The organism is Microbaculum mangrovi, from assembly GCF_051390635.1.
Classification (GTDB): Bacteria; Pseudomonadota; Alphaproteobacteria; order Rhizobiales; family Tepidamorphaceae; genus Microbaculum.
On sequence record NZ_JBPODT010000002.1, the window covers coordinates 56838 to 113189 of the forward strand.

The 56352-nt window shown below is 65.9% G+C and carries 54 protein-coding genes (2 of these 54 running past the window's edge); 42 read left to right on the plus strand and 12 right to left on the minus strand.

The window, feature by feature from the left end; all coding sequences use genetic code 11:
- A protein-coding gene (locus ACSF9G_RS06695; RefSeq protein ID WP_436639801.1) for an AsmA family protein crosses the window boundary here: on the minus strand, positions 1-1978 show its 5' portion. 1235 nt of this gene lie to the left of the window's left edge; the window shows 1978 of its 3213 coding nt (coding positions 1-1978); it begins with the start codon at positions 1976-1978; its stop codon lies beyond the left edge, outside the window.
- A gap of 274 nt (positions 1979-2252) precedes the next feature.
- Here ACSF9G_RS06695 and ACSF9G_RS06700 point away from each other — a divergent pair, with 274 nt between their 5' ends.
- Positions 2253-3008 (plus strand): GntR family transcriptional regulator, encoded by a 756-nt coding sequence (locus tag ACSF9G_RS06700; protein ID WP_261615008.1) that lies wholly within the window; start codon positions 2253-2255, stop codon positions 3006-3008.
- A gap of 58 nt (positions 3009-3066) precedes the next feature.
- On the plus strand, positions 3067-4170 hold the full coding sequence (locus ACSF9G_RS06705; RefSeq protein ID WP_436639803.1) for a 5-methyltetrahydropteroyltriglutamate--homocysteine S-methyltransferase: 1104 nt from the start codon (positions 3067-3069) through the stop codon (positions 4168-4170).
- 64 nt (positions 4171-4234) lie between these two features.
- Here ACSF9G_RS06705 and ACSF9G_RS06710 read toward each other — a convergent pair whose 3' ends face one another.
- The 4 genes from ACSF9G_RS06710 to ACSF9G_RS06725 are packed head-to-tail and all read right to left on the minus strand — an operon-like array spanning position 4235 to position 7045.
- Complete coding sequence (locus ACSF9G_RS06710; protein WP_436639805.1) at positions 4235-5332, minus strand: DmpA family aminopeptidase; 1098 nt, start codon at positions 5330-5332, stop codon at positions 4235-4237.
- A gap of 42 nt (positions 5333-5374) precedes the next feature.
- Positions 5375-5791 (minus strand): nuclear transport factor 2 family protein, encoded by a 417-nt coding sequence (locus ACSF9G_RS06715; protein WP_436639807.1) that lies wholly within the window; start codon positions 5789-5791, stop codon positions 5375-5377.
- 5 nt (positions 5792-5796) lie between these two features.
- Positions 5797-6090, minus strand: a complete 294-nt coding sequence (locus tag ACSF9G_RS06720; protein ID WP_436639808.1) for a cupin domain-containing protein — start codon at positions 6088-6090, stop codon at positions 5797-5799.
- Between the two features lie 34 nt (positions 6091-6124).
- The gene (locus ACSF9G_RS06725; protein ID WP_436639809.1) at positions 6125-7045 is read right to left on the minus strand and encodes a LysR family transcriptional regulator; all 921 of its coding nucleotides are present in this window, start codon (positions 7043-7045) and stop codon (positions 6125-6127) included.
- A 205-nt stretch (positions 7046-7250) separates the two neighbouring features.
- Between ACSF9G_RS06725 and torT the strand changes: the two genes are divergently transcribed.
- The 18 genes from torT (at position 7251) to ACSF9G_RS06815 (ending at position 27014) form a co-directional block, all read left to right on the plus strand.
- Positions 7251-8321, plus strand: coding sequence for a TMAO reductase system periplasmic protein TorT (torT, locus tag ACSF9G_RS06730; protein ID WP_436639810.1), 1071 nt, complete (start codon positions 7251-7253; stop codon positions 8319-8321).
- A 208-nt stretch (positions 8322-8529) separates the two neighbouring features.
- Positions 8530-9981 (plus strand): sugar ABC transporter ATP-binding protein, encoded by a 1452-nt coding sequence (locus ACSF9G_RS06735; RefSeq protein ID WP_436639811.1) that lies wholly within the window; start codon positions 8530-8532, stop codon positions 9979-9981.
- Positions 9981-11021: an ABC transporter permease gene (locus ACSF9G_RS06740; RefSeq protein WP_436639812.1), complete on the plus strand. Its 1041-nt coding sequence runs from the start codon at positions 9981-9983 to the stop codon at positions 11019-11021. The genes ACSF9G_RS06735 and ACSF9G_RS06740 overlap by 1 nt, the downstream gene beginning before the upstream one ends.
- A 43-nt stretch (positions 11022-11064) precedes the next feature.
- Positions 11065-11793 (plus strand): LamB/YcsF family protein, encoded by a 729-nt coding sequence (locus ACSF9G_RS06745; RefSeq protein ID WP_436639813.1) that lies wholly within the window; start codon positions 11065-11067, stop codon positions 11791-11793.
- A gap of 51 nt (positions 11794-11844) precedes the next feature.
- Complete coding sequence (locus tag ACSF9G_RS06750) at positions 11845-12084, plus strand: acetyl-CoA carboxylase (protein WP_436639814.1); 240 nt, start codon at positions 11845-11847, stop codon at positions 12082-12084.
- Positions 12085-12096: 12 nt separating this feature from the next.
- On the plus strand, positions 12097-13458 hold the full coding sequence (locus ACSF9G_RS06755; protein ID WP_436639815.1) for an acetyl-CoA carboxylase biotin carboxylase subunit: 1362 nt from the start codon (positions 12097-12099) through the stop codon (positions 13456-13458).
- A gap of 18 nt (positions 13459-13476) precedes the next feature.
- Entirely contained in the window at positions 13477-14352 is an 876-nt protein-coding gene (locus ACSF9G_RS06760) for a 5-oxoprolinase subunit B family protein (protein WP_436639816.1), read from the plus strand.
- A complete protein-coding gene (locus ACSF9G_RS06765; protein ID WP_436639817.1) occupies positions 14342-15313 on the plus strand; it encodes a 5-oxoprolinase subunit C family protein in 972 nt (323 codons plus the stop codon). Before ACSF9G_RS06760 ends, ACSF9G_RS06765 begins: the two co-directional genes overlap by 11 nt.
- A 244-nt stretch (positions 15314-15557) precedes the next feature.
- A complete protein-coding gene (locus ACSF9G_RS06770) occupies positions 15558-16154 on the plus strand; it encodes a biotin transporter BioY (protein ID WP_436639818.1) in 597 nt (198 codons plus the stop codon).
- A gap of 371 nt (positions 16155-16525) precedes the next feature.
- Positions 16526-17536 carry a BMP family protein gene (locus ACSF9G_RS06775; protein ID WP_436639819.1) on the plus strand — a complete coding sequence of 337 codons (1011 nt, stop codon included), beginning with the start codon at positions 16526-16528 and terminating at the stop codon, positions 17534-17536.
- Between the two features lie 139 nt (positions 17537-17675).
- Complete coding sequence (locus ACSF9G_RS06780; RefSeq protein WP_436639820.1) at positions 17676-19238, plus strand: ABC transporter ATP-binding protein; 1563 nt, start codon at positions 17676-17678, stop codon at positions 19236-19238.
- Positions 19235-20332, plus strand: a complete 1098-nt coding sequence (locus tag ACSF9G_RS06785; protein ID WP_436639822.1) for an ABC transporter permease — start codon at positions 19235-19237, stop codon at positions 20330-20332. The genes ACSF9G_RS06780 and ACSF9G_RS06785 overlap by 4 nt, the downstream gene beginning before the upstream one ends.
- A 4-nt stretch (positions 20333-20336) precedes the next feature.
- Entirely contained in the window at positions 20337-21278 is a 942-nt protein-coding gene (locus ACSF9G_RS06790) for an ABC transporter permease (protein ID WP_436639823.1), read from the plus strand.
- A gap of 128 nt (positions 21279-21406) precedes the next feature.
- Positions 21407-22714, plus strand: coding sequence for an amidohydrolase family protein (locus tag ACSF9G_RS06795; protein ID WP_436639824.1), 1308 nt, complete (start codon positions 21407-21409; stop codon positions 22712-22714).
- 176 nt (positions 22715-22890) lie between these two features.
- Positions 22891-24240 carry an NAD(P)-dependent oxidoreductase gene (locus tag ACSF9G_RS06800; RefSeq protein ID WP_436639825.1) on the plus strand — a complete coding sequence of 450 codons (1350 nt, stop codon included), beginning with the start codon at positions 22891-22893 and terminating at the stop codon, positions 24238-24240.
- 36 nt (positions 24241-24276) lie between these two features.
- A complete protein-coding gene (preA, locus tag ACSF9G_RS06805; protein WP_436639826.1) occupies positions 24277-25584 on the plus strand; it encodes an NAD-dependent dihydropyrimidine dehydrogenase subunit PreA in 1308 nt (435 codons plus the stop codon).
- Between the two features lie 153 nt (positions 25585-25737).
- Positions 25738-26340, plus strand: coding sequence for a LysE family translocator (locus ACSF9G_RS06810; RefSeq protein ID WP_436639827.1), 603 nt, complete (start codon positions 25738-25740; stop codon positions 26338-26340).
- A gap of 74 nt (positions 26341-26414) precedes the next feature.
- Positions 26415-27014: a glutathione S-transferase family protein gene (locus ACSF9G_RS06815; RefSeq protein ID WP_436639829.1), complete on the plus strand. Its 600-nt coding sequence runs from the start codon at positions 26415-26417 to the stop codon at positions 27012-27014.
- A 134-nt stretch (positions 27015-27148) separates the two neighbouring features.
- Here the strand turns inward: ACSF9G_RS06815 and ACSF9G_RS06820 are convergent, their stop codons facing one another.
- Together ACSF9G_RS06820 and ACSF9G_RS06825 are read right to left on the minus strand one after the other, a co-directional pair.
- The gene (locus tag ACSF9G_RS06820) at positions 27149-27787 is read right to left on the minus strand and encodes a TetR family transcriptional regulator C-terminal domain-containing protein (RefSeq protein ID WP_436639831.1); all 639 of its coding nucleotides are present in this window, start codon (positions 27785-27787) and stop codon (positions 27149-27151) included.
- Between the two features lie 267 nt (positions 27788-28054).
- A complete protein-coding gene (locus ACSF9G_RS06825; RefSeq protein ID WP_436639838.1) occupies positions 28055-28747 on the minus strand; it encodes a TetR/AcrR family transcriptional regulator in 693 nt (230 codons plus the stop codon).
- A gap of 322 nt (positions 28748-29069) precedes the next feature.
- Between ACSF9G_RS06825 and ACSF9G_RS06830 the strand changes: the two genes are divergently transcribed.
- The 8 genes from ACSF9G_RS06830 to ACSF9G_RS06865 all read left to right on the plus strand — a co-directional run bounded on the left by ACSF9G_RS06830 (position 29070) and on the right by ACSF9G_RS06865 (position 37924).
- Positions 29070-30566: a CoA-acylating methylmalonate-semialdehyde dehydrogenase gene (locus ACSF9G_RS06830; protein WP_436639840.1), complete on the plus strand. Its 1497-nt coding sequence runs from the start codon at positions 29070-29072 to the stop codon at positions 30564-30566.
- 59 nt (positions 30567-30625) lie between these two features.
- Positions 30626-31876, plus strand: a complete 1251-nt coding sequence (locus ACSF9G_RS06835) for a Zn-dependent hydrolase (protein WP_436639842.1) — start codon at positions 30626-30628, stop codon at positions 31874-31876.
- A gap of 117 nt (positions 31877-31993) precedes the next feature.
- On the plus strand, positions 31994-33448 hold the full coding sequence (hydA, locus tag ACSF9G_RS06840) for a dihydropyrimidinase (protein ID WP_436639844.1): 1455 nt from the start codon (positions 31994-31996) through the stop codon (positions 33446-33448).
- A 3-nt stretch (positions 33449-33451) separates the two neighbouring features.
- Complete coding sequence (locus ACSF9G_RS06845) at positions 33452-33922, plus strand: hypothetical protein (RefSeq protein WP_436639846.1); 471 nt, start codon at positions 33452-33454, stop codon at positions 33920-33922.
- A gap of 49 nt (positions 33923-33971) precedes the next feature.
- The gene (locus ACSF9G_RS06850) at positions 33972-34748 is read left to right on the plus strand and encodes an ABC transporter ATP-binding protein (RefSeq protein ID WP_436639848.1); all 777 of its coding nucleotides are present in this window, start codon (positions 33972-33974) and stop codon (positions 34746-34748) included.
- A 144-nt stretch (positions 34749-34892) separates the two neighbouring features.
- Positions 34893-35789, plus strand: a complete 897-nt coding sequence (locus ACSF9G_RS06855; RefSeq protein WP_436639850.1) for an ABC transporter permease — start codon at positions 34893-34895, stop codon at positions 35787-35789.
- Positions 35786-36889: an ABC transporter permease gene (locus tag ACSF9G_RS06860; RefSeq protein WP_436639852.1), complete on the plus strand. Its 1104-nt coding sequence runs from the start codon at positions 35786-35788 to the stop codon at positions 36887-36889. The genes ACSF9G_RS06855 and ACSF9G_RS06860 overlap by 4 nt, the downstream gene beginning before the upstream one ends.
- Before the next feature lie 42 nt (positions 36890-36931).
- On the plus strand, positions 36932-37924 hold the full coding sequence (locus tag ACSF9G_RS06865) for an ABC transporter substrate-binding protein (protein ID WP_261614863.1): 993 nt from the start codon (positions 36932-36934) through the stop codon (positions 37922-37924).
- Between the two features lie 52 nt (positions 37925-37976).
- On the opposite strand, the gene ACSF9G_RS06870 is transcribed toward ACSF9G_RS06865, so the two are convergent.
- Complete coding sequence (locus tag ACSF9G_RS06870) at positions 37977-38681, minus strand: winged helix-turn-helix transcriptional regulator (RefSeq protein WP_436639855.1); 705 nt, start codon at positions 38679-38681, stop codon at positions 37977-37979.
- A gap of 158 nt (positions 38682-38839) precedes the next feature.
- Between ACSF9G_RS06870 and ACSF9G_RS06875 the strand changes: the two genes are divergently transcribed.
- Positions 38840-39667, plus strand: coding sequence for a class I SAM-dependent methyltransferase (locus tag ACSF9G_RS06875; protein WP_436639857.1), 828 nt, complete (start codon positions 38840-38842; stop codon positions 39665-39667).
- 166 nt (positions 39668-39833) lie between these two features.
- On the plus strand, positions 39834-40463 hold the full coding sequence (gene upp / locus ACSF9G_RS06880) for a uracil phosphoribosyltransferase (protein WP_436639859.1): 630 nt from the start codon (positions 39834-39836) through the stop codon (positions 40461-40463).
- A gap of 57 nt (positions 40464-40520) precedes the next feature.
- On the opposite strand, the gene aqpZ is transcribed toward upp, so the two are convergent.
- Complete coding sequence (gene aqpZ, locus ACSF9G_RS06885) at positions 40521-41213, minus strand: aquaporin Z (RefSeq protein WP_436642062.1); 693 nt, start codon at positions 41211-41213, stop codon at positions 40521-40523.
- 330 nt (positions 41214-41543) lie between these two features.
- On the opposite strand from aqpZ, the gene ACSF9G_RS06890 reads away from it, so the two are divergent.
- Both ACSF9G_RS06890 and ACSF9G_RS06895 read left to right on the plus strand, forming a co-directional pair.
- Complete coding sequence (locus ACSF9G_RS06890) at positions 41544-42905, plus strand: aminotransferase family protein (protein ID WP_436639860.1); 1362 nt, start codon at positions 41544-41546, stop codon at positions 42903-42905.
- A gap of 114 nt (positions 42906-43019) precedes the next feature.
- On the plus strand, positions 43020-44051 hold the full coding sequence (locus tag ACSF9G_RS06895) for a histone deacetylase family protein (RefSeq protein WP_436639862.1): 1032 nt from the start codon (positions 43020-43022) through the stop codon (positions 44049-44051).
- 64 nt (positions 44052-44115) lie between these two features.
- Here ACSF9G_RS06895 and ACSF9G_RS06900 read toward each other — a convergent pair whose 3' ends face one another.
- A complete protein-coding gene (locus ACSF9G_RS06900) occupies positions 44116-44784 on the minus strand; it encodes a TetR/AcrR family transcriptional regulator (protein ID WP_436639864.1) in 669 nt (222 codons plus the stop codon).
- Between the two features lie 7 nt (positions 44785-44791).
- A complete protein-coding gene (locus ACSF9G_RS06905; protein WP_436639866.1) occupies positions 44792-46045 on the minus strand; it encodes an acyl-CoA dehydrogenase family protein in 1254 nt (417 codons plus the stop codon).
- A gap of 170 nt (positions 46046-46215) precedes the next feature.
- On the opposite strand from ACSF9G_RS06905, the gene ACSF9G_RS06910 reads away from it, so the two are divergent.
- The 4 genes from ACSF9G_RS06910 to ACSF9G_RS06925 all read left to right on the plus strand — a co-directional run bounded on the left by ACSF9G_RS06910 (position 46216) and on the right by ACSF9G_RS06925 (position 49608).
- Positions 46216-46704 (plus strand): MaoC family dehydratase, encoded by a 489-nt coding sequence (locus ACSF9G_RS06910; RefSeq protein WP_436639868.1) that lies wholly within the window; start codon positions 46216-46218, stop codon positions 46702-46704.
- A 161-nt stretch (positions 46705-46865) separates the two neighbouring features.
- Complete coding sequence (locus ACSF9G_RS06915; protein WP_436639870.1) at positions 46866-47318, plus strand: RrF2 family transcriptional regulator; 453 nt, start codon at positions 46866-46868, stop codon at positions 47316-47318.
- A gap of 24 nt (positions 47319-47342) precedes the next feature.
- The gene (locus tag ACSF9G_RS06920; protein WP_436639872.1) at positions 47343-48374 is read left to right on the plus strand and encodes an asparaginase; all 1032 of its coding nucleotides are present in this window, start codon (positions 47343-47345) and stop codon (positions 48372-48374) included.
- A gap of 64 nt (positions 48375-48438) precedes the next feature.
- The gene (locus tag ACSF9G_RS06925) at positions 48439-49608 is read left to right on the plus strand and encodes an acetyl-CoA acetyltransferase (protein ID WP_436639874.1); all 1170 of its coding nucleotides are present in this window, start codon (positions 48439-48441) and stop codon (positions 49606-49608) included.
- A 121-nt stretch (positions 49609-49729) separates the two neighbouring features.
- Here the strand turns inward: ACSF9G_RS06925 and ACSF9G_RS06930 are convergent, their stop codons facing one another.
- On the minus strand, positions 49730-51076 hold the full coding sequence (locus ACSF9G_RS06930; RefSeq protein ID WP_436639876.1) for a TIGR03808 family TAT-translocated repetitive protein: 1347 nt from the start codon (positions 51074-51076) through the stop codon (positions 49730-49732).
- A gap of 230 nt (positions 51077-51306) precedes the next feature.
- Between ACSF9G_RS06930 and ACSF9G_RS06935 the strand changes: the two genes are divergently transcribed.
- The 6 genes from ACSF9G_RS06935 to ACSF9G_RS06960 form a co-directional block, all read left to right on the plus strand.
- Complete coding sequence (locus tag ACSF9G_RS06935) at positions 51307-51906, plus strand: superoxide dismutase (RefSeq protein ID WP_436639878.1); 600 nt, start codon at positions 51307-51309, stop codon at positions 51904-51906.
- 138 nt (positions 51907-52044) lie between these two features.
- The gene (locus ACSF9G_RS06940) at positions 52045-53025 is read left to right on the plus strand and encodes a magnesium transporter CorA family protein (protein ID WP_436639880.1); all 981 of its coding nucleotides are present in this window, start codon (positions 52045-52047) and stop codon (positions 53023-53025) included.
- Positions 53026-53182: 157 nt separating this feature from the next.
- Complete coding sequence (locus tag ACSF9G_RS06945; RefSeq protein WP_436639882.1) at positions 53183-53818, plus strand: MarR family winged helix-turn-helix transcriptional regulator; 636 nt, start codon at positions 53183-53185, stop codon at positions 53816-53818.
- Positions 53819-53899: 81 nt separating this feature from the next.
- On the plus strand, positions 53900-54145 hold the full coding sequence (locus tag ACSF9G_RS06950; protein WP_436639884.1) for a thioredoxin domain-containing protein: 246 nt from the start codon (positions 53900-53902) through the stop codon (positions 54143-54145).
- Positions 54145-54891: a hypothetical protein gene (locus ACSF9G_RS06955; protein ID WP_436639886.1), complete on the plus strand. Its 747-nt coding sequence runs from the start codon at positions 54145-54147 to the stop codon at positions 54889-54891. The genes ACSF9G_RS06950 and ACSF9G_RS06955 overlap by 1 nt, the downstream gene beginning before the upstream one ends.
- A 324-nt stretch (positions 54892-55215) precedes the next feature.
- A protein-coding gene (locus ACSF9G_RS06960; RefSeq protein WP_436639888.1) for a multicopper oxidase family protein crosses the window boundary here: on the plus strand, positions 55216-56352 show its 5' portion. The gene runs 282 nt beyond the window's last position; 1137 of the gene's 1419 nt are visible here — the first part of the coding sequence; the start codon lies at positions 55216-55218; its stop codon lies beyond the right edge, outside the window.

Here is a 56352-nt window from a genome sequence, read left to right on the forward strand (position 1 = left end):
TGATCCGCTTGTAGACCAGCCGCTTCACCGACAGCGCCAGGTCGGCGTCGAGCGCGTTCAGCGCCGAGAAGTCGATGCGATCGGTGCTCCAGCCCGCCGGGCCGCCCGCGGCCGGTTGTCCCGCCGCCTCACGTCCGGCCTCGCCCAGATACGGATTGACGTTCAGCGTCTCCAGATCGAGCTTGGCGGTCACCGACGGCTTCGCCCCGAGCGTCACCTTGCCCGAGCCGGTGCCTTGCGTGTCGTCGAGGCGGATCAGCGTGTCCTCGAAGGCGATGGCGGTCTCGGAAACGGCCAGCCGGCCGTCGACGGAGAACGCCTCGAAGCCGGATTGCCAGGCCGGCTCCTGGCCGAGCCAGCGCATCAGCCCGGTGAGCGAGGCGGTTTCCAGCGACACCCGGCCGTCGGCGGCGCCGGCCGCCGAGACCTTGCCGTTGAAGCCCGCCGAGACGCGCTGGGAGCGCGCCTGCGCCTGCACGCCGGAGGACTGGCCCGCAAGGATGCCGCGCACGTCTGCGGTGGCCGACAGGTCGAAGCGCTCGCCGTTCCACACCGCCGAGCCGGCGACGCTGACCGGCTTGATCAGGTCCTCGAACTTGGCCGTCGCGTTGATGTCGGTGATCCGCTCGGTACCCTGCTTGCCGGTCGCACCGGACAGGGCGGCGATGGTCGCCGAACCGTTCTGCAGCGACAGCGAGCCGGACGCGTTGATGCGCGCCTTCAGCTCCGCCGGCGTGCGCCCGGCGGTGGCGAAGACGATGTCGGCGCCCGCCGTGCCCGAGACCGGCACCGCGCTCTCGCCGGCGAGCCGGCTCGCCTCGCCCAGATCCACGCCGGTGATGCGCAGCTTGCCGCTGACATAGGGGCTCTCGCGCGTCGCATCGAGCGACAAGGAGGCCATGCCCGAGGCGCTGCCCACCCCGATCAGGTCGGCGACCAGGTTGGCCTGGCCCTCGCCGACATGCAGGTTGGCGACCAGCGGGGTGATGGCGATGCCCGACACCACCACCTTGGAGACGGACACGTCGACGTCCGCGACCGTGGTCTCGAGGGCGGAGAAGTCGATCGGCTGGTCGGAGGTGTCGGGGGAGGGGGCGGCGGCCTGTCCCTCGCTCGCTCCGCCCGTCGCCAGCAGCGCGTCCAGGTCCACGACCTCGCCGTTCAGCGACGCCCGGATGCGGGTGACCGGCTGGCTCATGTCGACCCGAATTTCGCCGCCGAAGGCGCTGTCGCCGGCGCGCGCCTCGAACGGCTCCAGCGCGAAGGCGTCGCCGGTGTAGAGAGCCCGACCCGAAACCGACAGATCCGACGCCAGAGCCGACGGATAGCCGACCGAAATGGCGACCGGGGCGACCTCGCCCTGCAGGAACGGCCCGAACCGGCCGATCTCGCCAGCAAGCGAGATCGGGTTGCCGTCGAAAACCGCTTTCAGATCAAGGGTCAGGGGCGCGTCGAAGTCGGCCAGCGAGGCCGTCAGGTTGAGCGCGGAGACCTGCCTGCCATCGGCCAGCTGCACCGTGCCGTCCTCGATGCTCAGCCGGTCGAGCGACAGGCTTTTCAGCGCCTCGGCGGGAGAGTCGGACCCGCCGGAAGTGTCTGATCCCGCGGCACTTTCCCGTGACTCCGCCTGCGGCACGGTGATCACCGGGCCAACCAGCGCGATCTCGGTCATCCGTACCTTGCCGGACAGCAGCGACGACAGGGCGAGCCCGAAGCGCAGCTCGTCGGCGACCGCAACATCTTGATATTGCTCGCCGATCCGCTGCGCGACGGAAACCTCGCCGGCCACCAGGTCGAGCGAGGGGAACACCGAGATATCGATGTCGCCGGCCACGCGGATGCGGTATCCCGTCGCCGATTCCACCTGATCGAACAAGGTGTTACGGACGTTCTCGGCCGATATGAACAGCGGCGCGATCAGGATCGCTACGACGCCGATAATGATGAGAGCGGCAATTCCCCACAGCGCGCGTCGCAACGAACACCTCCAATACGCCAACGATTCGAATTGGTTAATGAAACTAGACCAGAATCCTAAAAAAAGATGACCGCGTGAGGGCAGGGGCGCATATCCGCGCCGTGCGCCGCGCCGGACGCTGCGATGGTGGTCGTGCCGGTTCTGTCCGCGTCCGTCATTCGTCTGCATTGTCCGGCGCGTATGCATCCTGTATACAAAGACAAAACGCGAGGATTTCTGGGAGGAATCCGGTGCTTGCGCGTATCCGCCTGACACGGGCGCGCCGATGACGGCGATGCCCGACAAGGAGGTCGACCGCTCGCTGTCGCAGACGGTGAAGGCGCAGCTTGCCCTCCGCGACCTGATCCTGTCCGGTGAGCTCGAGCCGGGCGAGCGCATCTCCGAACTCTCCATGGTCGACCGGCTGGGGGTCTCGCGCACGCCGGTCCGCATGGCGCTGGTCAGGCTCGAGGAGGAGGGGCTCCTGGAAGCCATCCCGTCCGGCGGGTTCTCCGTTAAGTCCTTTACCGAACGCGATGTTTTCGAGGCCATCGAGATCCGCGGCACGCTTGAGGGGCTTGCCGCCCGCCTCGCCGCCGAACGTGGCCCCTCGGCCAGTGATCTCGTCTCGGTCCGCGATTGTCTCGGCGAACTGGACGCGGTGGTCGAGCGCCATCTGGCCGGCGGCGGTCGCTTCGCCGACTACATCGCCCTCAATGCCCGCTTCCACCGGATGCTGACCGATCTGGCCGGCAGTCATGTCGTCGAGCGCCAGATCGAACGCGTCGTGACGCTGCCGTTCGCCTCGCCGAGCGCCTTCGTGCTGATCCAGGAAGACGTGCCCGAGGCGCGCACGGTGCTGACCGTTGCCCAGGACCACCACCGGTGTGTTGTCGACGCGATCGAGGCGCGCGAAGGGGCGCGCGCCGAGGCGATCATGCGCGAGCACGCCCGCCTGGCCAGCCGCAACCTGCGCTATGCGCTCCGGAACCGGGAGGCCTTCGACCGTATCCCGGGCGCGGCGCTGCTGCGCCGGCGCGGACGGACCTGACATCCAGCCGACAGACAAGCCAGCCAACAGATAAGAAATCACCCAAGGAGGAACCCCCATGCAGAGAACCATCCCGCCCTTCCGCGCCGATCATGTCGGCTCGATCCTGCGCACAGCGCCGTTGAAGGAGGCCCGTGCCAGGCACGAGGCCGGCGAGATTTCCGACGCGAACCTGAAAGCGGTAGAGGACTCGGAAATTCGGAAGATCATCGCCAAGCAGGAAGAGGTCGGCCTGCTGCTCGCCACCGACGGCGAGTTCCGCCGCTCCTGGTGGCACTTCGATTTCCTCGCGATGCTGGACGGTGTCGAGCTGGTGGCCGGCGAGAAGTCGATCCAGTTCCACGGCATCCAGACCAAGGCGCGCAGCCTCAACATCACCGGCAAGGTCGGCTACGCGACCCATCCGATGATCGAGCACTTCACGTTCCTGAAGGAAAACACCAGGGTCACGCCGAAGATGACGATCCCGTCGCCGTCGGTGCTGCATTTCCGCATGGGGCGCAACGCGATTTCCAAGGACATCTATCCGGATCTCGATGCCTTCTTCGCCGATACGGCGGTCGCATATCGCAAGGCGGTCGCGGATTTCGCCGCCGCCGGCTGCCGCTACCTCCAGCTCGACGACACGGTCTGGGCCTACCTGTGTTCGGAAGAGCAGCGCGAGCAGGCCCGCCAGCGCGGCGACGACCCGGCCGCGCTGCCGAAGATCTACGCCGAGATGATCAACTACGCGGTCGCCGAGCGTCCCTCGGACATGGTGATCACCATGCATGTCTGCCGCGGCAACTTCCGCTCGAGCTGGATCTCCGAGGGCGGCTACGAGCCGGTCGCCGAAGTGATGTTCAACGACGTCGCGATCGATGGCTACTTTCTGGAATACGACACCGACCGCGCCGGCGGCTTCGAGCCGCTGCGGTTCGTGCCGAAGGGCGACAAGCAGATCGTGCTCGGCCTGATCACCTCGAAGAGCGGCACGCTGGAGAAACCGGAGGATGTGAAGCGCCGCATCGAGGAGGCGACCCAGTATGTCGACCTCGAGCAGTGCTGCCTGTCTCCGCAGTGCGGCTTCGCCTCGACGGAGGAGGGCAACGTTCTCACCGAGGACCAGCAATGGGCGAAGCTCAAGGAGATCGTCGAGATTTCCAGGGAAGTCTGGGGGTAGGAGCGGCGCCGGTCTTTTCAGGGCTGGCCCTTCCCGGCCAACCCTTCCGGGCAGGTGCTGTCCGCTAACCCCCGGCGGGCGGCTTCAGGCGGCCGTATTTCGCCATCACCGCCTTCAATGCCTCGGTGTCGATGCCGGCGCAGACCTTGCCTTCCGGCTTCACGGTGGCAACGTCCTCGCCCTGGACGATGGCGTTGATGACGCTTTCGTCCACCGCCTCGACGGCGGCCTGGTAAAGCGGATCGAGCATGTCCCAGTTGAGGCTGCGACGCGTGATCACCGGTCCGGCATATACGGAATCGACCATGTCGTCGGCGACCGAGAAGGCGAGGAAGATGTCGCCGGAACTGTTGCCGCCGGCAGTCCCCGAGCGGCCGATGCCGAGCGCGGCGCGCTTGGCGAGATTGCGCAGGAGAGCGTCAGAGAGCGGCGCGTCTGTCGCCAGGATGACGACAATGGATCCCGTTTCGGTCTCGCGCATCCGTCTTTCGGGCATTTCCTCGCCGACGGGCACGCCCAGCACCGTGAACCACGGCCGGATCCCGAAATTGGCCTGAACGAGCGCGGCGACCGTGTAGGTCTCGCCGCCGATGTCGACACGACGCGACGACGTGCCGGTACCGGCCTTGAATTCATAGGCGATCATGCCGTTGCCGCCGCCGACCGAGCCTTCCGCGACGACGCCGGACGTGGCGCCGTCGAGCGCGGCGATCGCATGCTCGGGCTTTACGTGCAGGGCGTTAATGTCGTTCAGGGTGCCGTCGTAGGTCTCCGCCACGATCGGCATCGCCCAGGCGTCGTCCTCGCGGAAATGCGCTTCGTAGGTGCGGATCATCCACTCCACGGCGCCGTGATGGCAGGCGCCGATGCCATGGGTGTTGGTGATCAGGATGGGGCCGAGGAAATAGCCGGCGTCGTTCACCCAGTGCACGCCGGTCATCTCGCCGTTGCCGTTGAATGCGTGGAACCCCGCCCACACGGGACGCGGCCTGTCCTTGTCCGGGCGTGGAACGACGGCGGTGACGCCGGTGCGCATGCGTTTCGCCGGATCGGTAAGCGTGGTGAACCCGACGCGGACACCGGGCACGTCGGTGATGGCGTTGATGGGGCCCGGTGTGCCCGGAAAGGGCAGACCGAGGTCGCGGGCGCGGGGCTTCGACATGGTGGTCTCGTGCGGAGGGTGGGGCCGGCGTTCGCCGGCCCGTCAGACCCGTGACTTGCGATAGGAATCCTTCAAGGCAATCAGCGGCCCGTCGAAGGTGAACAGGTCGCAGCCGTCGACCTCGACGCGCGTGCCGTCCGGTGCCGTGCCGACGAAGCGCCACTGCGAGAGGCCACGATCGCCGAAGACGTGGTGTCGGCCATTGGTCCATTGTGCGTCGGGAAAGCCCGCGAAGATCCCGGCATAGCCCTTCCGTACCGCTTCGCGGCCCTCGAAGACCGTGCCGTCCGCGTCGGGGCCGCCCGAGGCGTGAAACGCGCAATTCTGCGCCATGCAGGCCATCAGGCCGTCGACGTCGTGTGCGTTCCAGGCCTCGATGAACCGGTCCAGCGTCTCGAGCCGTTCCCGGTGACGCGCCGTGTCGGCCGCCGTTTTGCCCGAAGTGTCGCCCGGCGCCATCCCGATCACCCCGTAATTTCGACTTCGAGAAATCGCATCTCGCCGGACCCGTCATTGACCACGTTGTGCTCGACGCCGACCTTGCGCGCATAGGGAATGCCCTCGGTCAGTTCGGCCGTCGTGGCGTTCCCGTCCGGCATCTCGATCAGCAGGCGTCCGCTCACCAGCGGCACCACCACATAGTCGTGTTCGTGCCGGTGCCAGCCCGTTTCGGCACCCGGCTCGAAGGCCCATTCGGTGGCCTTCACCCGGCCGTCGTCGATACGCACGGTCGGCGTCGCCTTGGGTCTCTCGGTCATGTCGTCTTCCTCGATCGTTGCTTGCGGGAGGGGGCTAGTGGGTCAGGCCCGGTCCGCCGCCATTGAATGTCAGGCACATGAAATCATGGAACGCGCGGGCCGCCGGTGACAACTCCGCATCGCGTTTCCACGCAAGTCCCAAGTCCATGGAGGGGACGAGGTCATAGACATTGCGCGTTTCGATGCGCTGACCCTCCAGGGACCACGGCCGGTAGACCATGTCCGAGAGGATTGTGATGCCGGTGCCGTTGGCGACCATCGAGCGCACGGCTTCGACCGAGGACGTGCGGAAAATCGTCTTGGGACGAAAAGGTGTCTTCTCCCAATAGCGTTCGGCGGTCTGTTGGGCCTCGTCGACGGTCAGCATGACGTAGGGCTCCTGCGCCACATGCTCCAGCCGGATCTCCGGCATGCCCGCCATAGGGTGGTCGATCGGCAGCCACAGTCGCCGCCGCGAGCGGATCAACGTCTCGTGGTCGAGCGCCATCCGGTTTTCCAGGTTCGAGGTCAGGAGGACCGCGATATCGAGCCGGCCATCCATCAGCTCCTCCTCTATCGCCTCGCGCGGCGCCTCGCGCAGCTCGATGGTCGCCGCGGGATAGCTGCGCGAAAACCGCGCCTGGTGCTGCGGCATGAAGTAGCCGGCCACCGTATAGGTCACGCCTATGCGGATGGGACCCTGCGCCTTGGTGGTCGAAACGCTGGGGACGCGCAGCGCCTCGTCGACGGACGCGATGATGTTGCGAGCGTGCTGCAGGAACCGGCTGCCCTCGAAGGTCAGCGTAACGCCGTTGGGATGGCGGTCGAACAGGCGTGTGCCGAGGCGCAGCTCGAGTTGCTTGATCGCACCGGTTACCGCGGATTGCGAGACATTCAGCTCGACGGCGGCGCGCGAAACCTGGCCGGTCTCCGCAGCGCCGACGAAGTAGCGCAATTGGCGCAAGGAAAGGGTCATCCAGTCGCCCCCGACTCATCTCCAAAGTTGCACTTTTTCTGGCCTGCCCGAAAAAGCGGCATCGATATCGTGCAATGTATATCAGTTTTCGTGATACTGCAGCACAACATTTCCGATTTAACAATATCATGAACCTGCGCAAACATAGGCGTCGACCTTGCGGCTGCACCCTGCCGCACTATCCGGGTCCACTTGGGAGGTGTTCATGAACCGCTATCTTCAAGGTGCCGCAGTTGCGGCCATCCTCGTCGGGGTCGCTGGTGCGGCGTCGGCGGCCGACTGGTTCCCTTATCCGGTTGAATCATGGGATCCGCCCTTCGACATGGCGAGCCCGCGAACCTCGGTCGAATACGTGCCGCTCAACAAGGCAAGCAAACCCTGGGAGCTGTGCGTCTCATTCCCGCACATGAAGGATGCCTACTGGCTCGGCGTCGATTACGGCGTTTCCGAAGAAGCCAAGCGTCTCGGCGTCAAGATGCAGCTCGTCGAAGCGGGCGGCTACACCGAGCTGCAGAAGCAGGTCTCCCAGATCGAGGACTGCGTGGCCGCCGGCGCCGACGCCGTCATCATCGGCGCGATCTCCTTCGACGGCCTCAACAACCTGGTTTCCGAGATCCGCAAGAAAGACATTCCCGTGATCGACGTGATCAACGGCATGTCCTCGCCGGAACTGTCGGCCAAGTCGCTCGTCTCCTTCGGCGAGATGGGCGCCAAGGCCGGTCAGTTCCTGGCCGAGGCGCATCCCGCCGGCTCCGATACGGTAAAGGTCGGCTGGTTCCCCGGCCCGGCAGGCGCCGGCTGGGTGGAGGCCGGCAACACCGGCTTCATGGCCGCCGTGGACGGCAGTGCCGCCGAGGTCGTCGAGACCAAGTACGGCGACACCGGCAAGGAAGCCCAGTCCAAGCTGGTCGAGGATACCCTCGAGGCCCATCCCGACCTCGACTATATCGTCGGCACGGCTGTGACCGCCGAAGCCGCCGTTCCGATCCTGCGCGACCGCGGCCTGACCGATCAGGTCAAGGTGCTGTCCTACTACTTCACGCCCGGCGTCGATCAGGGCATCCGGCGAGGCCAGATCCTCGCCGCCCCGACCGACTCCACCGTGATCCAGGGACGTATCGCCGTCGATCAGGCGGTCCGCATCCTCGAAGGCAAGGACTACATGAAGCACGTCGGTCCGGCGCTCTATGTGGTCAGCCAGGACACGATCAAGGACTTCGATCCGTCCTCAACGCTCGCTCCGGACGGCTTCAAGCCGGTCTTCCGGGTCGAGTAGGTCGCGACCAGCCGCCGCGCACAGGGCCCGGTTCGCCATGAACACGGAAACACAGCGCGGCGGCCCCGCTACCGGGGCCGCCTCTTCCCCTGGGAACGAGAGGGGCCCCGCTACCGGGGCCGCCTCTTCCCCTGGGAACGACAGGGGCCCCGCTTTCGGGGCCGCCCCTCTTCTCGAGACACGCGGGATAACCAAACAGTATCCCGGGGTGCTGGCACTCGACCGGGTCGATTTCGATCTGAATCCGGGCGAGGTGCACATCCTGTTCGGGGAGAACGGGGCGGGCAAATCCACGTTGATCTCCATTCTCGCCGGCGTGCAGCCGCCGACGAGAGGCGAGGTCCGCTTTCGGGGCGAGAAGATCGAGCTCGAGTCCGTCCATCACGCGCGGGAACTCGGCATTTCGGCGGTGTTCCAGGAATTCTCGCTGGTGCCGCAGATGACGGTCGAGGAAAACCTGTTCCTGGGAGCGGAGATCATGCGCGGCGGCGTCCTGGACAAGGCCGCCCTCCACCGCCGTGCCCAGGAGATCATCGACCGGCTCGGCTTCCCCTTGCGGCCCGGCGACCGGGTACAGCATCTGACCCGCGCCGAACAGCAGATGGTCGAGATCGCCAAGGCGTTCCGATCGGACCTGTCCGTCCTGATCCTCGACGAGCCGACCGCCTCGCTGACCGATCGCGAGACCGAGCAGCTCTTCGCCCTGATCGATCAGATCAAAGCCGAGGGCGTCGGGGTGGTCTACATCACCCATCGTATGCAGGAAATCCGCCGCATCGGCGACCGCATCACGGTGCTGCGCGACGGCCGCTATGTTGCGACGCTGGACGCCAAGACCGCGGGCGACGAAGAACTGGTCCGCCTGATGACCGGACGGGTCATCTCCGAGCTGTTCCCGACCATCCGGTTCGATCCCGGCGAGGAAAGGCTGCGCATCGATCACTTGACCATGCCGAAGCATGCGGTGGTGGACGCCTCGCTCGCCGTCAGGAGCGGCGAAATCGTCGGCCTGGCCGGCCTCGTCGGCTCCGGCAAGTCCGAGATCATGCGCGCCGCGTTCGGCGTCGACCCGGTCGCCTCCGGCAAAATTACTCTGAAGGGCGAGGACATAAGCGGTCTCTCTACTCGCGAGCGGATGAACCGCGGCCTGTTCTACATTCCCCCCGACAGGCGCGAGGAGGGGCTGATAATGATGCGCTCCTGCCGCGAAAACATGTCGCTGCCCTCGCTCGATCGCGCTCCGTTCGCCAAGGGGGGCTTGCTCGACCGCGTTGGCGAGGCGCGCAAGGCGGGCGAACTCGCCGACCGCATGAATCTGCAGCCGCGCCGCATCGAGCGCGCCGTCGACCATTTCTCCGGCGGCAACCAGCAGAAGGTGCTGCTTGCCAAATGCCTGACGCGGCCCGTCGACGTCTATGTCTTCGATGAGCCGACCGTCGGTGTCGATGTCGGTACGCGCGCGGCGATCTACGCCTTCATCCGCGACCTCTGCGAGGCCGGTGCCGCGGTGGTGCTTATCTCCTCGGATCTGCCCGAGATCCTGCACCTGACGAACCGCGTCTACGTGTTCTACCGCGGCCGGGTGATGGCCGAGGTCCATGGTGAGGACATCACCGAGGAAAACCTGCTCCAGCATTTCTTCGAAAGGGAGGCGGCGTAATGGCCAGCCCCGAGACCGGAACCGATGCCGAAATCGCCGCGCCGAAGCGCGATCTCGCCTACTGGATGAAGTTCCTGTTCATCCGCCTCGGCGTTCTGCCGTTCCTGCTGGTCATTGCGATCGTCATCTTCACGATGATGTCCGACAATTTCCTGTCGGCGCGAAATCTCACCAATGTCGTGCGCCAGTCCGTCTATCTGATGATCGTCTCGCTGGGCCAGATGTTCGCGCTTCTGACCGGCGGCTTCGACCTGTCGGTCGGCACCATCCTGGCGATCACCTCGGTCGTCGGCGCTTCGGTGATGGCGGCCATATACGCCACGATGCCGGATGCGGTCGTGCTTGCGATCGCGATCGGCGCTCTGGCCGGTATCGCCGCCGGTGTCGCCGTCGGCGTCTGCAACGGTATCGGCGTCGCGGTGTTCGGCGTCTCGCCCTTCATCATGACGCTCGGCATGTCCTCCGTCGGCTTCGGCATCGCGCTGTTCCTGACCGGCGGCGTTCCGGTCTACGGCATGCCCGTCGAGTTCGGCGAGTTCTTCGGCTTCGGAAAACTGCTCGGCGTGCCGGTCCCGATCTACATCGCCGCGCTCTTGGCGCTGGTTACCTTCTTCTTCGTCAACTGGACCCGTCAGGGCCGCTACTTCTATGCCGTCGGCGGCAACGAGAAGGCCGCGCGCCTGTCCGGCATCAACACGCGGATGACGCTGTTCATCACCTACGTGCTGACGGCGCTGCTCGCCGGCATCGCCGGCATGCTGCTGACCGCCCGCCTCGATACCGGCGAGGCCAATATCGGCGCGTCGATGCCGCTCGAATCCATCGCCGCCTGCGTCATCGCTGGCGTCTCGCTGCGCGGCGGCGTCGGCCGGGTCGAGAACGTGGTGCTGGGCGCGCTGTTCATCGTGCTGGTGCAGAACGGCATGAACCTGGCGCGCATCGAATCCTATCTCCAGATGGTCGTGCTCGGCGCGTTGTTGATCCTGGCGGTGATCGCCGACCAGATCCGTCTTCGGTATCTCGCCGGATCCCGGGACTGAAATGACGGATGAGAAAGCGGGTCTTAAGGGAGGCCACAAACCTATGACGTTCTTGAACTGCGACATGGGCGAGAGCTTCGGGCTCTACCGGATGGGCGACGACGAGGCGCTGATGCCACTGATTTCGGCCGCCAACGTTGCCTGCGGTTTTCACGCGTCCGACTTCAACCACATCCCCAAGACGGTGCGGCTGGCGAAGAAGCACGGCGTCAAGGTTGGCGCCCATCCCTCGCTGCCCGACCTGCAGGGGTTCGGTCGGCGCGAAATGACGATGCCGCGCGACGAGCTGGCCAACTGCCTGATCTACCAGATCGGCGCGTTGAAGGGCTTCCTCGACGCCGAGGGCATGCCGCTCAACCATATCAAGCCGCACGGAGCGCTCTACGGCATGGCCGCGCGGATGGAGGATGTGGCGCATGCGGTCTGCGATGCCGCGGACATCTACAACTTACCGATCATGGGCATGATCGAGACCTGCCACGAGAAGGTCTATACCGCGCGCGGTCATGTCTTCATCGCCGAGTACTATGCCGACCTCTACTATAACAGTCAGGGCAAGCTGCTCATCACCCGCGAGCACGATCCTGTCGATCCGCAGGATGCGGCCGAGCGCGCGATACGTGCTGTTCGGGAAGGGGTGACGAAATCGGTCGACGGCAACGACATCCCGGTGCGCGCCGACGCGATCTGCGTCCACTCCGATACGCCGAACGCCGTCGAGGTTGCCAGGGCCGTGCGCGACGCGGTCGCGCCCTATCTCGAGGCGGCCTGAGCGACGGCGAGCCTTACGGACAATTCAAACGAAATAGAGAGACGGGATATCATGAGCACCGAAATCCTCTCCCCGCTGCCGGGAACCTTCTATCGCAAGCCGGCGCCTGACCAGGCGTCCTACAAGGAAGCTGGCGACGCCGTCGCCAAGGGCGAGGTCATCGGCCTCGTCGAGGTCATGAAGACCTTCTACGAGGTCAAGGCCGACGCCGATGGCCAGATCGAGGCGTTCCTCGTCGAGAACGAGGACGCCGTTCAGGCCGGCCAGCCGCTGGCCAGGCTCAAGGGCTGAGACGGACCGCCAATGGCCATTCGCAAGCTGCTAGTCGCCAACCGCGGTGAAATCGCCGTGCGGATCATCCGTGCGGCACGTGATCTCGGCATTCGCACGGTCCAGGCGCACAGCGAAGCCGATACTGCTTCGCTGGCGGTGCAACTCGCCGATTCCGCCGTCAACATCGGGCCGGCCCAGGCGCCGAAGTCGTACCTGAACATCGAGGCGATCGTGGAGGCGGCGAAGGCGAGCGGCGCCGACGCCGTGCATCCCGGCTATGGCTTTCTGGCCGAAAGCCCGCACTTCGCCGACGCCGTCGAAGCGGCCGGGCTGACCTTCATCGGACCACGCGGCGACACGATCCGGATGATGGGCGACAAGGTGGCCGCCCGCGCCGCCGCGGCGTTGGCCGGCGTGCCGACGGTGCCCGGCAGCGACGGGCGCATCGACGACTTCGCCGATGCGGAAGCGCTCGCCGGGACGATCGGATATCCGGTGATGATCAAGGCCGCCGCCGGCGGCGGTGGTCGCGGAATCCGCATTGCTCACGACCCGAAGGAGTTGGCGCATTTCTTCCAGCTGGCCCAGACCGAGGCCCGCTCGGCCTTCGGCGATGGCGGGCTTTACGTGGAAAAGGTTATCGAGCAGGCGCGCCATATCGAGGTGCAGGTCCTCGGCGACGGTACCAACGTCGTCCATTGCTTCGAGCGCGAATGCTCGTTGCAGCGACGCCGCCAGAAGGTGTGGGAGGAGGCGCCGTCGGCCGCCTTGTCCGAGGACGCCCGCCAACGGCTGTGCGACTCCGCCGTCGCATTGGCGCAATCGGTCAAATATCGCGGCGCCGGCACGCTGGAATATCTGTACGACGATGCCAGCGGCGACTTCTATTTCATCGAAATGAACACCCGCATCCAGGTCGAGCATCCGGTGACCGAGTGGATCACCGGGGTCGATCTCGTCGGCGAGATGCTGAGGATCGCAGGCGGCGAGCCGCTGCGTCTCAGGCAGCAGGACGTCACCCGGCGCGGCCACGCCATCGAGGTGCGTATCAACGCCGAGGATCCGTCCAACGACTTCATGCCGTTCCCGGGCGTCGTCGGCGGCCTGCGCATTCCCGGCGGACCGGGCGTGCGCTTCGACACCATGCTCTACCAGGGCTACGCCATTCCGCCCTTCTACGACTCGCTGCTGGGAAAATTGATCGTCTGGGGCGAGGATCGCGAGCGCGCCATCGTTCGGATGAAACGGGCGCTCGGCGAACTGGAGGTTGCCGGCGTCAAGACGACCATTCCGTTGTACGTCGCGCTGGCCCGCGATCCGGACGTCCGTGCCAACGCGGTGCACACCCGCTGGCTCGAGCATTGGCTCGAGTCCAACGCATCCCGACTTTAGAGGGGGAGTTAGCCAAAGATGGAAAACAGATACTCCTTTGGCGGCGACGAGCACATCTTCGTCGAAGTCAACGAGGAAATGTCCCTTGAGGCCTTTTTCAAGAGCCTGTCGATCACCAGTGCGGTGAAAGAGGCGGACATCAAGGGCGTCACCGAGATCTGCCCGGCCAACGCGTCGTTCCAGATCAAGTTCGATCCCGACGTGATCCATCCCGACGACATGCTCAAGGAGCTGAGGTCGCTGGAGGTGGCCGCCGAAAAGGCGGAGTCGCGGATCGCTACGCGCATCGTCGAAGTTCCGGTCTTCTATCAGGACCCGTGGACACACGAGACGCTGATGCGCTTCCGGGAGCGGCATCAGGATCCGAACGCGACCGACATCGAGTATGCCGCCCGCATCAACGGCTACGACACCGTCGACAAGTTCATCGAAGCCCATTCCGGCGCGCCGTGGTTCGTGTCAATGGTCGGCTTCGTCTCCGGCCTGCCGTTCCTCTACCAGATGGTCGAGCGCGCCCGGCAGATCGAGGTGCCGAAGTACCTGCGGCCTCGCACCGACACGCCGAGGCTCACCGTCGGCATCGGCGGCTGCTTCGGCTGCATCTATTCGGTGCGCGGTGCCGGCGGCTACCAGATGTTCGGCATCACCCCAATGCCGATCTTCGATCCCAAGCAGGAAATCAACTACCTCAGCGACTTCATGGTCTTCTTCAAGCCCGGCGACATCGTCAAATGGAAGCCGATCGGCCGCGCGGAATATGACGAAGCAGTCGCCCAGGTCGAAGCCAACACGTTCACGCCACGGACCCACGACGTGACCTTCGATCTCGGGGATTTCGAAAAGGATATCGACGGCTACAACGCCAAGCTGATGGAGGGGCTCTATGGCAATTAAGGTCAACAATCCGGGGCTCGCCACCACCATTCAGGACCTGGGCCGGCCCGGCTACTATCACCTCGGCATTCCGATCGGCGGCGCCATGGACCGTTTCGCGCTGCACTGCGCCAATCTGCTCGTCGGCAACGATGAGGGCGCGGCCTGCCTGGAGTGCGTGTTCATGGGCCCGGAACTCGAGTTCACCAAGGACGCGACGGTGGCCGTCACCGGCGCCGATCTGCCGCCGAAGCTCGACGGCGAGCCGCGCGAGAGCTGGACCTCCTTCAAGGTGAAGGCGGGGCAGGTTCTGTCCTTCGATTTTCTGAAGGCGGGCGCGCGCGCCTATATCGCCGTATCGGGCGGCATCGACGTTCCGGTCCAGCTGGGCAGTCGTTCGACCTACGCGATCGGCGCGCTTGGCGGAGTCGATGGCAGGGCGATCGCGGCCGGCGACGAGCTTCCGGTCGGATCGGGAGCGGGAGCGGCCGAAGGGCGCAGCATTCCCGCGAACATGCGCCGCATGCCGCGTGGCGCGGTCGAGCTGCGCATGCTGCCCGGTCTCTACTGGCACCGCATCACCAAGGAGGCCGGAGCGCACTTCTTCGAAGACACCTGGAAGGTGGCCCCCGAGTGCGACCGCATGGGGTACCGCTTCCGTGGCGGCCGTCCGCTGGACTTCGTGCCGCGCGAGCAGCCGTTCGGCGCTGGCTCCGACCCCTCGAATATCGTCGACGCCTGCTATCCCTATGGCTCGATTCAGGTGCCCGGCGGTACCGAGCCGATCGTCCTGCATCGCGATGCGGTGTCGGGCGGCGGCTACTTCATGCTCGGCACGGTGATTTCCGCCGATATGGACCTGATCGGCCAGATGCAGCCGCATACGGAGACGAAGTTCGTCCCCGTCGACATGGATCAGGCGCTGAAGGCGCGCAAGGAGCGGCACACGGCTCTCGACGAGGTCCGGGCCCGCTTGTCCTGATCGGGAACATGACGGACAGGAGGAGGATCGGGGCGCGCCGGTGGGCTGTTCCCCGACCCGCCGACAAATCGCGGCTGGATCGCGAACGCCTATGGGCGAGCCCGTTTTCTGCGGGGAGACGTCGGCGTTTGAGTATCGCGCCGGCAGACGTCGCGCGTCCATCGTACGCATAGTTAATTATTCGGCGTAACAGCTCGTAAACACATGGCGCGTTATTTTCGACCCGATATTTGAGGGGCTCGCAATGACGCGATTCCGCGACAGATGGCCGAACCTAGCGCGCACCGTCCTGCCGGCGGACGATGCGGACAGAGTGTTGTGGTACGGCCTGCTCGTCGTCCTCGGTGCCGCGGCGCTGACTTTGTCCGCCAAGGTCCAGGTCCCGTTCTGGCCGACGCCTTTCACCATGCAGACACTGGTCGTGCTTCTGATCGGGGCGGTGTTCGGGCTTCGCCTTGGCATCGCGACGGTCGCTGTCTATCTCGCTGAAGGCGCGGCCGGTTGGCCGGTCTTCGCCGGAGGTGGCGGATACGCCTATTTCTTTGGGCCGACCGGCGGGTTCCTGGTCGGCTTCCTCGTCGCCGTTGCGGTCGTCGGATACCTCGCCGAGCACGGCTTCGACCGGCGCTGGCATACCGCTCTGATCACCTTCCTTGCTGGCGATGCCGTGCTGTTCGCCTTTGGCGTGGCGTGGCTCGCCTATCTGTACGGTTTCGCCAAGGCAATTTCGATCGGCCTCATGCCGTTTCTGCTTGCCGAAGCCGTCAAGATCATACTTGCGATGGTGGCCCTGCCGTTCGCGTGGAGATTTGTCGGTCCCCGGTTCGGCTACCGGCACTGATCCGCGGTTTTACACCGGTCCGACCGAACGCTTTTTGACCGGACGGTAGAAACCTGTCTTACAATCCGCATCCGTGGCACGCCCGTCGCACCTGTTGTGCGGCGCGGCAGAACTTCGATCTGGAGGGGGGTAGGGTCCGGCATGGGCGCTGGTTCGTTTCGCAAGGGTGCGCAATTGCGCGCCGCTGACCTGCCCGGACCGTGTGCACCGGTCGCGTGCGCACATGACCCTCGTCGCGTCACACGCCGACGCGCCCGGGTTCGCGCCGCCATGGCATGTTTCTTGTTTTCCGTACATTCCCGAGTGGGACATTCCCGAGTGGCGAAGATGGGTCAACCATCGACAATCGAAGAGAGAGGGGAGAAGTTCACATGAGATCCGGTTGGACTGTTCGTTTCACCCGCCGCGCCGTTCTCGCCGCCGCCGCGCTCGCGCTTGCGGTCGGAGTTGGCGGAAGCCCCGCCACGGCGCAGAAGGCCAAGCCCATCAAGGTCGCGGCGATCTACACCGTCCCCGTCGAGCAGCAATGGGTGAGCCGCATCCACAAGGCGCTCAACACCGCCCAGGACCGCGGCGACATCACCTATGTCTACTCCGAGAACGTCGCCAACACCGACTACGAGCGTGTCATGCGCGAATATGCCGAGCAGGGCATGGATCTCGTTCTCGGCGAGGCATTCGCCGTGGAGCGGGCCGCGCGCAAGGTGGCGGCGGAGTATCCCGAAACCGCCTTCCTGCTCGGCTCGTCCTTCGGGCCGTCGCAGCCGAACTTCGCGGTGTTCGACAACTTCATCCATGAGCCGAGCTACCTGACCGGCATGATCGCCGGAGCGGCGACGGAGTCGAACATCATCGGCATGGTCGGCGGTTACGCGATTCCCGAGGTGAACCGCCTGATGAACGCCTTCATGGAGGGGGCACTGGCGGTGAATCCGGACGTGAAGTTCCTCGTGACCTTCATCAACTCCTGGTACGACCCGCCGAAGGCGAAGGAAGCCGCCTTCGCCATGATCGACAAGGGCGCCGACATCCTCTACGCCGAGCGTTTCGGTGTCTCCGACGCCGCCAAGGAACGTGGCATCAAGGCGATCGGCAACGTCATCGACACGGCCGGCGATTATCCCGGCACCATCCTGGCGAGTGCCTTGTGGCACATGGAGCCGACCGTCGACCGCGCCATCGACGCGGTGGTGAACGGCACCTTCGAGCCGGCCGACTATGGCCAGTTCAGCTACATGGGGTATGGCGGTGGCTCCTTCGTCGTTGACGAATCCCTTGCCCCGGCCGATGCCGTCAAGGCGGCCCGGGAGACGGAACAGGAAATCAAGGACGGCCTGTTCCGCGTCAACGTCAACGACGCCGAACCCAAGTCGACGATGTGAGGCAAACCCGGCGCGGGGCGAGGGGTGGGCACAGGCAAGGCCCGATCCTCCCCCCCCCCCAGCCGTACGTTCGGGCGAGGGCGCCGCGCGACCGCGGGCCGCGAGCATTGCATGATCGGGAGGAGGGGGAGCCGATCCGATGACCGCATCGGGAACTGACCGATCCGGGGCGCCCGTCGTGCTGGCGCTTCGGGATATCTCCAAACGCTTCGGTCCGCTGCTCGCGAACGACGCGATCGACCTGGAGCTGAGGCGCGGCGAGATCCTTGCGCTGCTCGGCGAAAACGGCGCCGGCAAGACGACGCTGATGAACATCCTGTTCGGTCACTACGTGGCCGACGACGGCGAGGTGCTGGTCGCGAACGCGTCCGGCGCGCTCGAGCCGCTGGAGCCGGGCTCCCCGCACGCCGCCCTCAATGCCGGCATCGGCATGGTGCACCAGCATTTCACGCTGGCCGAAAACCTGACCGGCCTCGAAAACATCGTGCTCGGCACCGGCCCGGTGCTGAGCTTGCGGCTGTCCACTGGCCCGGCCCGGCGCAAGGTCGCCGAGCTGATGAAGCGCTCGGGACTCACCGTCGACCTGGACATCCAGGTCTCGCGCCTGACCGTCGGCGAGAAGCAGCGCGTGGAGATCCTCAAGGCGCTGTATCGCGACGCCCGCATCCTCGTCATGGACGAGCCGACCGCGGTGCTGACGCCGCAAGAGGCCGAGGGCTTGTTCGAGACGGTCCGCTATCTCGCCGAATCCGGTCTGGCGGTGATCTTCATCGCCCACAAGCTCGCGGAGGTCCTGGCGGTGTCCGACCACATCGCCGTGCTGCGCGCCGGCAGGAAGGTTGGCGAGATGGCGCGCGCCGACGCCGACCGGCGCAGGATAGCCGAGATGATGGTTGGCCGCGACGTGCCCGAGAGCCGTCGCACGCCGCGCGAGCCGGGCAAACCGCTGCTCGAGCTGCGCGAGGTCGCCGTGGCCGGTGCCGATGTCCGCAAGTCCCTGCACGCGGTCTCGCTGACCCTGCGCGAGGGCGAGATCGTCGGCATTGCCGGCGTCTCCGGCAACGGCCAGGCGGCGCTCGCCGGCCTCGTCGCCGGCCTCGCCGCGCCGACTTCCGGCGAATTAATCCTTTATGGCGACAGGGTCACGCGTTTCGATCCCCGCCGGTTTTCCCGCGCCGGCATCGCCCGTATCCCGGAGGATCGCCACCACGACGGCGTCGTCGGCGCCATGACGGTTGCGGAGAACGTGGTGATCGAGGAGGTGCGCGAACCGGCCTACCAATCGGCGGGCTTCCTCAGGCGCCAGCCGATCCGCGCCCGCGCTTTGGATGCCATCCGCGACTACGACGTCCGCTGTCCCGGCCCCGACGCCCCGGCGCGGCTGCTGTCAGGCGGCAATATCCAGAAGCTGATCCTTGCCCGCGTTCTGGACCGCAGTCCGAGGGTGATCCTTGCCAACCAGCCGACGCGCGGCCTCGACGTCGGCGCCCAGACCGAGGTGCACCGTCGCCTGCTCGAGGCGCGCGGGCGCGGGACCGGCGTGTTGCTGATCTCCGAGGACCTGGACGAGCTGATGATCGTTTCCGACCGCATCGCCGTCATCCACAACGGCCGTCTCTCCGAGTCGATGCCGGCGGACACGCTGGATCGCGGCACGCTCGGCCTGATGATGGCAGGCCACGACGAGGAGACCGCGGCGTGATCCGTTTCGAGCCGCGTCCCGCTTCGCCGGTCCTCTCCGTCGTGGTCCCTGTCGCGGCCGCGCTCGTCTCGCTGGCCTTCGCCGCGATTCCGCTCGCCTTTGCCGGTGCCCCGATCTTTTCCTCCTACGGACTGATGGTGAAGGGCGCCTACGGCTCTCTCTTCGCCTTCTCCGAGACGCTGACGCGCACCACGCCGCTGATCCTGACCGGCCTCGCCGCCGCTGTCGCCTTCCGGGCGAAGCTCTGGAACATCGGCGGCGAGGGCCAGCTCTATGCCGGTGCGCTCGCCGCCGTGGCGATCGGAACCGGCGCGATCAGCGGGCCGAGCTGGGTGATGATCCCGGCGGTGGTGCTGGCCGGCGCCGTAGCCGGCGCGCTGCTGATGCTCGGCCCCGCGCTGTTGAAGCTGCGTTTCGGCGCTGACGAGGTGGTCACGACTCTGCTCCTGAACTTCATCATGCTCCTGTTCGTGCAGATGATGCTCGAAAGCGCGCTGAAGGACCCCATGGGGCTCGGCTGGCCGCAATCCTCGCCGATCGTCGACGAGGCGATGCTGCCGACCCTGATTGAGCGCATGCGTGTCCATTCCGGTCTGCTGATCGGCCTGGCGATGGCTGTGCTGGTCTATGTGATGATGCGCTTCACGGTGTGGGGCTACGAGATCCGCGCCGTCGGCGAGAACGCGTCGGCCGCGCGCTATGCCGGCATTCCCGTGATGGCGACCGTCGTGCGCGTGGCGCTGATCTCCGGCGGTCTTGCCGGTCTCGCCGGCGTCGGCGAGGTGGCGGGTCTGAAGGGCTATCTCACCGCCGACCTGTCGCCGGGTTTCGGCTATGCCGGCATCGTCGTGGCCATGCTGGCGGGCCTGTCGCCGCTCGGCGTTGTCGCCGCCGCCCTGTTCGTCGCCAGCGTCTTCGTCGGCGCCGACTCGATGAGCCGCGCCATCGGCGTCTCCAGCTATCTGGCCGACCTGGTCGTCGCCATGTCGCTGCTCTGCGTGCTGGTCGGCGGCTTCCTGGTGCGTTTCCGCATCCGCTGGGTCGGGCGGCATCACCCGGCACAGACCCATGCGCGGTCGGGCGGGGAGGGCTGAGACGATGGAAATCCTCGAGATCCTCGTCACGGCGAATTTCTGGGCCGCCGCCGTCCGCATCGCCTCGCCGCTGATCTTCGGCGTCCTCGGCGCGCTGATCTGCGAGCGCGCCGGCGTTCTCAACCTCGGTATCGAAGGTATCTTCACCGCCGGTGCCATGGCCGGCTGGATGGCGGTCTGGCTCGGCCTGCCGCTGTGGGGCGGCGTCCTCGTCGCCGCCCTCACCGGCGGCGTCTTCGGCCTCCTGCATGCCGGCCTCACGGTGCCGCTCGGCCTGTCGCAGCACGTCTCCGGCATCGGCGTGACGCTGCTCGCCTCCAGCCTGGCCTATTTCGCCTATCGAACGGCCCTGCCGGACGTGTCCTCGCCGCCGCGCATCGTGCCGTTCCAGCCGCTCGATATCCCGGTCCTCTCCGACATCCCGTTCCTGGGGCCGGCGCTGTTCAACCAGACCGCGCTGACCTGGTTCGCCTTCATCATGGTCGGCGTCGTCGCCTGGGTGCTCTATCGCACGCCGCTGGGGCTAGCGCTTAGGGCGGTCGGCGACAATCCGGCATCGGTCGACGCGCAAGGCCTGTCGGTGTACGGGCTTCGCATCGGCGCCGTGGTCGCCGGGTCCGCGCTGATGGCGATCGGCGGCGCGTTCCTCACCATGTCCGCCTTCGACGCCTTCTTCTTCGGCATGGTCAACGGCCGCGGCTGGATCTGCATCGCGCTCACCGTCTTCGCCTCCTGGCGGCCGGGAAAGGCGCTACTGGGCGCGCTGCTGTTCGGCGCCTTCGACGCTTTCCAGGTCCGCCTGCAGACCGAGGTCGGAGCGTTTCTGCCGAGCCAGGTCTTCCTGATGCTGCCATATGTCCTGTCTATCGTCGCGCTGGTCGTCGTGGCGCGGAAGGCGGATTATCCTCGGGCGCTGCTGGTGCCGTGGTTCAAGGGACAGCGCTGAGACGGCCAGTCACGTACCCACGTCATCCCGGGACGAAGCACAGCGAAGATCCGGGGATCTCGTGCCGTATTCCGTATCCAGAGATTGCCGGGTCGAGCCCGGCAATGACGAATTGAGAAGATAGTCACATGACCTTCGACCTGATTGTCAGAAACGCGACGTTGCCTGACGGGCGGACTGGCATCGACATCGCCTGCGAGCACGGCCGGATCGCCGCCGTCGAACCGAACATCGCGGCCGAAGCGGGCCGGGTGATCGACGCGAACGGGCAACTCGTTTCCCCGCCCTTCGTCGATCCACACTTCCACATGGACGCGACGCTGTCGCTTGGCATTCCCCGCATGAACCGGTCGGGAACCCTGCTCGAAGGCATCGCGCTGTGGGGCGAATTGAAGCCGCTGCTGACCCACGAGGCGGTGAAGGCGCGCGCGCTCAGATACTGCGATCTCGCGGTCAGCCAGGGCCTGCTGGCGATCCGCACCCACGTCGATGTCTGCGACGACCGCCTCCTCGCCGTCGAGGCGCTGCTGGAGGTCAAGCAGGAGATAGCGCCGTATATCGACCTGCAGCTCTGCGCCTTTCCGCAGGACGGCTACTACCGGTCGCCGACGGCGGCGGAAAACCTGGAACGGGCGCTGGACTTAGGGGTAGACGTGGTCGGCGGTATTCCGCATTTCGAGCGCACGATGGCCGACGGCGCGCGCTCCGTCACCGCGCTCTGCGAGATCGCCGAGAAACGCGGCCTGCTGGTCGACCTGCATTGCGACGAGACCGACGACCCGATGTCGCGCCACATCGAGACGCTTGCCTACGAGACGCAACGGCTCGGCCTGCACGGCAGGGTCAACGGTTCGCACCTCACGTCCATGCATTCGATGGACAACTACTACGTCTCCAAGCTCCTGGCGCTGATGGCCGAAGCCCGCGTCTCGGCGATCCCCAATCCGCTCATCAACATCGTCATCCAGGGGCGCCACGACACCTACCCGAAGCGCCGCGGCATGACCCGCGTACCGGAACTGCGCGCGCACGGCATCGAGGTCGCCTTCGGCCATGATTGCGTGATGGACCCGTGGTACTCGCTCGGCAACGCCGACATGCTCGAGGTCGCCGCCATGGGCCTGCACGTGGCGCAGATGACGAGCCGCGACGACATGCGCTGGTGTTTCGACCGGGTGACGAAGGGCGGCGCCGCGGTGATGCATCTCGACGGCTATGGCCTCGATGTCGGCTGCAACGCCGACATGGTGCTGCTGCAGGCAGCCGATCCCATCGAGGCGATCCGCCTGAAGGCGACCCGGCTCGCCGTTATCCGCCGCGGCACTGTGATCGCCGAGACCCCGGCCCGCGTGGCGACCCTCGACCTGCCTGGCCGCCCGGCAACCGTCGATCCGGCTGCCTATGCCCCGAAAGACGCGTCCGAAGACGCCGGCTGAGGTCGCGGGACGCAATTCAGTAAATTTGACCGATTGATAAAAATTTTGATCGGGTGAATAATCCTGTCAGGCTACGTGTCGAGTGGCCGGCGAATTTCGTGTGTGCGGTGGTGTCCAACCGCTGCCGCGCTGGGGCCGAAGGCGTCGACCACTGACCTGAAGGAGGAGAGACGGGTATGGCACCCAAGCCGATGTCCGGGGAACCCGATATCGCCGCCGGCCGACTCACGGCCGAGGACTACAAGCGCAATTTCTCTGATCTGCACCCGCCGTTGACCCGGCACGAAGCGACGGTCGAGGCCGACCGTTGCTTCTTCTGCTACGACGCGCCGTGCATGATCGCCTGTCCGACGTCGATCGACATCCCGCTGTTCATCCGCGAGATATCGACCGGCAATCCGGACGGCGCGGCCAAGACCATCTTCGCCCAGAACATCCTCGGTGGCATGTGTGCCCGCGTCTGCCCGACAGAGACGCTGTGCGAGGAGGCCTGTGTTCGCATGGAAGGCGAGGGCAAGCCGGTCAAGATCGGCATCCTTCAGCGCTACGCCACCGACCATTTCATGGAGGCGGGCGAAACGCTCTACGAGCGCGCCGCCGAGACCGGCAAGACGGTTGCCGTCGTCGGCGGTGGTCCGGCCGGGCTCGCCTGCGCCCATGCGCTCGCCCGCAACGGCCACTCGGTGACGGTCTTCGAGGCACGGGAGAAGCTCGGCGGCCTCGATGAATACGGCATCGCCGCCTACAAGACCGTCGACGATTTCGCCCGCAAGGAGGTCGACTTCGTGCTCTCGATCGGTGGCGTCACCATCGAGACCGGCAAGGCGCTCGGCCGGGATATCGCGCTTGCCGACCTGCGGTCGAAATACGACGCCGTCTTTCTCGGCATCGGCCTTGGCGGCGTCAATGCGCTCAGGGCCGAAGGCGAGGATCTCGACGGGGTCCACGACGCGGTCGACTATATCGCCGAGCTGCGCCAGGCCGATGATCTCTCCGCGCTGCCGATCGGCCGGCGTGTCGTCGTCATCGGCGGTGGCATGACGGCCATCGACATGGCGGTCCAGGCCCGCCATCTCGGCGCCGAGGATGTGACCATTGCCTATCGCCGCGGCGCCGAGCAGATGGGCGCCAGCGGCTTCGAGCAGGAACTGGCCCAGGTCAACGGCGTGCGGATCCTGTACTGGGTGAAGCCGAACGCGGTGACCGGCGACGACGGCCACGCGACCGGAATCGAGCTGGAGCGCACCCGCCTCGACGGATCAAGGGTCGTCGGCACCGGCGAGACGATCCACCTGCCGGCCGATATGGTGTTCAAGGCGATAGGCCAGACCCTGGTCGAGGGTCCGCTTGGCGGAGAGCTGAAGATCGACGGCGGCAAGATCGTCGTCGACGACGAGGGCCGCACATCGCTCGACGGCGTGTGGGCCGGCGGCGACTGCGTTGCCGGCGGCGAGGACCTCACGGTCCAGGCCGTCGCGCATGGCCGGGACGCGGCCGCGAGCATTCACCGGGCGCTCGGCGCCTGATGGGCCATGGCCTGTTGAAGGCTGGAGGAGGAGACAATGGCCGACCTTCGTTCTGAATTTCTGGGAATCAAGTCGCCCAATCCGTTCTGGCTGGCCTCCGCGCCGCCGACCGACAAGGAATACAACGTCGTGCGCGCCTTCAAGGAGGGCTGGGGCGGCGTCGTCTGGAAGACGCTCGGCGAGGACCCGCCGATCGTCAACGTCAACGGGCCGCGCTACGGCGCCGTCCACGGACCGGACCGCCGGCTGCTCGGCCTCAACAATATCGAGCTAATCACCGACCGGCCGCTGGACGTGAACCTTCGCGAGATCAAGACGGTGAAGCGCGATTGGCCGGACCGCGCCCTCGTCGTCTCGCTGATGGTGCCCTGCGAGGAGAAGAACTGGGCCGATATCCTCAAGCGGGTCGAGGAGACCGGGGCCGACGGCGTCGAGCTCAATTTCGGCTGCCCGCACGGCATGTCCGAGCGCGGCATGGGCTCGGCGGTGGGCCAGGTGCCCGAATACATCGAGATGGTGGCGCGCTGGTGCAAGGCGCACACGCGCATGCCCGTCATCGTCAAGCTGACGCCGAACATCACCGACATCCGCTATCCCGCCCGCGCCGCCAAGGCCGGCGGGGCGGACGCGGTTTCGCTGATCAACACCATAAACTCGATCATCGGCGTCAATCTCGACAACTTCGCGCCGATCCCCGAGATCGACGGCAAGGGCAGCCACGGCGGCTATTGCGGCCCCGCCGTCAAGCCGATCGCGCTCAACATGGTCGCCGAGATCGCCCGCGATTCCGAGACGTCGGACATGCCGATTTCGGCCATCGGCGGCATCACCACCTGGCGCGACTGCGCCGAGTTCCTGGCGCTCGGCGCCTCCAACCTGCAGGTCTGCACGGCGGCGATGACCTACGGCTTCAAGGTCGTCAAGGAGATGATCTCGGGTCTGAGCGACTGGATGGACGAGAAGGGCTTTACCTCGATCGACCAGATCGTCGGGCGTTCGGTCCCCAATATCGAGGCCTGGCAGTACCTGAACCTGAACTACGTCACCAAGGCCAGGATCGACCAGGATCTCTGCATCAAGTGCGGCCGCTGCCACATCGTCTGCGAGGATACCTCGCACCAGGCGATCACGCACACGGTCGACGGCGTGCGCCGGTTCGAGGTGATCGACGAGGAATGCGTCGGCTGCAATCTCTGTGTCAACGTCTGCCCCATCGAGAACTGCATCACCATGGAGCAGATCCACGGGGTCGACCCGCGGACCGGCAAGCCGATCCCCGACGAGTACGGCAACTGGACGGCGCATCCCAACAACCCGATGCGGGTGCAGGACGCCGCGGAGTAGCGAACCAGCACGTCATGCCCGGGCTGGCCCCGGGCATGATTGTTCAAGACAAATATCGAAGACACGGGGGCAATCCCGTGTTTTCCTTGACCGGACGTCGTCTCGTGCCGTTGCGGATCGGTTCCGTGGCGCAGCATCCCGTTCGGGTACCCCGTGCCGTCGATTTCCGCCGTCATCGCGATGCTGGTCGCAGCCGTTCTGCTGATGGGCAGTCCAGGCCCGGCCACCATGAGCCTTGCCGCCTCTGGGGCCGCGTTCGGCATTCGCCCCGTCGTGCCTTACCTGTGCGGGATCTGTATCGGCACCGCCGGCGTGCTCCTGATCGTCGCGACCGGCGTCACCGGGCTCGCTCTCTCGATGCCGGGCGTCACGTCGCTGATCGTCGCGGTGGCGGGCGCCTATATCCTTTTTCTAGCCTGGAAGATCGCCACCGCCCCGCCGCCGACGCAGGCCGCACACGATGACGAGGCGCCGTCCATCTTCGGCGGCCTTCTGCTGGCGATCGCGAATCCGAAAGCCTACGCCGCCATCGGCGCTGTCTATTCGAGCAGTGTGCTCCTGGACGGCAGGCTGCTTGAGGATGCGGTCGTCAAGGTCGCGTTGCTCTCATTCGTCATCGTCGCCGCCAACTCGGTCTGGCTGTTGTTCGGTGCCGGGCTTGCCGGACTCCTGCGCCGGCCGAAAGCCGGACGCGTGCTCAATCTTGTCTTCGCCGGATTGTTGGTCGCCTCGTTTGCCCTGTCGGTCCTGCTTTGACGTCGGGCCAATGTTCTTGAAATGTTCACGGTGCGGCGGTAGGGTGCGCTTCCCTCTCACAGGAGCGTATCCCGATGAAGCTGTATGGCGCGCCGCACACGCGGTCGGTCCAGGCCGTTTGGATGTTGGAGGAATGCGGCGCGCGCTACGAGCGGGTGCTGGTCGACATCCGGGGCGGCGCACAGCACACGCCCGAGTATCACGCGATCAACCCGATGGAGAAGGTGCCGGCACTTGTCGACGGCGAAGCCCGCATTGCCGAAACCGGGGCGATCTGCGCCTATCTTGCCGACCGATTTCCCGAGGCCGAGCTGGCTCCGAGGATCCACGATCCCGAGCGCGGCCGATATCTGCAGTGGCTGTTCTTTTCCGGAAGTTGCGTCGAGCCTTCCTTCATGGAGAAGGTTCTCGGGATCGACGTGAATCCCTCACAGGCCGGCTGGGGCAATTACGCGAAGGTTCTCGACGTGCTGGAGGAAGGAGTTGGTGAAGGTCCTTGGCTGCTCGGCGACCGCTTCACGGCGGCTGATGTCGTGATCGGTTCCGGCCTCTACTTCGGAATGCGGCTGTTTGACCTGATCGCACCGCGACCGGCCTTCGACGCGTATGTCGACCGTTGCATTGCACGCCCCGCCTTTGTCAGGGCACAGGAACTGGCGGAGGATTGGACGTAGGGGGGAAGAGACCCGCCCGTTTCACGGCAATCGGGATCCGCGAATAGGTCTGTCAGTTCCGGCCCGGCTGCCGCCGAAGCAGCGCAGCCCGGCCACCTTACTTGCCGCTCCCCACGTTAGGGGCGCCGGCCGCACTAGCGTGGCCTCAAGCCATCGCAGAAGATGGTCAGGACGGTCTTCTCTGCCGCCAGGGTCGGATCGCCGTTGGCGGCGTCGCCAAGCACGGCGCGCACCTGAACGTCGAAATCGGCGTAGTGCTGGGTCGTTGCCCAGATCATGAAAATGAGATGGACCGGATCGACCGGCGTGATCCGACCTTCGCCAACCCAGCGACGGATCACCTTTGCCTTGGCGTCGACCAGATCCTTCAGCGGGCCGCGCAGAAACTCGCCGATCGCCGGTGCGCCGTGCAGGATCTCGTTGCTGAACAGCCGTGACTCCCGCGGCATGTCGCGTGCCATCCGCAGCTTGAGGCGGATGTACTTCGAGATTTCCTCGATGGGATCACCGTCCGCGTCGAGATGCTCCAGCGGCTCGAGCCAGGTCGCCAGCGTCGCCTCAAGGACGGCGCGGTAGATGTCTTCCTTGCGCCGGAAATAGTAGAGCAGGTTCGGCTTCGACATGCCGGCCTTCTCGGCGATCTGGTCGATTGTCGCGCCGCGATAGCCGTAGGACGAGAACGCGTCCAGCGCCGCGTCCAGGATGATATTGCGGTTGATCGCCTGAATCCGCGTCCGCGGCTTCTTGCGCTGATTGGGGGCCGGGGCGTTCATTCGCCCGTCTCCGCCCGCGCCTGCATCGCGTTCCTCCTGGCCTCTGGTCGTCTTGCCCCGGCACGTTTTGGCGCCGCGAATTCCTGCTCCGCTCATGATGTCGCGCGCGTATCGATCCTAGCCGATGATCTGCGGGCGCGGGACGCCGAATTGGCGGGCGCGCACCGGGCAACCCGGGCAACGACAGTCTGGCGATCAAGCATATCCGAGTCTCTCGCGTCTTGCTCGGGCCTGGCCGGAATCTCGGAGCTCCGACCCGCCAGAGGCTCACGCCAGCGAGCGGATTGCCGGCTGCTTGGTTGCCTGGGAGGATGCCCCGATACCGCGCAGGATGATCTCGACGACGTTGCGCTTGGCCTCTTCGAACTGTGCGTCCGATAGCGGTTCGCCGTCGTTCAGCGTGGCGATCTGATGGCCGAAGTCGGCATAGTGCTGGGTCGTCGCCCAGATCATGTAGAGCAGGTATTCCGGGTTGATCGGCGCGATCTTTCCCTCGGCGATCCAGCGCCGGATCACGGCGGCGCGGGAGTCGGTCCAGTCGCGCAGCGTCGTCTCCAGATAGTCCTGGATGACCGGCGCCTTGTGGATGATCTCGTTGGCCCACACCTTCGAGCCCATAGGATGGGCACGCGAGATGTCCATCTTCTCGTTGATGTAGCGGGTCAGCGCCTCCACCGGGTCGTCGCTTTCGTCGAACGAGTTGGCCGACTTGAGCCAGATGTTGAAAATGTCGTCGACCACGCGGCGGTAGAGCGCGAGCTTGGTGGGGAAGTAGTAGTGCAGGTTTGCCTTGGGGAGACCGGCGCGCTCGGCGATCATCGCCGTGGTGGCGCCCTTGAAGCCGTATTCGGCGAAGACTTCCTCGGCGGCCTTCAGGATCGCGGCCTCGTTTTCCTGCCGGATTCCGGTCCTGCCATCCTGCCGAGCTCCGGTCGCTCCGCGTGCCGCTTCGCTGGGCATCCGCACCGTCCCCAAGCCTGATTTTTTGCCTTGACCAAATGGTCAAGTCATCCTAGCGTTTGAACCTGACCATTTAGTCAACTTTGGCAGATTCAATGCGGAATGGCAATAAAACCGTTCGGATCGCCAAGAAGACGGTCAATAAGAAGGGGGAAATCTCTGGTAATTCGCTTGTTCCGGCTTCGCGCTTGAGAGGCGCATGACCGGAAAGGCCGGTTCAGCGGGGCCGGGCCGATTGCGGTCTGCCCACGCCGGCAAAGTAAGGCGAGTACCGGAATTCTCCCGCCGGATAGGTCAGGCCGGACAGGTGAGGGAGGAGTCCATGGACCGGATTGCCAATGCCATCGGCGACACGGTGGCGCCGTCGTCGAGCGCGCGCGTGTCACCGGTGTTCAACCCGGCGACCGGCGAACAGATCGCCGAGCTTCCGCTGTCCACCGTCGCGGAAGTCGGGCGGGCCGTGGCCGCCGCCAAAGCCGCGGCCCCGGCGTGGGGCGCGACCCCGCCGCTGAAGCGCGCGCGGATGATGTTCAAGTTCAAGGAACTGCTCGACAGGCACGCGGCCGATCTGGCCCGCGCCATCTCCAGCGAGCACGGCAAGACGCATGACGACGCCCTCGGCGAGGTCGCCCGCGGCATCGAGGTGGTCGAGTTCGCCTGCGGCATCCCGCACCTGCTGAAGGGCGAATATAGCCGCAACGTCGGTCCCGAGATCGACACCTATTCCGACCGCCAGCCGCTTGGCGTCGTCGCCGGCATCACCCCGTTCAATTTCCCGGCCATGGTGCCGATGTGGATGTATCCGGTCGCCATCGCCTGCGGCAACACGTTCGTGCTGAAGCCGTCCGAGCGCGACCCTTCCGCGCCGATGCTTGCCTACGAGCTTTTCCGGGAAGCCGGATTCCCCGAGGGTGTCCTCAACATCGTCCACGGCGACAAGGAGGCCGTCGACGCGATCCTCGACCATCCCGACATCAAGGCCGTGAGCTTCGTCGGGTCCACGCCGATCGCCGAATACGTCTATGCGCGCGGCACGGCGGCGGGCAAGCGTGTGCAGGCGCTCGGCGGTGCCAAGAACCACATGATCGTCATGCCCGATGCCGACATCGACAAGGCCGCCGATGCGCTGATGGGTGCGGGCTACGGGTCGGCCGGCGAGCGTTGCATGGCCGTTTCGGTCGCGGTGCCGATCGGCGAGGAGACCGCCAACAAGCTGGTCGAGACGCTGATCCCGAAGGTGCGCGGCCTGAAGATCGGTCCCTCCACCGATTCCGATGCCGAGATGGGGCCGCTGGTGACGCAGACGCATCTCAACAAGGTGCTCGGCTACATCGAGGCGGGCGTCGCCGAGGGCGCGGAGCTTGCCGTCGACGGCCGCGGATTCACGCTGCAGGGCTACGAGAACGGCTACTTCGTCGGCGGATCGCTGTTCGACAAGGTCACTCCGGACATGACCATCTACAAGGAGGAGATCTTCGGGCCGGTGCTGTCGGTTCTGCGCGCCCACTCCTTCAACGAGGCGGTCGACCTGATCAACGCACACGAATACGGCAACGGCACCGCAATCTTCACCCGTGACGGCGACGCCGCGCGCGCCTTCGCCGACCGGATCGAGGTCGGCATGGTTGGCGTCAACGTGCCGATCCCGGTGCCGGTCGCCTATCATTCCTTCGGCGGCTGGAAGCGCTCGCTGTTCGGCGACCATTCGATCTACGGCCCTGAGGGCGTAAGGTTCTACACGCGGCTCAAGACCGTCACCACGCGTTGGCCGGGTGGCATCAAGGACGGCGCGGTCTACACGTTCCCGACGATGAACTGATCTGGAACGTCAGCGAGGCACGGGGCGCCAACGGATCTGAAAAAGGAGCAACAGGGACAATGACAAGTCCGGCGGACAATCTCAGGATCAACGGCGAGCGCCTCTGGGACTCGCTCATGGAGATGGCCAAGATCGGCCCCGGCGTGCGCGGCGGCAACAACCGCCTGACGCTCACCGACGACGACAAGAAGGCGCGCGAGCTGTTCATTTCCTGGTGCGAGGGCGCCGGCTGCACGACCGCCGTCGATTCGATGGGCAACATCTTCGCCCGCCGCGAGGGGACCGATCCCTCGCTGCCGCCGGTAATGGTCGGCAGCCATCTCGACACCCAGCCGACCGGCGGCAAGTTCGACGGTGTCCTGGGCGTTCTGGCCGGCCTGGAGATCCTGCGCTCGCTCAACGACATGGGGATCAGGACGAAGCATCCCATCGAGGTCGTCGACTGGACCAACGAGGAAGGCTCGCGCTTCGCGCCGGCGATGATCTCGTCCGGCGTCTTCGCCGGCGTCTACAGCCAGGAAGAGGCCTATGCGCTCACCGATCGCGACGGCAAGGCGCTCGGCGACGAACTGAAGCGCATCGGATTCGTCGGCGACGAGAAAGTCGGCACGCGGCCGCTCAAGGCCTTCTTCGAGCTGCACATCGAGCAGGGCCCGATCCTGGAGGCGGAGCGCTACGACGTCGGCGTCGTCACCCATGGCCAGGGCCAGCGCTGGTTCGATATCAAGCTGACCGGTTTCGAGAGCCATGCCGGGACCACGCCGATGCCCCGCCGCAAGGATGCCCTCGTCGGCGCGGCGAAGCTGGTGCAGGCGGTCAACGAGATCGCCCTCGCCAATGCCCCGCACGCGGTCGGCACGGTCGGCGTGCTGGAGCCCTATCCCGGCTCGCGCAACGTCATTCCCGGCGCGGTTTCGATGACCGTCGATTTCCGCCATCCCGACGATGCCGTCCTGCTCGGCATGGCCGAGGCTCTTAAAGCGCGGGTCGCGAAAGTCTGCGCCGAGCACAAGCTGACCGAGGAGACCAACGAGGTCTTCTATTATCCGCCGGTTCCCTTCGACGAGAATTGTGTCGCCGCCGTCCGCGCGGCGGCCGAACGGCTCGGCTACAAGCACCGCGACATCGTCTCGGGCGCCGGCCACGACGCCTGCTACATCGCCCGCGTGGCGCCGACCTCGATGGTGTTCACGCCCTGCGTCGACGGCATCAGCCACAACGAGGACGAGGACATCTCGCTGGAATGGGCCACCGCCGGCGCCGACGTCCTGTTCCACGCGGTGGTGGAGACGGCGGAGATCGTGGAGTGAGGCACCGTCCGTGCGCCGGACGGAAAGCAGGGTATTTCGATTAACGGACGCCCGAGGCTCGAAGCCGAGGGCGGGGACGCGAAAGCGAACGAAAGTCAAAAACGACGGGAGCAGGCAATGTCGACAGTGATCAAGGGCGGAACGGTCGTCACGGCCGATTTGACCTACGAGGCCGATGTCGCGATCGAGAACGGCAGGATCGCCGCGATCGGCAAGGGTCTTTCCGGCGACGAGACGCTCGATGCGACCGGCTGCTACGTCATGCCGGGCGGCATCGATCCGCACACCCACCTCGAGATGCCGTTCATGGGCACCTATTCGACCGACGACTTCGAGAGCGGCACGCGCGCCGCGCTCGCCGGCGGCACGACGATGGTGGTCGACTTCGCGCTACCGTCGCCGGACCAGTCGCTGCTCGACGCCCTGTCGATGTGGCACAACAAGTCGGGCCGCGCCAACTGCGACTATTCCTTCCACATGGCCATCACATGGTGGGGCGAGCAGGTCTTCAACGAGATGGAGACGGTCGTCCGCGAGAAGGGCATCAACACCTTCAAGCACTTCATGGCCTACAAGGGCGCGCTGATGGTGGACGACGACGAGATGTTCGCCTCCTTCCAGCGCTGCGCCGAACTGGGCGCGCTGCCGTTGGTCCACGCCGAGAACGGCGACGTCGTCGCCCAGCTCCAGGCCAAGCTGCTGGCCGAGGGCAACAACGGCCCCGAGGCGCACGCCTATTCGCGGCCGGCAGAAGTGGAGGGCGAGGCGACTAACCGCGCCATCATGATCGCCGACATGGCCGGCGTGCCGGTCTATATCGTCCATACCAGCTGCGAGCAGGCGCACGAAGCGATCCGGCGCGCCCGCCAGAACGGCATCCGCGCCTACGGCGAGCCGCTGATCCAGCACCTGACCCTGGACGAGAGCGAATACGCCAATCCGGACTGGGATCACGCCGCCCGCCGGGTGATGTCGCCGCCGTTCCGCAACAAGAAGCACCAGGACTCGCTGTGGGCCGGCCTGCAGGCCGGGTCGCTGTCCTGCGTGGCGACCGACCACTGCGCCTTCACCACCGAGCAGAAGCGCTACGGTGTCGGCGACTTCACCAAGATCCCGAACGGCACCGGCGGCCTGGAAGACCGCATGCCGATGCTGTGGACGCACGGCGTCAACACCGGTCGGCTCACCATGAACGAATTCGTCGCCGTCACCTCGACCAATATCGCCAAGATCCTCAACACCTACCCGAGGAAGGGCGCGATCCTGGTCGGCTCCGACGCCGATATCGTCGTCTGGGATCCGTCGAAGGAGAAGACGATTTCGTCCAAGACGCAGCAGTCGGCGATCGACTACAATGTCTTCGAAGGCAAGCACGTGAAGGGACTGCCGCGATATGTCCTGAGCCGCGGCCTCGTCTCCATCGTCGACGGCGACGTGAAGACGCGGGAAGGCCACGGCGAGTTCGTCGCCCGCGAGCCGTTCCAGGCGGTCAACAAGGCGCTGTCGACCTGGAAGGAGATCACTTCTCCGCGCAAGGTCGAGCGCTCCGGCATCCCGGCGAGCGGGGTGTGATCGGTGCAGGCGACCGGTGAACCTCGAAAGCGGCCGCGCATCTGGATCAACAGCCTTCAGATCCTGCTGTTGAGCCTCGCGTTTCTGTTCATCGAACTGATCGTTGTGGGGTTTGCTTTCGGCGAGCGGCCGGAGGGAACGAAGATCATCGGATTCATCATCGCGATGGGGATGTTCACCGTCCTGGCGGCCATCTTCCTGGGACTGCCAACATTCCTGATAGCGTTCCCGTTCGCTGGTCTCGCTATCCTGCTTTTCCGTGCTTTCGGCTACAGACCGGAGGTCGTCGCCGTGATCGCAACGCCTGTCGCGCTCGCCCTCGGCCTCTGGTTTGCCGTCAACAGCCTCGACAACTCCCTGAGGTCGCTCGGCGGCGATATGCAGATGGAGCGATGGCACTACGCCCTGTGTTTCGTCACGACCGTGCTCGTGAGCGTCTGGATCTGGCAGCCACACAAGGCGGTGCGAACCTGATGAAACCGCCGTGCGCTAATCGCTCCGGAGTGAGAGCCTAGAGAACCCTATGTCGGTCGTAGCAGCGAAAAACCTCAGTCTGACGTTCCAGACAAACGACGGTCCGGTTCACGCGCTGTCGGAGATCGACCTCACCGTCGAGCGCGGCGAGTTCGTCTCCTTCATCGGCCCGTCCGGCTGCGGCAAGACCACGCTGCTGCGCGTCATCGCCGATCTGGAACAGCCGACGTCGGGCGCGATCACCGTCAACGGCGTATCGCCGGACGAAGCCCGCCGAAGTCGCGCCTACGGCTACGTGTTCCAGGCCGCCGCCCTCTATCCCTGGCGCTCCATCGCCCGCAACATCGCCCTGCCGCTGGAGATCATGGGCCTGTCGAAGGCCGAGCAGCAGGCACGCATCGACAGGAACCTGGCGCTGGTGAACCTCACCGGCTTCGAGCGCAAGTTCCCCTGGCAACTGTCGGGCGGCATGCAGCAGCGCGCCTCGATCGCCCGCGCGCTCGCCGTCGAGCCGGATCTCCTGCTGATGGACGAGCCCTTCGGCGCCCTCGACGAGATCGTCCGCGACCACCTCAACGAGCAGCTGCTGCAGCTTTGGGACAAGACGGGCAAGACGGTGATCTTCGTCACCCACTCGATCCCCGAGGCGGTGTTCCTGTCGTCGCGTATCGTGGTGATGTCGCCGCGGCCCGGTCGGGTCCACGAGGTCATCGAGTCCGACCTGCCGCGCGACCGCACGCTGGATATCCGCGAGACGCCGGAATTCCTGAAGATCGCCCACCGCGTCCGCGAGGGCCTGCGAGCGGGACACAGCTATGACGAATGAGCCGGTCCGCAACGAACCGCTCCCTCGTCATCCCGGCCGGAGCGCCACGGCGGCGACGGGGGCTCCCCGATCCCGGCTCGGGCTGCGGCCGTCCGGGATGACGCCGGATGGGCGGCGGGGTCTTCGGCGAATGCGAGGCCGCGTATGAGCAAAGGCGTCGACGAACGCGGCTTCTTCATGGACCGGGTGCTTCCGGTGTCCGTCGTCGTCGTCGCCATCATCGCCATCTGGTACGTCGCCGCCGTCTTCCTGAACGCGCCGTTCCAGCGCGACACCTACGAGCGCGCCGAACAGAGCTACACGACCGCCGAACTCGTCGCCGCGACCCTCAACCAGGAGCGTCCGGTGCTGCCCGCCCCCCATCAGGTCGGGCAGGAGATCTACAAGACCGTCTTCGAGATCAAGCCGACATCGAAGCGCAGCCTGATCTATCACGGCTGGATCACGCTCTCCTCGACCCTGGTCGGCTTCATCATCGGCACGGTTCTCGGCATCGTGCTGGCGGTCGCCATCGTCTACAGCCGCAACCTGTCGAAGTCGCTGATGCCGTGGATCATCGCCTCGCAGACGATCCCGATCCTCGCCGTCGCGCCGATGATCATCGTCGTGCTCAACGCCGTCGGCCTGTCCGGACTGCTGCCCAAGGCGCTGATCTCCACCTATCTGTCCTTCTTCCCGGTCGTCGTCGGCGTGGTGAAGGGTCTGCGCTCGCCCGATCCGATCCATCTCGACCTGATGCGCACCTACAACGCGAGCAGCAGCCAGGTCTTCTGGAAGCTGAGATGGCCGTCCTCGATGCCGTTCCTGTTTGCCTCGATGAAGATCGCCATCGCCATTTCGCTGGTCGGCGCCATCGTCGGAGAGCTGCCGACCGGCGCGGTCGCCGGCCTCGGCGCGCGGCTGCTGGCCGGCTCCTACTACGGCCAGACCGTCCAGATCTGGTCGGCGCTGATCGCGGCCGCCGTGATGGCTGCCGTTCTCGTCGGCATCGTCGGACTGATCAACAAGCAGGTCCTGCGGCGCATGGGGATGGCGCAATGAGAAGGCCGTCGCCCCTCCTGACCGTCGCTGCCGTCCTGGCCTTCGCGTCGCTGATGCTGCCGGCGGCGAAGGGTGGCTTCGGCATCATCGCCCTGCCGACCCTGACCGGCGCCGCCGCTGCCGTCGTCGTCGCCGCTGCGCTGTCCTACGTTGTTCCGGCCGTGACGATCCCCGCGACCGCGATCGCCGCCCATCTCGGCGCCTGGTATCTGATCGGAGCGGTCGCGTCTTTGTCGGGCGATGCCGGGATCGGCTTCTGGTGCCTGGTCGTCGCTGCCTGGCTCACCGCCTGGCGGCTGACCGATGCGTTGTCTGCTCTGGAGCCGCGCGCGGTGATCTGGCGCCGCCTGATCGGCGTGCTGGTGCCGTTGCTGTTCGGCGCCTGGATCCTGATCCTGTGGGAGCTGATCGTACGCGGCTTCGCCATCCCGCAGGTGCTTCTGCCGGCGCCGAGCCAGATCTGGACCCGGCTCGTCGGCTCTGTGCCAACTCTCCTGGCCGACTTCCGCCAGACATTCCTCAAGGCCGTTCTGATTGGCTACGCGCTCGGCTGCGGTTCCGGCTTCGTGGTTGCGATCCTCGTCGACCGGGTGCCATTCCTGCGCAGGGGTTTGCTCCCCATCGGCAATCTGGTCAGCGCGCTGCCGGTCATCGGCATCGCCCCGATCATGGTCATGTGGTTCGGCTTCGATTGGCCCTCCAAGGCTGCCGTCGTCGTGGTCATGACCTTCTTCCCGATGTTGGTGAATACCGTCGCAGGTCTCTCCGCCGCCGGGGCCATGGAGCGCGACCTGATGCGCACCTACGCGGCGAGCTATTGGCAGTCGCTGTTGAAGCTGCGGTTGCCAGCGGCGATGCCGTTCATCTTCACCGCGCTCAAGATCAATTCGACGCTGGCGCTGATCGGTGCCATCGTCGCGGAGTTTTTCGGAACGCCTATCGTGGGGATGGGCTTCCGTATTTCGACCGAGGTGGGCCGCATGAACATCGACATGGTGTGGGCGGAAATCGCCGTAGCGGCGCTTGCCGGCTCGGTCTTCTACGCGCTGGTGGCGCTCGTCGAGCGCACCGTCACGTTCTGGCATCCGTCCTATCGGTGAGGTGATCTCACGACGGGGCGATGCCCAATCCGGAGGAGTGGAATGAAAAAGCTACTGATAGCATCCATGGCCGCCGGCCTTGCCTTCGCGGCACTGCCGGCCAATGCCGCCGACAAAGTTGTCCTGCAGCTCAAGTGGGTGACCCAGGCCCAGTTCGGTGGCTACTACGTGGCCAAGGACAAGGGCTTCTACGAGGAAGAGGGCCTCGACGTCGAGATCAAGCCGGGCGGTCCGGACATCGCGCCGCCGCAGGTGATCGCCGGCGGGGGAGCCGACGTGATCATCGACTGGATGCCGCCCGCTCTCGCCTCGCGCGAGAAGGGTGTGGCGCTCGTCAACATCGCCCAGCCGTTCAAGAGCTCTGGCATGATGCTGACGTGCCGCAAGGAAACGGGCATCACCAGCCCGGAGGATTTCAAGGGCAAGACGCTCGGTGTCTGGTTCTTCGGCAACGAGTATCCGTTCCTGTCCTGGATGGCGCATCTCGGCATCCCGACCGAGGGCGGCCCCGATGGTGTCACGGTCCTGAAGCAGGGCTTCAATGTCGACCCGCTTCTGCAGAAGCAGGCCGACTGCATCTCGACCATGACTTACAACGAGTACTGGCAGGTCATCGACGCCGGCATCAAGCCGGAAGACCTCGTGGTCTTCAAATACGAGGACCAGGGCGTCTCCACCATGGAGGACGGTCTCTATGTCCTCGAGGACCGGCTCTCCGACCCGGCCTTCGTCGATGTCATGGCCCGTTTCGTCAAGGCCTCGATGAAGGGCTGGGAGTGGGCGCGCGAGAATCCGGAGGAAGCCGCGATGATCGTGCTCGACAACGATGCCACCGGTGCACAGACCGAAAAGCATCAGGTCCGCATGATGAAGGAAATCAACAAGCTGACCGAGGGCTCCGACGGCACGCTCGATCCGGCCGATTTCGATCGCACGGTCGAGATCCTTCTCGGCGGCAAGTCCGACCCGGTCATCACCAAGAAGCCGGAAGGCGCGTGGACCCACGCGGTCACCGACAAGATGAAGTCCATGTGAGGACCGGCGTCTTCGACGACGTGCGGCGAGGGGGCTTTGGCCCCCTCGTTTGCTATGAGGCCGGCGCAAGCCGGTCGCGCTCCGATTTCACATGCGCCAGCGAGCAGATGCCGAGCCAGTCGCGCAGGTGTCGGCGCATCGGCGTCGACCCGTCGGCCTCCAGCCGGCCGCTTTCCAGCGCATGGGACAGCGAGAGGTCGCCGCGCCAGATGTAGATCATGTCCGGCAGGCTGACGGTCAGATGCAGGTCGACCTCGAGGCCGGGATCGTCCACGCACATTTCGCAGGCGCCGTTTTCGTTGACGAACCACCAGTGGCGTTGCCGCCGCGGCCGGTCGTGGAAGTCGAAATGGACGACCGCGCGTTCCCGGCCGAACGCCTGCGGCCGGACATCCTTCTCGAGCGCCCACAGCAGCAGGCCGAGATCGATCTCGTGTTCCTGCAAAGTGCGGCGCGACCATTTCTGCCCCCAGATGCCGAGCGCTTCGACGATTGGGGCGAAGTCCTGGCCCGCCGGGGTCAGGTGATAGGTCCAGCTCCGCCCCGTCTTCGAGCGCCTGCGCTCGACGATTCCCTCCGCCTCCAGCGCCTTCAGGCGTCGAGACAGGATCGTCGGCGAGGCGAGCGGCACGCCGCGCTGCACTTGCGCGAACCGGGTCGCGCCGGTCGCCAATTCCCTCAGTATGAGAGCCGTCCAGCGTTCGCAGAAGACCTCGGAGGCCTTCGCGACCGGACAGAACTGTCCATAGGTCTTCATCGCCGTCCTCCTGTTTCGTGGCAGCAAGGCTAACAACGGCGCGAATGCCTGCGATACTACAGATAATAGACTATTTTGCCGGCTCCTTGTGTGGTCGCCTGTCTGCCGGTCGAACGGCCCTCTCGTGCCGGACGGCCCGGAGCACGAGGAGAGCGACCATGCAGACCCTGAGGAATCCTGTTTCATCGCACGAAGATCTTTCGGCCGAGCCGGCGGCGCGCATGTGGGGCCTCGGCGGCAGGCACTATGACGACGTCTCTTTCGCCATCTCCGATGCGTTGGCACACGCCGCCCAGCGTCTGGCCCCGACGCCGGGAAGCGATGTCCTGGACGTTGCGACGGGCACCGGCTGGACGGCGCGCAATTGCGCCCGCTATGGCGCTCGCGTCGTCGGCGTCGATTTCTCCGAAGAGCTTCTCGAGGCGGCGCGCGACCTGTCCGCAAACGTCCGTCCGCCGATCCGGTTCGCGTGGGCCGATGCCGAAGCCCTGCCGTTCGATGACGCGTCCTTCGACGGCGTTGTCTCGACGTTCGGCGTCATGTTCGCGCCAGGGCAGGCGCGCGCGGCCGCCGAGCTCGCCCGTGTCCTGAAACCCGGCGGCCGTCTGGTGCTGACGACCTGGCCGCCGGGCGGCACCGTCGAGACGTTCTTCGGCATCGCCGGCAAGTATGGCGATGCGCCCGCGCCGGCGGCCTCGCCGTTTGCCTGGGGCTCGCCGGCGGGCGTGAGCGCGCTGCTCGGTGCCGATTTCGATCTGACCTTCGAGGATGGGGTGAACAACGCCTATCACGAAAGCACGCAGCACATATGGGACTGGTACGTTCGCGGCTTCGGTCCCGTGCGGCAGATGGCGCAGGGTCTCGATGCCGAGCGGCTAGACGCATTTCGCGCCGAAATCGACGCCTATCATCGCCATTTCCTCACCGAATCCGGCCGTCTGCACGTGAAGCGCGACTATCTGATGACGATCGGCCGGCGGAAATAGCCGGCCCGACAGGCGAATAGCGGCGTTTCGGGCGACGGGAATGTGTGTCCTTGGCGGTTCGGGTCCTGTCGAAACCGGGCATAACCGCGAATTGCGGGGTGCGCGCCGTGGCCATCTGGTGCATAGAAACGGGGACACGACCCTTGAGATGCATCCGGAAGGACCCATGGCAAACGTCACCGTCGTCGACCATCCGCTCGTCCAGCACAAACTGACGCTTCTGCGCGACAAGAACCGTTCGACCGCCGGTTTTCGGCGGCTGATCAAGGAGGTAGCGCTGTTCCTCGGATACGAGGTGACGCGCGACCTGCCGATGACCTCGATCCGCATCGAGACGCCGCTCGGCGAAATGGACGCGCCGTCGCTGAAGGGCAAGAAGATGGTGTTCGCGTCGGTGCTGCGTGCCGGCGAGGGCATGATCGAAGGGCTGATCGAACTGGTGCCGTCCGCCCGCATCGCCCATATCGGCCTCTACCGGGATCCCGAGACGCTCAAGCCGGTCCAATACTATTTCAAGGCGCCGGAGGACATTTCGGACCGCCTCGTCATCGTCGTCGATCCGATGCTGGCGACGGGCAATTCGGTCGCCCACGCCATTCAGCTTCTGAAGGACAAGGGCGCCAACAATCTGCGCCTGTTGTGCCTGCTGGCGGCGCCCGAGGGCATCGCCGCGCTGCAGGAGCGCCACCCGGACGTGCCGATCTTCACCGCCGCGATCGACGAGTGCCTGAACGACCACGGCTATATTGTGCCCGGCCTGGGTGACGCCGGCGACCGTATGTTCGGGACGAAATAGCCGATCAGCCCGGCACGACCCATGTCCGTCCGGGATGCCGACCGGATTGGCGCAACCTCAGGCCTTCTCGTCTCCTAGCCATTTGTAGACGATGCCGCCGAGCACGCCGCCGATCAGCGGGGCGACCCAGAAGAGCCAGAGTTGCGCCAGCGCCCATCCGCCGACGAACAGCGCCTGGCCGGTCGAGCGGGCCGGGTTCACCGAGGTGTTGGTGACCGGGATGCTGATCAGATGGATCAGCGTGAGCGCCAGCCCGATTGCCAGCGGCGCGAAGCCGGCGGGCGCGCGCTTGTCGGTCACGCCCATGATGATCAGCAGGAAGAAGAAGGTCAGCACTATCTCGGCGGCGAGCGCGGCCATTAGCGAATAGCCGGCCGGCGAGTGTTCGCCGAAGCCGTTTGCCGCAAATCCTGTCGATAGGGCGAACTCGGCGTGCCCAGACGCAATCACGTAGAGGACGGAGGCGGCCGCGATCGCGCCGACGACCTGCGCGATCCAGTAGGGCAGGATGTCGGAGGTCGGAACGCGCCCGCCGGCCCACAGGCCGAGGGTGACTGCCGGGTTGAAATGGCCGCCGGATATGTGTCCGACCGCGTAGGCCATCGTCAGGACGGTGAGGCCGAACGCCAGAGCAACACCCGCGAATCCGATGCCGAGGTCCGGAATGCCGGCGGCCAGCACGGCCGAGCCGCAGCCTCCGAAGACGAGCCAGAACGTTCCCAGGAATTCCGCACCGAGACGATTTATCATCGGCATGCTGTGGCCTCCCTATGCATGCAATCGGATTGTTAGCCGGGAAATATTGCCTCCGATTCGTCCGTTGCGGAAAGTAAATTGTCTTGCGCGGCGTCTGCGCGTCAGCGCGGTTACCCGCACGGTGCTGACGAGCAGGGATTCGGCACCCGATTTGAGGACCTGATCGGCAGCGTTGCCACCTGCCGCTCGATCCTTGACTCCGGGCCTTTCGCGGGATTGTTCGTGTTAAGCCGCCCCGAAACGCTGGCCGGCCATCGCAAGACGCGACAGCGGTCGTTCGCTTTATCTGTTTGCGCGATGTCCGCGATGCCGGAATATGCCGCCATGGATCAGAAAGCCGCCCGCCCGCCGTCGAACCTGTTCTACCAGTCCCGCGCCCGCCGGCCGCTGCTCGACCGGGCCGAGGGCGTCTACCTGTGGGATGTCGACGGCAACCGCTACCTGGACGGGTCGTCCGGCGCGATGGTCTCCAACATCGGCCATTCCAATCCGCGTGTGCTGGCCGCCATGCGCGATCAGATGGACAAGGCGACCTTCGGCTATCGGCTGCATTTCGAAAACGAACCGGCGGAGACGCTCGCCCGCCGCGTTGCCGGGCTGATGCCGGACGGTCTCGATCGCGTATTCTTCGTTTCCGGCGGGTCCGAAGCGGTGGAGAGCGCTCTGAAGCTCGCCCGCCAGTGGGCCGTGGCGACGGACCAGGCAAGCCGCTGGAAAGTAATCTCGCGCTATCCCTCCTATCACGGCTCTACGCTCGGCGCTCTGGCCGTGACCGGCATGGCGCTGATGACCGCGCCGTTCTCGCCGATGCTGCGCGAGATGCCGCGAATTCCCGCGCCGACCTGTTATCTCGACCGCGACCCGCTCTCGATGGACGAGCGCGGCCTGCGCTATGCCGAGATGCTCAGGCAGGAGATCCTGCGGCAGGGGCCGGAGACGGTGCTGGGCTTCATCATGGAGCCGGTCGGCGGTGCCTCGACCGGCGCGCTGGTCGCGCCCGACCCGTACTACGCGCGCATCCGTGAGATCTGTGACGAGTTCGGCATTCTCCTGATCTATGACGAGGTGATGAGCGGGGCGGGGCGTACCGGCAAGTTCCTCGCCGCCGAGCACTGGGGCATCCGGCCCGATATCGTCGTCGTCTCAAAGGGCTTCGCCGCCGGCTATGCGCCGCTCGGTGCGATGATCGCCGACCGCGCGCTGGTCGATCCGGTGCTCGATAACGGCGGCTTCATTCATGGCTACACCTATGCCGGCAATCCGCTCTCCTGCGCCGCCGGTCTCGCGGTTCTCGACGAGATCCTGGAGCGGGACCTTATGGGCAACGCCGCGCGGATCGGCGATCACCTGAAGGCCGAACTCACCGGCCTGATGGCGCACTATCCCTTCATCGGCGACGTGCGCGGCAGGGGCCTCCTGCTGGCGTTCGAACTGGTATCCGAACGCGACACGATGGCGCCGCTTCCGGTAAGCGACAATGCCTATATCCGGCTGGTCGAGCACGCCTATGAACGCGGCCTGATCATCTATTCCCGCCGCACCCGCGGCGGGCGCGAGGGCGATCATTTCCTCGTCTGCCCGCCGATGATCGCGACCGAGGATCATGTCGCCGAGATCATGGACAAACTCACCGCGTCGTTCGACGCGCTGTCCGACGAGCTCGGTCTGCCGAAGGGGAACGGGTGACGCGGTCCGGCGAAAGCGTCGATCTCGTCGGGCATTACGGATAGGCTCGGACGCGCCCGCCCGTATGTCGTTACACTTATGGCGTGAATCGATGCTGCAGGAACCGGAACTGAAATGAAGGTCGTCTACAACGAAGCCCAGAAGCGGCATTATCCGAAGCATTTCGTCGCAAGCGGCGTCATCACCCAGAACCCGGAAATGCCCGAACGCGCCGACCGGCTGCTGGCCGGCGCGATCGAGGCCGGTCTCGAGCACGAATTGACCGTGGAGCAGGGGCCCGGGCCGATCTCGGCGGTGCATTCGCCCGCCTACATCGAATTTCTGATGAGCGCCCACGCGCGCTGGACCCGCCGCCAGGGCGCGTCCGCCGAAGTGATCCCGAACGTCCATCCGGTTCGCAGCCGGTCCGGCTATCCGCGCTCCGTCGACGGCCAGGCCGGCTATCACATGGCCGACACCGCCTGTCCGATCTCGGCGGATACCTGGGAGGCGGTGCGCCTGTCCGCGTCGACGGCGGTGCAGGCGACGACGGCCGTTCTCGACGGGGCCGCGTCGGTCTACGCGCTGTCGCGTCCGCCCGGCCATCACGCCTTTGCCGACATGGCCGGCGGCTTCTGCTACGTGAACAATTCGGGCGTCGCCGCGCAGGGTCTGCGCGCGGTCCACGACCGCGTCGCCATCCTCGACGTCGACCTGCATCACGGCAACGGCACGCAGGGCATGTTCTACGACCGCGCCGATGTGCTCACCGTCTCGCTCCACTGCGATCCGTCGCGCTTCTATCCGTTCTTCTGGGGATACGAGGACGAGCGCGGGGAGGGCGCCGGCTACGGCTACAACATGAACCTGCCGCTGGCGCGCCATTCCGCCGATGCCGCCTTCCTCGAGGCCCTCGACAGCGCCATTGCCCGCATCCGAGCCTACAGTCCCGGCGCGCTCGTCGTTGCGCTCGGCCTGGACGCCTACGAAGGCGATCCGTTCGGCGGCCTGAGGGTCTCGACGGACGGCTTTGGCCGTATCGGCGAGAAGATCGCCGGCTTGCGCCTGCCGACGGTGATCGTCCAGGAGGGCGGCTATCTCTGCGACGATCTGGGCAGGAACCTGACGCGCTTTCTCACCGGCTTCGCGGCGCAGCACACAGTATAGACCGATCCCCGGGCACGTCATGCCAGGGATCGACCCGGGCATCGCGTTTCCGCCCCGGCGGTCCCTATTCGGCCTCCAACCCCGCCGCGGCGAAGTCGACCACGCGGCCGATGATCGCCTCGACGTCGGCGAGGTCGCAGGCGCCGCCGGAAAGTGCCTCCAGCCGTCGCAGGTCGTGATAGAGCGCGTGCAGCGCGCCCATGGCGAAGTGGAAGCGCCACAACAGGTCTTCACGCCGCAGATGGGGCAGGGCGCGGGACAGCGCGTCGACGAAGCGTTCCAGGTGGCGCACGTCTCGCTCGATCAACGCACGCATTTCCGGTGGGCCGTCCAGGACGGCGCGGGCGACGAACTGCATGTAGATCGACCGGCCGCCGGTCTTTCGCTGCTCCGTCAGGGTGGCCCGCAGGGGCGGCTCGAACAGGGCGCGCAGGATTTCGCTGACGGGGGCGGGATCGGGTGCCGACCGCGCCTCCGCCGCGCGCAGCAGACGGGCCCGCTCCCGGTTGATCGCTAGGCCGCCGCGCCGGAACACCTCCAGAAGCAGCGCGTCCTTCGAGCCGAAGTGATAGTTCACCGCGGCCAGGTTGACCCCGGCCGCGGCCGTCAGCGCCCGCATGGTGACGCCGGAATAGCCGTGCGTGGCGAACATGCCCTCGGCCGTGTCGAGGATCAGCGTTCGCGTCTCCTCGCCACGGGGGCTGGCCTGTTCCCCTTTTGCGGTGCCGGCCATCTCGGCGTTACGCCAGGTACACGCTGCCCTCTCCGCCGGTGCGGGCCGGATCGGTATTGCGGTATTTGCGAAGTTCCAGCCGCGCCATCTGGTTGCGATGCACCTCGTCGGGCCCGTCGACGATGCGCACGGTGCGGGCATAGGCGTAGGCGTTCGACATGATGTGGTCGGCGACGCCGCCGGCGCCGAAGGCCTGGATCGCCCAGTCGATGACCTTGATCGCCGCATGCGGCGCCGCGACCTTGATCTCGGCGATCTCGATGCGGGCCTCCTTGTTGCCGACCGTATCCATCTTCCAGGCCGCGTGCAGGGTCAGGAGCCGTGCCTGGTCGAGGGCGATGCGGGATTCGGCGATGCGCTCGGACCAGATCGACTGGTTGGCGATCGGCCCGCCGAAGGCGTCGCGCGATTCCAGTCGCCGGCACATGCGCTCCAGCGCCCGTTCGGCGACGCCGATGATCCGCATGCAGTGATGGATACGGCCCGGGCCGAGGCGACCCTGCGCGATCTCGAAGCCGCGCCCCTCGCCGAGCAGAATGTTGGAGGCGGGCACGCGCACGTTGTCGAACGCGATTTCCATGTGCCCGTGCGGGGCGTCGTCGAAGCCGAAGACCGGCAGATGGCGGACGATCGTCACGCCAGGATGCGGCAGCGGCACCAGGATCATCGATTGCTGCTTGTGCCGGTCCGGATTGTCCGGATCGGTCTTGCCCATGACGATTAGGATCCGGCAGCGCGGATCGCCGGCGCCGGAACTCCACCACTTGCGCCCGTTGATGACGTATTCGTCGCCCTCGCGGCGTATTTCCATCTGGATGTTGGTCGCATCCGACGAGGCGACCGCCGGCTCCGTCATCGAGAAGCCGGAGCGGATCTCGCCGTTGAGCAGCGGTGTCAGCCACTGTGCCTTCTGTTCGGGCGTTCCATAGCGCTCGAACACTTCCATATTGCCGGTGTCCGGCGCCGAGCAGTTGAACATTTCCGGAGCGAAATGGCTGCGCCCCATGATCTCGCACAGTGGCGCGTACTCGACATTGGTGAGGCCCGCGCCGACCTTCGATTCCGGCAGGAACAGGTTCCACAGGCCCTGATTGCGCGCTTCCTGCTTCAGTTCCTCCAGCAGCGGCAGTGTCGTCCAGCGGTCGCCGCCCTCGTCGATCTGGGCGTAGAGCGCCGGTTCGTTCGGATAGACGTGCTCGGCCATGAAGGCGAGGAGCTTCTCGCGCAGGTCCTTCACGCGTGGCGAATAGTCGAAATCCATTGGCTCCTCCTTGGGGCGTCCCGCTTTGGGGGCCGTCCCGCTTTGGCTGTGATCTGAGCACACGTTAATTCAAACGCGCGTTTGAATTCAAGCCTGTGGTAACTACGGATGCGGGAACGCACTGCGCGGTAGCCCTTGGCGGATCCGTCCCGACGCGTTAAGGACCCGGCATGGACACCACTTCGAGACCGGAACCGGTCGATATCGACACGCTCAAGGCCAAGATCGGTACTCACGTGGGGCAATCCCGCTGGCGTCTCGTCGACCAGCCGATGATCGACCAGTTCGCCGACCTGATCTGCGATCACCAGTTCATCCACGTCGATCCGGAGCGGGCCGCCGGGACGCCGTTCGGCACCACCGTAGCCCACGGTTTCCTGACCCTGTCGCTCCTGGGCGGGCTGGCCGGCGAGGTCATGCCGTCCATCGCCGGGACGGCCATGGGCGTGAATTACGGCTTCGACCGGGTGCGGTTCGTCGCCCCGGTGCGCTCGGGCCGGAAGATTCGGGCGATATTGACGCTCAAGGAGGTCGATTCGACCGAGCCGACGATCGCCGATCTCCTCTACGAAGCCGTTCTTGAGGTCGAGGACGAGGAAAAGCCTGCTGTCGTCGCCCTGTGGCGGGTCCGTGCCTACTTGAGCGACGGTGTCGCCTGACGGGCCGCCTATGGCGCCCGGTCCCGAAATTGCCTAGATTAGGGGTTCACCGTCGTATTCCGGGGAATGCGCCGGATTGCGCGCCTGAACCGGAAATTGAAATCAGATGCGCCGTCCGGGATTTTCCGGACCGCCCGGACCGTAGCTACAAGGCCTGACTCATGCGGTTGACCAAGCAGACCGGATACGCCCTGCGCATCCTTCTTCACTGCGCGCTGTCGCCAGAGCGGTCGGTGACGGTTGCCGAGATCGCGCGCACCCAGCACATCACCGAGCACAACGTCTTCAAGATCGTGCCGATGCTGGTCGAGGGCGGTTTCCTGGAGACGACGCGCGGCCGCGGCGGCGGCATCAAGCTCGCCTGCGAGCCCGGGGATATCCGCATCGGCGACGTCGTGCGCGTCACCGAGGAAACGCATATCGAGGCCGAGTGCTTCGGCGGCGGCGCCGACTGCGCCATTCGCCCGGTCGCGCCGATCAACCGCATCCTCGACGACGCGCTGAGCGCCTTCATCGAGGTGCTCGATCAGCACACGCTGCTCGACCTCGTCAGCGCGCGTCCGGCACGGCCCGGTGCACCGGATCTCCTGGAGAGGCTGGCGCCGGTCGGTTGACCGCAATCGCATAGGGCCGCCGATTTGTCCGCCAGTCCCGTCGTCGTCGAAGTCACCCGTGGCCCGCTGGTCGAAAGCCGTCATCGCGGCGCCCTGGCCATCGCCGATGCGAAGGGCCGCATCGTGTTTACCCTCGGCGACACGCATTCGCCCGTCTATCCCCGCTCGGCGGTGAAGGCCTTGCAGGCGCTCCCGCTGGTCGAGGACGGCGGTGCCGATGCCTTCGGGTTCACGCCGGCCGAGATCGCGCTCGCCTGTTCCTCCCACAACGGCGAGCCGGCCCACGTCGAGGCGGCCCGTTCAATGCTCGCCAAGGCCGGGCGCGACGAAAGCGACCTCGAATGCGGCCCGCAGCCGCCGGCCCGCGACGAGGACCGATGCGCCCTGCGCCAGGCCGGTCGGGTGCCCGGCCGCATCCACAACAATTGCTCCGGCAAGCACGCCGGCATGCTGGCTCTGGCGGTCCACATGGGCGTCGATCCGAAGGGCTATTCGACCGCGGATCATCCGGTTCAGCGCCGCGTGCGGCAGGCGATGCAGGACATGACCGGCGCCGCGCTGTCGGCGGACCGCTGCGGCATCGACGGCTGCTCGATCCCGACCTGGGCCGCGCCGCTCGACGCCTGGGCCGTCGCGTTTGCGCGGGTCGCCACGGGCGAGGGCGTCGGCGAAGGCCGCGCGGCGGCGCTGAAGCGTATCCGCGAGGCCTGCCTAGCGCATCCCTTCATGGTCGCGGGGTCGGGCAGGTTCTGCACCCTGTTGATGCAGCGGGCCGGACCGCAGGCCTTCGTCAAGACCGGTGCCGAAGGCGTGTTCTGCGCCGCCTTCCCCGAGACCGGCCTTGGCGTCGCCCTGAAGATCGACGATGGTGCCTCGCGGGCCTCGGAGGCGCTGATGGCCGCCACCGTCCTCGCGTGCGCCGGGCTGAACGACAGTCAGAAGGCGGCGGTCGCGCCGATGGCCAATCCGCCGGTCGTGAACCGCATGGATCTTCGGGTCGGCGAGATCCGTGTCGCCGCCGCCGTTCGCGACCGGATCGCGGCTGCCATGCGCTGATCGCTGTTGGCGGAGCCGCGCCGCTCGCCTATAAATCGATGAACCAAAACATGGGAGATCTGCCATGACCGCCTGCATCGTCGGCTGGGCCCATTCGCCCTTCGGAAAGCTCGAGGGCGAGACCGTCGAGAACCTCATCGTCACGGCTGCGAACCAAGCACTTGCACATGCAGGTATTGGTCCGAAGGACGTCGACGAGATCGTGCTGGGCCATTTCAATGGCGGCTTTTCTCCGCAGGACTTCACCGCCTCGCTGGTGTTGCAGTCGAGCGACGACCTGCGCTTCAAGCCGGCGACGCGCGTCGAGAACGCCTGCGCCACCGGGTCGGCCGCCGTTCACCAGGGCATCAAGACGATCCGCGCCGGCGCCGCCAAGGTCGTGCTCGTCGTCGGCGTCGAGCAGATGACGGCGACGCCTGGCCCGGAAATCGGCAATATCCTGCTGAAGGCCTCGTATCTGCCGGAGGACGGCGAAACGCCGGCCGGGTTCGCCGGTGTCTTCGGCAAGATCGCCCACAACTACTTCCAGCGCTGGGGCGACCAGTCCGACGCGCTGGCCCGGATCGCCGCGAAGAACCACAAGAACGGCGTCAACAACCCCTACGCCCAGATGCGCAAGGACTTCGGCTACGAGTTCTGCCGCGTCGAAAGCGAGAAGAACCCGCTCGTCGCCGGCCCGCTGAAGCGCACCGACTGCTCGCTGGTCTCCGACGGCGCCGCGGCGATCGTGCTGGCCGATACCGAGACCGCGCTTCGGATGAACCGCGCGGTCGCATTCCGCGCCGCGAGCCATGTGCAGGATTTCCTGCCGATGTCGAAGCGCGACATCCTCAAGTTCGAAGGCGGAGCCGAGGCCTGGAAGCGGGCGCTGGCACAGGCCGGCGTCAAGATCGACGATCTCTCCTTTGTCGAGACCCATGACTGCTTCACTATCGCGGAACTGATCGAATACGAGGCGATGGGGCTGGCGCCAGAAGGGCAGGGCGCGAAGATTGCGCTCGAAGGCCAGACCGAAATCGGCGGGCGCCTGCCGGTCAACCCCTCGGGCGGCCTGAAGGCAAAGGGCCACCCGATCGGCGCCACCGGCGTCTCCATGCACGCGCTGACCGCCATGCAGCTCTGCGGCAACGCGCCGGACGGCATGCAGATCGAGAACGCCGAACTGGGCGGCATCTTCAACATGGGCGGCGCCGCGGTGGCCAACTACGTCTCGATCCTCGAGCGGATCAAGTAGGACTGTCCCGGGGTGTCCGTCTGTGCCGGGCGCGCCCCGGCATAGACCGTTTAAGGGATCATCGAAGGACTTGAGCCTCGCGTCATGTTCTGGCGCGCTCCGGGCTTTTGTCCGCCGTGCCTCACCCCACCCGGTTCCGGGCAATCGTCAGCGCGGGATAGACCTCCGCACTGTCTTCGGCGAGGTCGCCGGTGACGACGGTGTCCCATTCCATGCCGAGGATCGCCGCCTTCGAGACCTGCGAGATCACGTTGTCAGTGACGAGCACGGCTTCGATGCCCTCGACGACCGAGATCTCGAAGCCGACGGCGGCCTTGCGCACGACATTGCCGGTCGCCGTGACGTTGCGCAGATAGGGGCCGAAGCCGAGCGCGAAGCCCGAGGCCGCGGCGTTCTCCACGACGTTGCCGGTCAGGGTCGTGTCGGCGGAGACGAAGATGCCGTTGCCGCGGGGCTCCGGAAAATCACCGATCTCGATATTGCGGATCAGGTTGCCCGAGACGACGGCGAGATGGCCGCCCTGGTCGAGGTTGGTGACGGAAATGCCGTGCGTCGCCGTGTCGACGATGTTGTTGGCCACCACCGCCCCGTCGTAGGCGAACTCGACGAATATCGCCACTTCGCCGAGCCGGGTGCAGTTGTTCTGGGCGACGATGACGTTGGAACCGGAATTGACGCGGATCGCGGAAAAGGTGCAGTCGCGCACATGATTGCCGGTCACGGTGACGTCGCCGCCGCGGAAGACGACGATGCCGTTGCCGTAGGGCCCGTCGCCGCCGGACCGGTTGTGGATGCGTTCCACACGGTTGTTCGCGATCATCGCTCCGTCCGGCTGCTTCGTCGACTGCCAGACCATGATGCCATTGTCGCCGCAGTCGAAGACATGGTTGCCGGTGATGTCGAGGTCGTTGCCGTCGAGCGAGAACAGGCCGGCGCCGAGCGCCCCGCTGATGGAGGTGTTGGCGACGCGGCCGCCGCAGTCGTTCAGATAGAGCCCGTCGGCCCAGCTGTTCTCGATCGTGCAATCGGTGATGGATACGGCCTTGATCCCGGTCAGGTCGACCAGTGCCTGGGCGCCGCCGAGTGCGCGCGCCATGCCGTCGAACACGAGCCCGTCGAGGCCAACGGTGTCGCCGCCCTGCGCGGCCACAAGCGCGCTGTCGCCGAGCGCCACTAGTCGGCTTGCGCCGGCGATGCCGGTGATGCGGGCGCCGGAGCGCAGCACCAGGCCGGTTGCAAGATAGCGTCCCGGCGGCAGGAACAGCGGCGTGCCGGTGATCCGCGTCTCGTCGACCGCCCGCTGTAGCGCGGCTGTCTGGTCGGTCGTGCTGTCGGCGACGATGCCGAATCGCGCCGCGTCGAGGCCATAGGCCTGCGCGCATGCCGGCCGCGCGGCGGCCCCCGTCGCGGCGAGGGCCGCGCCGGAAAGAAGGAACCCGCGGCGGGTTATCCGCGTTGTCGCAATCATGACCTCTCCACCAGAAATCCCGACGCCAAACGAGGCGCGACCAGCATGGCACGCGGATCGCTCCGCCCGGTTAACGGCCCGGCACAACGAGAATTCTGGACATTGCCACCTGCCATGTTGCCCACACCGGTCCCACGGCCTATCTATGTGCAGCGGTTGGGGGCAGCCGTGGACAGGCTCCTGAGCTTCACATTCCCCTGAACCGGTTCACCGCACGAGGAGGGACAAAAATGGCTTTCGAACTTCCCGATCTGCCCTACGCTTACGACGCATTGGCGCCGTATATGTCGGCCGAGACGCTGGAATTCCATCACGACAAGCATCACCTGGCTTACGTCAACAACGGTAACAACCTGCTCAAGGGCACCGAGTGGGAAGGCAAGAGCCTGGAGGAGGTCGTCAAGGGCTCCTTCGGCAAGAACCAGGGGCTCTTCAACAACGCCGGTCAGCATTACAACCATCTCCATTTCTGGAACTGGATGAAGCCGAATGGCGGCGGCAACAAGCTTCCCGAGAAGCTTGCCAGCGCCATCGAGTCCGATCTCGGCGGCTACGACAAGTTCCGCGAGGCGTTCATCAATGCCGGCGTGACCCAGTTCGGGTCTGGCTGGAGCTGGCTGGCCGTGAAGGATGGCAAGCTCGAAGTGATGAAGACGGCCAACGGCGAGAGCCCGCTGGTGCACGGCGCGACCCCGATTCTCGGCTGCGACGTGTGGGAGCATTCCTATTACATCGACTATCGCAACCGGCGCCCGGACTATCTCGCCGCCTGGGTCGATCACCTGATCAACTGGGAATATGTCGAGGAGCAGTTCGAAAAAGCGTCCTGACGCCATATCGAACGCCTTTTCACGGAAAACGGGGCCTCGCGCCCCGTTTTTCATATGCGCGTCATAGTTCGCTGCTGCCCTTGCCATGCGGTCTGCGCCGGACTACGCGAGTGAGACCACGAACAAGGGAATGGCGCCATGCTGAGCATCCATGTCGCGACGGATCGGGGCTTGCAGCTGGTGCCGGACGCCGGCGCTCGGCCCGACTTGCCGTCCGATGCAGTCTGGATAGACCTCCTGAATCCGACCTCGGAGGAGGAGGCGCAGCTCGAGCACTGGCTGACGATCGACGTGCCGAGCCGCGAGGAAATGCGCGAGATCGAGGTGTCCAGCCGCCTGTTCGAGGAAGACGGCGCGCTGTACATGACCGTCGTCGCGCTTCTGAACGCCGATGGCGAGAACCCCACCCTGACCGACGTCACGTTCATTCTGGTCGGGCGCCGTCTGGTGACCGTGCGGTATGCCGAGCCGCGGCCGATCACGCTTTTCTTGCAGCGCGCCCCGAAGATCGGTCCCGCCTGCCAGAACGCCGATTTCGTGCTTGTCGGGCTGATCGAGGCCTTCATCGACCGCATCGCCGACGTTCTGGAACATGCCGGCCTGGATGCTGACCGCATCGGCGACGACGTCTTCCTGCGCGAATCCTCGAAGCCCATAAAGACCGATGATTTCAGGAAGACGGTCGCGCGCATCGCCCGCACCGGCGACCTGACCTCCAAGGCCCGCGAGAGCCTTGTGACGATTTCGCGCCTTCTCACGTTCATGTCGGCCGGGCCGGGATCGGTGAAGCTGTCGAAGGACGTCAAGCTGCACCTGAAGACGGCGGTGCGCGATGCCAATCAGCTGGCCGACCACGCCACCTATCTGGCAACCAAGACGGAGTTCCTGCTCGACGCGACGATGGGGCTCATCAACATCGAGCAGACGAACATCATCAAGATCTTCTCGGTTGCCGCGGTCGCCATGATGCCGCCGACGCTGATCGCCTCCATCTACGGCATGAACTTCCAGTTCATGCCGGAGCTCAATGAGAAGTGGGCCTATCCGCTGGTCCTCGTCGTGATGATCGCCTCCGCGCTCGCGCCCTACTTCTATTTCAAGCGCAAGGGCTGGCTGTAGACCCGCTTCCGGCAGGTTCCTCTCGGCGATTCGCACTTCCATAAGTCGCCTCGGATAACCGCGAAGGAACCGGGCCTCGCTCCCGGCGCGGCTCGAGGGCCTGCCGTTGGTCCAGAAAACGCTTGATCATAAAATATAGGAGTCCTATACAAAATGCATGGCGAACGAATTGACGGAACAGGTCGCCTTCGGGCTGGCGAAAATCGGGGCTGTGCTGAGAACCGCGCAATGGCGCGCGGGCGAGCAGAGCGGTCTTACCCCCACGCAGATCGGCATCCTCACGACCCTGTATCGGCTGGGGCCAGACCGCGTGCAGGCGCTTGCCGGACAGCTCGGTGTGACGCACGCGACCGCTAGCGATGCCGTGACGGCTCTGCGCGGCAAGGGACTGGTCGAGAAGAGCCCGGATCCGCGCGATGGCCGCGCGGTCTTGGTGGGACTGACGGAAAGCGGTCGTCGCGCGGCGCAGGAAAGCGGTGCCTATCCGCCGGAGTTGCTGACCGCCGTCGCAAGGCTGCGACCGGAAGACCAAGCGGGCCTGCGCCGATCCCTGACCGGAATCATTCGTTCATTGCAGGAATCCGGATTGATCGAACCGCAACGTCTTTGCGTGACGTGCCGGTTCTTTCGCCCCAATGCGCACCCTGGTTCGGACAAACCGCACCATTGCGCATTCGTGGATGCCGCCTTCGGGGACGCGTCGCTGCGCCTCGATTGCGGCGACCACGAAGAGGCCGACGACGCCGACAAGGCGCGCCAGTGGACGCGCTTTCTGGAGGCGGCGTCGGATTGAGGAATGAGCGTCCCGTTCGCTGCAACGACCGGGACGCTCGAAATCGCCACCCCTCTAGGGAAAGAAAGGAAGCGATAAATCATGACACAAAGTACGAAGTTCTACCACGCCGGCTGCGCCGTTTGCGTCGATGCCGAGCGCCGGTTTGCCGATGCGCTGGACCCCGATCGGTACGATGTCGAAGTCGTGCATCTGGGCGAAGCACCCGATCGGATCGCCGAAGCCGAGGCCGCCGGTGTGACGTCCGTTCCCGCCTTCGTCATGGACGGGCATCCCTACCACATCAACTTCGGCGCCTCGCTCGACGATCTGAAGGGAGGTGCGTGATGACGGCGCGCACCATCGCGCTTGCCGCCTCCGCGGCGTTGGCTATCGCGGCAACGGCAGTCCAGGCACATGACGGGACCGGCGGCATCAAGGCCGAAGGGTCGAATACGGCGATGCCCGACTTCGATCTGGTTCACGCCAGGATCACGACCGAAGGCAACGTTGCGGTGTTTCACATGGCCGTCTCCGGCAAGGCCGGTCAATCCAGGCCCGCAGCCACCGGAAAGCTCGCCGGTTCGCACGTATTCGCCTATGTCTGGCCAACCAGCGTGGACCCCGCCGTCGTCGGTTTCGAGCCGAAGGCGGGCATCCTGTCCATGGTGATCACCGCGCATCCCGACTTCGACGATACGCCGCTATTTGACGAGAATGGCGACGGCGATCTGGGCAATGACGGCGACCTGTGGCACAGCCATTGGGTGGTCCTCGGTCCCGACGATGCCTGCGGCGAGGGCGCGCTCAAGGTGATCGACATCCCGGATGGGGCCAAGCCGCGCTTGCCGGCGACGTGGCCGGGCCTGCCCATCCTGATCGACAGTCCCGGCTGGGACCCGGTTCTTGACGCGGAAACGGTCGAGGTTCGTGTGCCGTTCTCCGACATCTCCGTGGTCAATGCCGCGAAGTTCGATGGTGTGACCTCGGGGCTTCGCGTGAACGCCAATGTCCACGCGCCGCTCCTGTGCGTGACGGATGTCTTCGATGTCGCGTCCGGAGACCTGAGCCTGCCGGGCAGGGTCAACGAATAGAGGGCAGTCAACGACAACGCCCTCCATCCGCCACGATGGTCTTCCCGGGAGGGATCGCGATAGCTGCCGATAGGTAGGCCCCCGCGACGTACGGTCCCCTGCAATTTCCGGGACGGTCACGGTCCGGATGACCCTGAACTGACGCCGGCGGTGGCGAGGTGCCGCCGGCGCCCCCTTGCGCACGTCGCAGGAGAAACAACGGCGCGGATCGGAATTGGTACGGCCCGGGCCGTGAAATTTCGAATGGCCTGCCTTAGATGTATCGCTAGTATCGGGATCTCGCCCCTCCGCTTTGGACTGTCATTCACGGGAGCGTTGAATCGAATGTCGATTGATTTCCTGTCGCGTCGAAGCTTCATGGCTGGGACAGCGGTTGGCGCGGCCGCGCTGACGCTCGGCCTGCCTCGTCACCTTCTTGCCGCACCGTCCGGACCATTGGCGCTCGAAGCCCGGCCCGGTACGGCGCAACTCTTGACGGACGAAGAGCCGGCGACCGCGATCTGGGGCTACCAGGGCGGCGCCCCCGGTCCCCTGATCCGTGTGCGCCAGGGCGATGAAGTGGCGGTGACGCTGACCAATCGGCTCGAGGTGCCGACCACCATTCACTGGCATGGCATCCGGATCGACAACGCGATGGACGGGGTGGCGCATCTGACCCAGGCGCCGGTGCAGCCCGGCGAGCGCTTCGACTACCGCTTCACCGTCCCCGATGCCGGCACGTACTGGTACCATCCGCACGTCCACGGGTCCGGCCCGCAGCTCGACCGCGGCCTGTCCGGCCTGTTGATCGTGGATGAGGCGAGCCCGCCGGACGTTGATCATGATGTCGTGCTGCAGTTCGACGACTGGCGGATCGGTCAGGACGGGCAGATCGATACGGCGAGCTTCGGCAATCTGCACGATGCCACCCATGCCGGGCGCCTCGGCAACGTGCTGACCGTGAACGGCAGGGACTTCGAGACGGTCGCGGCGAAGGCGGGCGACCGCGTGCGGCTGAGGGTAGTCTCGAGCTGCAACGCCCGCATCCTTCAGCTTGGCTTCGGCGATCTCGATCCGTGGATCGTGGCGCTCGACGGTCAGCCGGTCACGCCGCACCGGCTTGGCACCGGGCCGCTGATCCTGGGCCCGGCCCAGCGCGTCGACCTGATCGTGGATCTTGTCGGCGAGCCCGGCGGGCGCTTCCCGGTCGCCGAAGTCTCCGGCGAGCCGTTCGAGGCGACGGCGATCGTGCTCGACGCGGGCGAAGGCCGCGCGCCGCGCGCCGGTCCGCCGCCGGCCCTGTCCGCCAATCCCGTTTCCGTGCCTCCGGCGAAGCCGGAGCGCATCGTCGACCTGGTGATGAGCGGCGGCGCCATGGCCTTCCTTCAGGAGGCGCGCTTCGAAGGAGAGGTCCTGGACGGGCGGACGCTTGCCAGCGAGCATGGCCTCGTCTGGGCGCTGAACGGTGTCGCCGGAATGCCG

Bases quoted from the DNA above. Each gene is read 5' to 3' on its own strand.
- ACSF9G_RS06815 (WP_436639829.1), top strand. From the start codon at position 26,415: ATGAAGCTGTATGGCGCGCCGCACACGCGGTCGGTCCAGGCCGTTTGG.
- ACSF9G_RS06935 (WP_436639878.1), top strand. From the start codon at position 51,307: ATGGCTTTCGAACTTCCCGATCTGCCCTACGCTTACGACGCATTGGCG.
- ACSF9G_RS06860 (WP_436639852.1), top strand. From the start codon at position 35,786: ATGAGAAGGCCGTCGCCCCTCCTGACCGTCGCTGCCGTCCTGGCCTTC.
- ACSF9G_RS06875 (WP_436639857.1), top strand. From the start codon at position 38,840: ATGCAGACCCTGAGGAATCCTGTTTCATCGCACGAAGATCTTTCGGCC.
- ACSF9G_RS06820 (WP_436639831.1), bottom strand. From the start codon at position 27,787: ATGAACGCCCCGGCCCCCAATCAGCGCAAGAAGCCGCGGACGCGGATT.
- ACSF9G_RS06940 (WP_436639880.1), top strand. From the start codon at position 52,045: ATGCTGAGCATCCATGTCGCGACGGATCGGGGCTTGCAGCTGGTGCCG.
- ACSF9G_RS06910 (WP_436639868.1), top strand. From the start codon at position 46,216: ATGGACACCACTTCGAGACCGGAACCGGTCGATATCGACACGCTCAAG.
- ACSF9G_RS06700 (WP_261615008.1), top strand. From the start codon at position 2,253: ATGCCCGACAAGGAGGTCGACCGCTCGCTGTCGCAGACGGTGAAGGCG.
- ACSF9G_RS06895 (WP_436639862.1), top strand. From the start codon at position 43,020: ATGAAGGTCGTCTACAACGAAGCCCAGAAGCGGCATTATCCGAAGCAT.
- aqpZ (WP_436642062.1), bottom strand. From the start codon at position 41,213: ATGATAAATCGTCTCGGTGCGGAATTCCTGGGAACGTTCTGGCTCGTC.
- ACSF9G_RS06835 (WP_436639842.1), top strand. From the start codon at position 30,626: ATGACAAGTCCGGCGGACAATCTCAGGATCAACGGCGAGCGCCTCTGG.
- ACSF9G_RS06800 (WP_436639825.1), top strand. From the start codon at position 22,891: ATGGCACCCAAGCCGATGTCCGGGGAACCCGATATCGCCGCCGGCCGA.
- ACSF9G_RS06765 (WP_436639817.1), top strand. From the start codon at position 14,342: ATGGCAATTAAGGTCAACAATCCGGGGCTCGCCACCACCATTCAGGAC.
- ACSF9G_RS06955 (WP_436639886.1), top strand. From the start codon at position 54,145: ATGACGGCGCGCACCATCGCGCTTGCCGCCTCCGCGGCGTTGGCTATC.
- ACSF9G_RS06725 (WP_436639809.1), bottom strand. From the start codon at position 7,045: ATGACCCTTTCCTTGCGCCAATTGCGCTACTTCGTCGGCGCTGCGGAG.
- torT (WP_436639810.1), top strand. From the start codon at position 7,251: ATGAACCGCTATCTTCAAGGTGCCGCAGTTGCGGCCATCCTCGTCGGG.
- ACSF9G_RS06715 (WP_436639807.1), bottom strand. From the start codon at position 5,791: ATGGCGCCGGGCGACACTTCGGGCAAAACGGCGGCCGACACGGCGCGT.
- ACSF9G_RS06925 (WP_436639874.1), top strand. From the start codon at position 48,439: ATGACCGCCTGCATCGTCGGCTGGGCCCATTCGCCCTTCGGAAAGCTC.
- ACSF9G_RS06760 (WP_436639816.1), top strand. From the start codon at position 13,477: ATGGAAAACAGATACTCCTTTGGCGGCGACGAGCACATCTTCGTCGAA.
- ACSF9G_RS06790 (WP_436639823.1), top strand. From the start codon at position 20,337: ATGGAAATCCTCGAGATCCTCGTCACGGCGAATTTCTGGGCCGCCGCC.
- ACSF9G_RS06870 (WP_436639855.1), bottom strand. From the start codon at position 38,681: ATGAAGACCTATGGACAGTTCTGTCCGGTCGCGAAGGCCTCCGAGGTC.
- ACSF9G_RS06705 (WP_436639803.1), top strand. From the start codon at position 3,067: ATGCAGAGAACCATCCCGCCCTTCCGCGCCGATCATGTCGGCTCGATC.
- ACSF9G_RS06915 (WP_436639870.1), top strand. From the start codon at position 46,866: ATGCGGTTGACCAAGCAGACCGGATACGCCCTGCGCATCCTTCTTCAC.
- ACSF9G_RS06755 (WP_436639815.1), top strand. From the start codon at position 12,097: ATGGCCATTCGCAAGCTGCTAGTCGCCAACCGCGGTGAAATCGCCGTG.
- ACSF9G_RS06900 (WP_436639864.1), bottom strand. From the start codon at position 44,784: ATGGCCGGCACCGCAAAAGGGGAACAGGCCAGCCCCCGTGGCGAGGAG.
- ACSF9G_RS06740 (WP_436639812.1), top strand. From the start codon at position 9,981: ATGGCCAGCCCCGAGACCGGAACCGATGCCGAAATCGCCGCGCCGAAG.
- ACSF9G_RS06930 (WP_436639876.1), bottom strand. From the start codon at position 51,076: ATGATTGCGACAACGCGGATAACCCGCCGCGGGTTCCTTCTTTCCGGC.
- ACSF9G_RS06890 (WP_436639860.1), top strand. From the start codon at position 41,544: ATGGATCAGAAAGCCGCCCGCCCGCCGTCGAACCTGTTCTACCAGTCC.
- ACSF9G_RS06905 (WP_436639866.1), bottom strand. From the start codon at position 46,045: ATGGATTTCGACTATTCGCCACGCGTGAAGGACCTGCGCGAGAAGCTC.
- ACSF9G_RS06830 (WP_436639840.1), top strand. From the start codon at position 29,070: ATGGACCGGATTGCCAATGCCATCGGCGACACGGTGGCGCCGTCGTCG.
- ACSF9G_RS06745 (WP_436639813.1), top strand. From the start codon at position 11,065: ATGACGTTCTTGAACTGCGACATGGGCGAGAGCTTCGGGCTCTACCGG.
- ACSF9G_RS06775 (WP_436639819.1), top strand. From the start codon at position 16,526: ATGAGATCCGGTTGGACTGTTCGTTTCACCCGCCGCGCCGTTCTCGCC.
- ACSF9G_RS06770 (WP_436639818.1), top strand. From the start codon at position 15,558: ATGACGCGATTCCGCGACAGATGGCCGAACCTAGCGCGCACCGTCCTG.
- ACSF9G_RS06720 (WP_436639808.1), bottom strand. From the start codon at position 6,090: ATGACCGAGAGACCCAAGGCGACGCCGACCGTGCGTATCGACGACGGC.
- preA (WP_436639826.1), top strand. From the start codon at position 24,277: ATGGCCGACCTTCGTTCTGAATTTCTGGGAATCAAGTCGCCCAATCCG.
- ACSF9G_RS06945 (WP_436639882.1), top strand. From the start codon at position 53,183: ATGGCGAACGAATTGACGGAACAGGTCGCCTTCGGGCTGGCGAAAATC.
- ACSF9G_RS06850 (WP_436639848.1), top strand. From the start codon at position 33,972: ATGTCGGTCGTAGCAGCGAAAAACCTCAGTCTGACGTTCCAGACAAAC.
- ACSF9G_RS06855 (WP_436639850.1), top strand. From the start codon at position 34,893: ATGAGCAAAGGCGTCGACGAACGCGGCTTCTTCATGGACCGGGTGCTT.
- ACSF9G_RS06825 (WP_436639838.1), bottom strand. From the start codon at position 28,747: ATGCCCAGCGAAGCGGCACGCGGAGCGACCGGAGCTCGGCAGGATGGC.
- ACSF9G_RS06710 (WP_436639805.1), bottom strand. From the start codon at position 5,332: ATGTCGAAGCCCCGCGCCCGCGACCTCGGTCTGCCCTTTCCGGGCACA.
- ACSF9G_RS06865 (WP_261614863.1), top strand. From the start codon at position 36,932: ATGAAAAAGCTACTGATAGCATCCATGGCCGCCGGCCTTGCCTTCGCG.
- ACSF9G_RS06780 (WP_436639820.1), top strand. From the start codon at position 17,676: ATGACCGCATCGGGAACTGACCGATCCGGGGCGCCCGTCGTGCTGGCG.
- upp (WP_436639859.1), top strand. From the start codon at position 39,834: ATGGCAAACGTCACCGTCGTCGACCATCCGCTCGTCCAGCACAAACTG.
- hydA (WP_436639844.1), top strand. From the start codon at position 31,994: ATGTCGACAGTGATCAAGGGCGGAACGGTCGTCACGGCCGATTTGACC.
- ACSF9G_RS06950 (WP_436639884.1), top strand. From the start codon at position 53,900: ATGACACAAAGTACGAAGTTCTACCACGCCGGCTGCGCCGTTTGCGTC.
- ACSF9G_RS06750 (WP_436639814.1), top strand. From the start codon at position 11,845: ATGAGCACCGAAATCCTCTCCCCGCTGCCGGGAACCTTCTATCGCAAG.
- ACSF9G_RS06795 (WP_436639824.1), top strand. From the start codon at position 21,407: ATGACCTTCGACCTGATTGTCAGAAACGCGACGTTGCCTGACGGGCGG.